The sequence below is a fragment of the Pseudomonas sp. HMSC065H01 genome, from assembly GCF_001815235.1.
Lineage (GTDB): Bacteria > Pseudomonadota > Gammaproteobacteria > Pseudomonadales > Pseudomonadaceae > Pseudomonas > Pseudomonas aeruginosa.
Window position 1 is genome coordinate 292,080 of sequence record NZ_KV819895.1, and the last position, 54,528, is coordinate 346,607.

General features: G+C 68.0%; 53 protein-coding genes (2 of these 53 running past the window's edge). 29 read left to right on the top strand and 24 right to left on the bottom strand.

What is annotated here, in order from left to right; translation table 11 throughout:
• Both ftsE and ftsY read right to left on the bottom strand, forming a co-directional pair.
• A protein-coding gene (ftsE, locus tag HMPREF3014_RS17505; protein WP_003084505.1) for a cell division ATP-binding protein FtsE crosses the window boundary here: on the bottom strand, nt 1-418 show its 5' portion. Its footprint begins 254 nt before the window's first position; 418 of the gene's 672 nt are visible here — the first part of the coding sequence; its start codon is at nt 416-418; the stop codon falls past the left edge of the window.
• The gene (gene ftsY / locus HMPREF3014_RS17510; RefSeq protein ID WP_003160919.1) at nt 415-1,761 is read right to left on the bottom strand and encodes a signal recognition particle-docking protein FtsY; all 1,347 of its coding nucleotides are present in this window, start codon (nt 1,759-1,761) and stop codon (nt 415-417) included. Before ftsY ends, ftsE begins: the two co-directional genes overlap by 4 nt.
• A gap of 120 nt (nt 1,762-1,881) precedes the next feature.
• Between ftsY and HMPREF3014_RS17515 the strand changes: the two genes are divergently transcribed.
• The 6 genes from HMPREF3014_RS17515 to HMPREF3014_RS17540 all read left to right on the top strand — a co-directional run bounded on the left by HMPREF3014_RS17515 (nt 1,882) and on the right by HMPREF3014_RS17540 (nt 7,432).
• A complete protein-coding gene (locus tag HMPREF3014_RS17515) occupies nt 1,882-3,279 on the top strand; it encodes a M16 family metallopeptidase (RefSeq protein ID WP_003084498.1) in 1,398 nt (465 codons plus the stop codon).
• On the top strand, nt 3,272-4,759 hold the full coding sequence (locus HMPREF3014_RS17520; RefSeq protein WP_003142627.1) for a M16 family metallopeptidase: 1,488 nt from the start codon (nt 3,272-3,274) through the stop codon (nt 4,757-4,759). Before HMPREF3014_RS17515 ends, HMPREF3014_RS17520 begins: the two co-directional genes overlap by 8 nt.
• The gene (gene rsmD, locus HMPREF3014_RS17525) at nt 4,759-5,355 is read left to right on the top strand and encodes a 16S rRNA (guanine(966)-N(2))-methyltransferase RsmD (protein WP_003142626.1); all 597 of its coding nucleotides are present in this window, start codon (nt 4,759-4,761) and stop codon (nt 5,353-5,355) included. The genes HMPREF3014_RS17520 and rsmD overlap by 1 nt, the downstream gene beginning before the upstream one ends.
• A 2-nt stretch (nt 5,356-5,357) precedes the next feature.
• Nucleotides 5,358-5,924, top strand: coding sequence for a hypothetical protein (locus HMPREF3014_RS17530; RefSeq protein ID WP_003117889.1), 567 nt, complete (start codon nt 5,358-5,360; stop codon nt 5,922-5,924).
• Between the two features lie 36 nt (nt 5,925-5,960).
• The gene (locus HMPREF3014_RS17535; protein ID WP_003084490.1) at nt 5,961-6,959 is read left to right on the top strand and encodes a hydrolase; all 999 of its coding nucleotides are present in this window, start codon (nt 5,961-5,963) and stop codon (nt 6,957-6,959) included.
• A 62-nt stretch (nt 6,960-7,021) separates the two neighbouring features.
• On the top strand, nt 7,022-7,432 hold the full coding sequence (locus HMPREF3014_RS17540; protein WP_003102866.1) for a GNAT family N-acetyltransferase: 411 nt from the start codon (nt 7,022-7,024) through the stop codon (nt 7,430-7,432).
• On the opposite strand, the gene HMPREF3014_RS17545 is transcribed toward HMPREF3014_RS17540, so the two are convergent.
• Nucleotides 7,417-8,064: a TetR/AcrR family transcriptional regulator gene (locus HMPREF3014_RS17545; RefSeq protein ID WP_003084488.1), complete on the bottom strand. Its 648-nt coding sequence runs from the start codon at nt 8,062-8,064 to the stop codon at nt 7,417-7,419. The two genes, HMPREF3014_RS17540 and HMPREF3014_RS17545, sit on opposite strands and share 16 nt — an antisense overlap.
• A gap of 288 nt (nt 8,065-8,352) precedes the next feature.
• Between HMPREF3014_RS17545 and HMPREF3014_RS17550 the strand changes: the two genes are divergently transcribed.
• The 6 genes from HMPREF3014_RS17550 to ggt all read left to right on the top strand — a co-directional run bounded on the left by HMPREF3014_RS17550 (nt 8,353) and on the right by ggt (nt 14,898).
• The gene (locus tag HMPREF3014_RS17550) at nt 8,353-9,783 is read left to right on the top strand and encodes a coniferyl aldehyde dehydrogenase (protein WP_003102868.1); all 1,431 of its coding nucleotides are present in this window, start codon (nt 8,353-8,355) and stop codon (nt 9,781-9,783) included.
• Nucleotides 9,784-9,837: 54 nt separating this feature from the next.
• Nucleotides 9,838-10,386, top strand: a complete 549-nt coding sequence (locus HMPREF3014_RS17555; RefSeq protein ID WP_003084486.1) for a hypothetical protein — start codon at nt 9,838-9,840, stop codon at nt 10,384-10,386.
• 55 nt (nt 10,387-10,441) lie between these two features.
• Nucleotides 10,442-12,037 carry a GMC family oxidoreductase gene (locus HMPREF3014_RS17560; RefSeq protein ID WP_003102870.1) on the top strand — a complete coding sequence of 532 codons (1,596 nt, stop codon included), beginning with the start codon at nt 10,442-10,444 and terminating at the stop codon, nt 12,035-12,037.
• A gap of 148 nt (nt 12,038-12,185) precedes the next feature.
• Nucleotides 12,186-12,665, top strand: coding sequence for a pantetheine-phosphate adenylyltransferase (coaD, locus tag HMPREF3014_RS17565; protein WP_003084466.1), 480 nt, complete (start codon nt 12,186-12,188; stop codon nt 12,663-12,665).
• 120 nt (nt 12,666-12,785) lie between these two features.
• Nucleotides 12,786-13,037 carry a YfhL family 4Fe-4S dicluster ferredoxin gene (locus HMPREF3014_RS17570; protein WP_003084462.1) on the top strand — a complete coding sequence of 84 codons (252 nt, stop codon included), beginning with the start codon at nt 12,786-12,788 and terminating at the stop codon, nt 13,035-13,037.
• Nucleotides 13,038-13,164: 127 nt separating this feature from the next.
• A complete protein-coding gene (gene ggt / locus HMPREF3014_RS17575; protein ID WP_003121743.1) occupies nt 13,165-14,898 on the top strand; it encodes a gamma-glutamyltransferase in 1,734 nt (577 codons plus the stop codon).
• A 104-nt stretch (nt 14,899-15,002) separates the two neighbouring features.
• On the opposite strand, the gene HMPREF3014_RS17580 is transcribed toward ggt, so the two are convergent.
• The 5 genes from HMPREF3014_RS17580 to HMPREF3014_RS17600 form a co-directional block, all read right to left on the bottom strand.
• Complete coding sequence (locus tag HMPREF3014_RS17580; RefSeq protein ID WP_003112969.1) at nt 15,003-15,989, bottom strand: tetratricopeptide repeat protein; 987 nt, start codon at nt 15,987-15,989, stop codon at nt 15,003-15,005.
• Nucleotides 15,990-16,258: 269 nt separating this feature from the next.
• Nucleotides 16,259-16,603: a hypothetical protein gene (locus HMPREF3014_RS17585; RefSeq protein WP_003084452.1), complete on the bottom strand. Its 345-nt coding sequence runs from the start codon at nt 16,601-16,603 to the stop codon at nt 16,259-16,261.
• Between the two features lie 82 nt (nt 16,604-16,685).
• Nucleotides 16,686-17,264 carry a lysophospholipid acyltransferase family protein gene (locus HMPREF3014_RS17590; RefSeq protein WP_003084450.1) on the bottom strand — a complete coding sequence of 193 codons (579 nt, stop codon included), beginning with the start codon at nt 17,262-17,264 and terminating at the stop codon, nt 16,686-16,688.
• Between the two features lie 76 nt (nt 17,265-17,340).
• Nucleotides 17,341-18,153 carry a bifunctional DNA-formamidopyrimidine glycosylase/DNA-(apurinic or apyrimidinic site) lyase gene (gene mutM / locus HMPREF3014_RS17595; protein WP_003102876.1) on the bottom strand — a complete coding sequence of 271 codons (813 nt, stop codon included), beginning with the start codon at nt 18,151-18,153 and terminating at the stop codon, nt 17,341-17,343.
• A gap of 58 nt (nt 18,154-18,211) precedes the next feature.
• Nucleotides 18,212-19,036: an HDOD domain-containing protein gene (locus tag HMPREF3014_RS17600; protein ID WP_003118789.1), complete on the bottom strand. Its 825-nt coding sequence runs from the start codon at nt 19,034-19,036 to the stop codon at nt 18,212-18,214.
• Nucleotides 19,037-19,251: 215 nt separating this feature from the next.
• Between HMPREF3014_RS17600 and pfpI the strand changes: the two genes are divergently transcribed.
• The 5 genes from pfpI to HMPREF3014_RS17625 all read left to right on the top strand — a co-directional run bounded on the left by pfpI (nt 19,252) and on the right by HMPREF3014_RS17625 (nt 25,453).
• Nucleotides 19,252-19,791, top strand: a complete 540-nt coding sequence (gene pfpI, locus HMPREF3014_RS17605) for a protease PfpI (protein ID WP_003102879.1) — start codon at nt 19,252-19,254, stop codon at nt 19,789-19,791.
• A gap of 72 nt (nt 19,792-19,863) precedes the next feature.
• A complete protein-coding gene (locus HMPREF3014_RS17610) occupies nt 19,864-21,060 on the top strand; it encodes a class I SAM-dependent rRNA methyltransferase (protein WP_023086907.1) in 1,197 nt (398 codons plus the stop codon).
• Nucleotides 21,061-21,387: 327 nt separating this feature from the next.
• Nucleotides 21,388-23,226 (top strand): dihydroxy-acid dehydratase, encoded by a 1,839-nt coding sequence (gene ilvD / locus HMPREF3014_RS17615; RefSeq protein WP_014602381.1) that lies wholly within the window; start codon nt 21,388-21,390, stop codon nt 23,224-23,226.
• 229 nt (nt 23,227-23,455) lie between these two features.
• Nucleotides 23,456-24,841 carry a nucleobase:cation symporter-2 family protein gene (locus tag HMPREF3014_RS17620; RefSeq protein ID WP_003102887.1) on the top strand — a complete coding sequence of 462 codons (1,386 nt, stop codon included), beginning with the start codon at nt 23,456-23,458 and terminating at the stop codon, nt 24,839-24,841.
• A gap of 138 nt (nt 24,842-24,979) precedes the next feature.
• A complete protein-coding gene (locus HMPREF3014_RS17625; protein ID WP_003102894.1) occupies nt 24,980-25,453 on the top strand; it encodes a metallophosphoesterase family protein in 474 nt (157 codons plus the stop codon).
• Between the two features lie 15 nt (nt 25,454-25,468).
• On the opposite strand, the gene HMPREF3014_RS17630 is transcribed toward HMPREF3014_RS17625, so the two are convergent.
• The 3 genes from HMPREF3014_RS17630 to HMPREF3014_RS17640 form a co-directional block, all read right to left on the bottom strand.
• Nucleotides 25,469-25,975, bottom strand: a complete 507-nt coding sequence (locus HMPREF3014_RS17630) for a dihydrofolate reductase (protein WP_003084430.1) — start codon at nt 25,973-25,975, stop codon at nt 25,469-25,471.
• Between the two features lie 82 nt (nt 25,976-26,057).
• On the bottom strand, nt 26,058-27,098 hold the full coding sequence (locus HMPREF3014_RS17635) for a hypothetical protein (protein WP_019371366.1): 1,041 nt from the start codon (nt 27,096-27,098) through the stop codon (nt 26,058-26,060).
• A complete protein-coding gene (locus tag HMPREF3014_RS17640; protein ID WP_003102900.1) occupies nt 27,095-28,189 on the bottom strand; it encodes a hypothetical protein in 1,095 nt (364 codons plus the stop codon). Before HMPREF3014_RS17640 ends, HMPREF3014_RS17635 begins: the two co-directional genes overlap by 4 nt.
• A 209-nt stretch (nt 28,190-28,398) precedes the next feature.
• On the opposite strand from HMPREF3014_RS17640, the gene HMPREF3014_RS17645 reads away from it, so the two are divergent.
• Entirely contained in the window at nt 28,399-29,550 is a 1,152-nt protein-coding gene (locus HMPREF3014_RS17645; RefSeq protein WP_003102904.1) for a glycerophosphodiester phosphodiesterase, read from the top strand.
• Between the two features lie 36 nt (nt 29,551-29,586).
• Here the strand turns inward: HMPREF3014_RS17645 and HMPREF3014_RS17650 are convergent, their stop codons facing one another.
• Nucleotides 29,587-29,949: a hypothetical protein gene (locus HMPREF3014_RS17650; RefSeq protein WP_003102907.1), complete on the bottom strand. Its 363-nt coding sequence runs from the start codon at nt 29,947-29,949 to the stop codon at nt 29,587-29,589.
• 191 nt (nt 29,950-30,140) lie between these two features.
• Here HMPREF3014_RS17650 and HMPREF3014_RS17655 point away from each other — a divergent pair, with 191 nt between their 5' ends.
• From HMPREF3014_RS17655 to HMPREF3014_RS17665, 3 genes are read left to right on the top strand one after another with little or no spacing between them, the layout of a single operon-like run.
• Nucleotides 30,141-31,526 carry a DUF2868 domain-containing protein gene (locus HMPREF3014_RS17655; protein ID WP_023086906.1) on the top strand — a complete coding sequence of 462 codons (1,386 nt, stop codon included), beginning with the start codon at nt 30,141-30,143 and terminating at the stop codon, nt 31,524-31,526.
• Nucleotides 31,519-32,898 carry a GTPase/DUF3482 domain-containing protein gene (locus HMPREF3014_RS17660; protein ID WP_023086905.1) on the top strand — a complete coding sequence of 460 codons (1,380 nt, stop codon included), beginning with the start codon at nt 31,519-31,521 and terminating at the stop codon, nt 32,896-32,898. The genes HMPREF3014_RS17655 and HMPREF3014_RS17660 overlap by 8 nt, the downstream gene beginning before the upstream one ends.
• A 34-nt stretch (nt 32,899-32,932) precedes the next feature.
• Nucleotides 32,933-33,730: an FkbM family methyltransferase gene (locus HMPREF3014_RS17665; RefSeq protein WP_003112965.1), complete on the top strand. Its 798-nt coding sequence runs from the start codon at nt 32,933-32,935 to the stop codon at nt 33,728-33,730.
• Nucleotides 33,731-33,756: 26 nt separating this feature from the next.
• Here the strand turns inward: HMPREF3014_RS17665 and HMPREF3014_RS17670 are convergent, their stop codons facing one another.
• From HMPREF3014_RS17670 to HMPREF3014_RS17680, 3 genes are all read right to left on the bottom strand, one after another.
• Entirely contained in the window at nt 33,757-34,551 is a 795-nt protein-coding gene (locus tag HMPREF3014_RS17670; RefSeq protein ID WP_003110588.1) for a thymidylate synthase, read from the bottom strand.
• 205 nt (nt 34,552-34,756) lie between these two features.
• On the bottom strand, nt 34,757-35,557 hold the full coding sequence (gene lgt / locus HMPREF3014_RS17675) for a prolipoprotein diacylglyceryl transferase (protein WP_003112963.1): 801 nt from the start codon (nt 35,555-35,557) through the stop codon (nt 34,757-34,759).
• Nucleotides 35,558-35,566: 9 nt separating this feature from the next.
• Entirely contained in the window at nt 35,567-36,370 is an 804-nt protein-coding gene (locus HMPREF3014_RS17680; RefSeq protein WP_003110587.1) for a sulfite exporter TauE/SafE family protein, read from the bottom strand.
• A gap of 121 nt (nt 36,371-36,491) precedes the next feature.
• Between HMPREF3014_RS17680 and HMPREF3014_RS17685 the strand changes: the two genes are divergently transcribed.
• Nucleotides 36,492-37,247, top strand: coding sequence for an NRDE family protein (locus HMPREF3014_RS17685; protein ID WP_003112962.1), 756 nt, complete (start codon nt 36,492-36,494; stop codon nt 37,245-37,247).
• A gap of 3 nt (nt 37,248-37,250) precedes the next feature.
• Here HMPREF3014_RS17685 and HMPREF3014_RS17690 read toward each other — a convergent pair whose 3' ends face one another.
• The 3 genes from HMPREF3014_RS17690 to HMPREF3014_RS17700 all read right to left on the bottom strand — a co-directional run bounded on the left by HMPREF3014_RS17690 (nt 37,251) and on the right by HMPREF3014_RS17700 (nt 41,188).
• The gene (locus HMPREF3014_RS17690; RefSeq protein ID WP_003112961.1) at nt 37,251-38,288 is read right to left on the bottom strand and encodes a sensor domain-containing diguanylate cyclase; all 1,038 of its coding nucleotides are present in this window, start codon (nt 38,286-38,288) and stop codon (nt 37,251-37,253) included.
• 118 nt (nt 38,289-38,406) lie between these two features.
• A complete protein-coding gene (ptsP, locus tag HMPREF3014_RS17695; protein WP_003084404.1) occupies nt 38,407-40,686 on the bottom strand; it encodes a phosphoenolpyruvate--protein phosphotransferase in 2,280 nt (759 codons plus the stop codon).
• Nucleotides 40,687-40,708: 22 nt separating this feature from the next.
• Nucleotides 40,709-41,188 carry an RNA pyrophosphohydrolase gene (locus HMPREF3014_RS17700; RefSeq protein ID WP_003084400.1) on the bottom strand — a complete coding sequence of 160 codons (480 nt, stop codon included), beginning with the start codon at nt 41,186-41,188 and terminating at the stop codon, nt 40,709-40,711.
• 203 nt (nt 41,189-41,391) lie between these two features.
• Between HMPREF3014_RS17700 and HMPREF3014_RS17705 the strand changes: the two genes are divergently transcribed.
• A complete protein-coding gene (locus HMPREF3014_RS17705) occupies nt 41,392-42,045 on the top strand; it encodes a histidinol-phosphatase (RefSeq protein ID WP_003110585.1) in 654 nt (217 codons plus the stop codon).
• A gap of 49 nt (nt 42,046-42,094) precedes the next feature.
• Complete coding sequence (locus HMPREF3014_RS17710; protein WP_016263934.1) at nt 42,095-43,336, top strand: MFS transporter; 1,242 nt, start codon at nt 42,095-42,097, stop codon at nt 43,334-43,336.
• Here HMPREF3014_RS17710 and HMPREF3014_RS17715 read toward each other — a convergent pair.
• From HMPREF3014_RS17715 to ilvA, 4 genes are all read right to left on the bottom strand, one after another.
• Complete coding sequence (locus tag HMPREF3014_RS17715) at nt 43,309-43,776, bottom strand: DUF2269 family protein (RefSeq protein WP_003084393.1); 468 nt, start codon at nt 43,774-43,776, stop codon at nt 43,309-43,311. The two genes, HMPREF3014_RS17710 and HMPREF3014_RS17715, sit on opposite strands and share 28 nt — an antisense overlap.
• Entirely contained in the window at nt 43,773-45,044 is a 1,272-nt protein-coding gene (locus HMPREF3014_RS17720) for an SDR family oxidoreductase (RefSeq protein ID WP_003084391.1), read from the bottom strand. The genes HMPREF3014_RS17715 and HMPREF3014_RS17720 overlap by 4 nt, the downstream gene beginning before the upstream one ends.
• 50 nt (nt 45,045-45,094) lie before the next feature.
• Nucleotides 45,095-45,562: a DUF2269 domain-containing protein gene (locus HMPREF3014_RS17725; protein WP_003084389.1), complete on the bottom strand. Its 468-nt coding sequence runs from the start codon at nt 45,560-45,562 to the stop codon at nt 45,095-45,097.
• 119 nt (nt 45,563-45,681) lie between these two features.
• Complete coding sequence (gene ilvA, locus HMPREF3014_RS17730) at nt 45,682-47,220, bottom strand: threonine ammonia-lyase, biosynthetic (protein WP_071535072.1); 1,539 nt, start codon at nt 47,218-47,220, stop codon at nt 45,682-45,684.
• Nucleotides 47,221-47,454: 234 nt separating this feature from the next.
• Here ilvA and rpiA point away from each other — a divergent pair, with 234 nt between their 5' ends.
• On the top strand, nt 47,455-48,126 hold the full coding sequence (gene rpiA, locus HMPREF3014_RS17735; protein WP_023086903.1) for a ribose-5-phosphate isomerase RpiA: 672 nt from the start codon (nt 47,455-47,457) through the stop codon (nt 48,124-48,126).
• Nucleotides 48,127-48,248: 122 nt separating this feature from the next.
• On the top strand, nt 48,249-48,581 hold the full coding sequence (locus HMPREF3014_RS17740; RefSeq protein WP_003117874.1) for a YegP family protein: 333 nt from the start codon (nt 48,249-48,251) through the stop codon (nt 48,579-48,581).
• 42 nt (nt 48,582-48,623) lie between these two features.
• Here the strand turns inward: HMPREF3014_RS17740 and HMPREF3014_RS35320 are convergent, their stop codons facing one another.
• Nucleotides 48,624-49,349, bottom strand: coding sequence for a CatB-related O-acetyltransferase (locus HMPREF3014_RS35320; protein WP_016263936.1), 726 nt, complete (start codon nt 49,347-49,349; stop codon nt 48,624-48,626).
• Nucleotides 49,350-49,638: 289 nt separating this feature from the next.
• Between HMPREF3014_RS35320 and HMPREF3014_RS17750 the strand changes: the two genes are divergently transcribed.
• Complete coding sequence (locus tag HMPREF3014_RS17750; RefSeq protein WP_031633767.1) at nt 49,639-51,582, top strand: autotransporter outer membrane beta-barrel domain-containing protein; 1,944 nt, start codon at nt 49,639-49,641, stop codon at nt 51,580-51,582.
• A gap of 39 nt (nt 51,583-51,621) precedes the next feature.
• Here the strand turns inward: HMPREF3014_RS17750 and HMPREF3014_RS17755 are convergent, their stop codons facing one another.
• Nucleotides 51,622-52,587 carry an SdiA-regulated domain-containing protein gene (locus HMPREF3014_RS17755; protein ID WP_014602377.1) on the bottom strand — a complete coding sequence of 322 codons (966 nt, stop codon included), beginning with the start codon at nt 52,585-52,587 and terminating at the stop codon, nt 51,622-51,624.
• A 327-nt stretch (nt 52,588-52,914) separates the two neighbouring features.
• Here HMPREF3014_RS17755 and HMPREF3014_RS17760 point away from each other — a divergent pair, with 327 nt between their 5' ends.
• The gene (locus tag HMPREF3014_RS17760) at nt 52,915-53,964 is read left to right on the top strand and encodes an ABC transporter ATP-binding protein (RefSeq protein WP_016263939.1); all 1,050 of its coding nucleotides are present in this window, start codon (nt 52,915-52,917) and stop codon (nt 53,962-53,964) included.
• Nucleotides 53,961-54,528: the 5' portion of an ABC transporter permease gene (locus HMPREF3014_RS17765; protein WP_016263940.1), read on the top strand. Its footprint extends 362 nt past the window's final position; the window shows 568 of its 930 coding nt (coding positions 1-568); it begins with the start codon at nt 53,961-53,963; its stop codon lies off the right edge, out of view. Before HMPREF3014_RS17760 ends, HMPREF3014_RS17765 begins: the two co-directional genes overlap by 4 nt.

Here is a 54,528-nt window from a genome sequence, read left to right on the forward strand (position 1 = left end):
TGGAAAGGTCGGAAGGCAACGCCTCGCCCTTTTCCTTCAGGTTCACCCGCTCCAGGGCCGAGGCCACGCGCTTGGCGATCTCCGGCTTGGGCATGCCGAGGATCTGCAGCGGCAGGGCGATGTTGTCCGCCACCGTACGATCGGTGAGCAGTTGGTGGTTCTGGAACACCACGCCGATCTGCCGGCGCAGGAAAGGGATCTGCGCGGTAGTGATGCGCCCCAGGTCCTGGCCGCCGAGCAACAGCTTGCCGCTGGTCGGTCGCTCCATCGCCAGGATGAGGCGCAGCAGGGTGCTCTTGCCGGCGCCGGAGTGGCCGGTGACGAAGAGGATCTCGCCACGGTGCACGCGGAAGGACACCTCGTGCAGGCCTACGTGGCCGTTGGGATAGCGTTTGCCGACCTGCTCGAAGCGGATCATGCGTTCTCCCGCTCTGCGAAGAGTGCCTGGACGAAGGCGTCGGCCTCGAAGGTACGGAGATCGTCGATCCCCTCGCCGACACCGATATAGCGGATCGGCAGGCCGAACTGCTTGGCCAGGGCGAAGATCACCCCGCCCTTGGCGGTGCCGTCCAGTTTGGTCAGGGCCAGGCCGGTCAGCTCCACCGCGAGGTTGAACTGCTTGGCCTGGTTGATGGCGTTCTGCCCGGTGCCGGCGTCGAGCACCAGCAGGACCTCATGGGGCGCCGTCTCGTCCAGCTTGCCGATCACCCGGCGCACCTTCTTCAGCTCCTCCATCAGGTTGTCCTTGGTATGCAGGCGTCCGGCGGTATCGGCGATCAGCACGTCGATGCCGCGGGCCTTGGCGGCCTGCACCGCGTCGAAGATCACCGAGGCGGAGTCGGCGCCGGTGTGCTGGGCGATCACCGGGATGCGGTTGCGCTCGCCCCAGACCTGCAACTGCTCCACGGCGGCGGCGCGGAAGGTGTCGCCGGCGGCCAGCATGACCTTCTTGCCCTCGAGTTGCAGCTTCTTCGCCAGCTTGCCGATGGTGGTGGTCTTGCCCACGCCGTTCACCCCGACCACCAGGATCACATAGGGCTCGCGCGCGACGTCGACCTGCAACGGCTGCTCCACCGGGCGCAGCAGGCTGGCCAGCTCTTCCTGCAGCGCCTTGTACAGCGCGCCGCTGTCGGCCAGCTCCTTGCGCGCCACGCGCTTGGTCAGGTTCTGCACGATCAGGGTGGTGGCCTCGACGCCGACGTCGGCGGTCAGCAGGCGCGTCTCGATGTCGTCGAGCAGGTCGTCGTCGATTTCCTTGCGGCCGAGGAACAGGCTGGCCATGCCTTCGCCGATGCTGGCGCTGGTCTTGGACAGTCCCTGCCGGAGGCGGGCGAAGAAGCCCGGCCTGGTCGCCGGCTCGCTGACTGCCGGAGCGGCGGCCAGCGGCGCAACGGGCTCGGGCTCGGGCTCGGGCTCGGGCTCGGCAGCCAGGATAGGCTCGGGTTGCGCGACGGGCGCCTCGGGCCGGGGCGAATGCTCCTCGGCCGACGCTGGCTCGTCACTGGCGAGCGGTGCTTCGGCAACCGGCGCCGGCTCGGCCGGCTCGGCAGCGGAGGGCTGCTGCCGACCTGGCTGTTCTGTCAGGGATTGCGCCACGTCATCGGCAGGCGCGCGCTGCTCGGCGGCCGCTGTCTCGGAGACCGGCTCGACAGGCTGATCGGCAGGCTGCTCGCCGGCTTGCGGCTTTTTCCGCCACCAGCCGAACAGACCTTTCTTTTCCCCGCCCTGCGGGGCCTTCTTGTCGTCGTTGGAACCAAACATGAATGCTTGTATCTCAAGGGAGCGGCACGGGACGTGGCCGCCCGGAAAACGGATGGGTATCCTAGCATCTCCTCGCCCGACGGGGCTAAGGGTCCTGCCCCGCAGTGACCTGAGACCCCGGTGGCGGCACGAAAGGTCCAGATCACCATGAAAACCCCAGCTCGCCGCCGCGTCGGCCTGCTCCTAGCCAGCCTTTGTCTCCCGCTTTTCGCCCAGGCGGCGGAAACCCAGCCCACCCACGAGTTCAGCCTCGACAACGGCCTGAAGGTCATAGTGCGTGAAGACCACCGCGCCCCGGTGGTGGTTTCCCAGCTCTGGTACAGGATCGGCTCCAGCTACGAGACACCCGGGCTCACCGGCCTGTCCCACGCCCTCGAACACATGATGTTCAAGGGCAGCCGAAAGCTCGGCCCGGGCGAAGCCTCGCGGGTGCTGCGCGACCTGGGTGCGGAAGAGAACGCCTTCACCACCGACGACTACACCGCCTATTACCAGGTCCTGGCCCGCGACCGCCTGCCGGTGGCGCTGGAGATGGAAGCCGACCGCATGGCCCACCTGAGCCTGCCGGCCGACCAGTTCAAGAGCGAGATCGAGGTGATCAAGGAGGAGCGCCGCCTGCGCACCGACGACAATCCCAACGCCCTCGCCTTCGAGCGCTTCAAGGCCGCCGCCTACCCGGCCAGCGGCTACCACACCCCGACCATCGGCTGGATGGCCGACCTGCAGCGCATGACCATCGACGACCTGCGCCACTGGTACGAATCCTGGTACGCGCCGAACAACGCCACCCTGGTAGTGGTCGGCGACGTCACCGCCGACGAGGTCAAGACCCTCGCCAAGCGCTACTTCGGCGAGATCCCCTGGCGCCAGCTGCCGCCGGCGCGCAAGCCGCTGGAACTGGCCGAGCCCGGCGAGCGCCGGCTCAAGCTGTACGTACGCACCCAGCTGCCGAACCTGATCATGGGCTTCAACGTGCCCAGCCTGGGCAGCAGCGAGAACCCTCGCGAAGTCAACGCCCTGCGCCTGATCGGCGCGCTGCTCGATGGCGGCTACAGCGCCCGCCTGGCCTCGCGCCTGGAGCGCGGCGAGGAGCTGGTCGCCGGCGCCTCCACCTACTATGACGCGTTCAACCGCGGCGACAGCCTGTTCGTCCTCTCGGCCACGCCGAACGTGCAGAAGGGCAAGACCCTCGAGCAGGTCGAGGCCGGTCTGTGGAAGCAGCTCGATGACCTCAAGCAGAACCCGCCCAGCGCCGCGGAGATCGAGCGCGTGCGCGCGCAGATGATCGCCGGGATGGTCTACGAGAAGGACTCCATCGCCGCCCAGGCCAGCAGCATCGGCCAGCTGGAAAGCGTCGGCCTGTCCTGGAAGCTGATCGACCAGGACCTGGAGGCCCTCAAGGCAGTGACTCCGGACGATATCCAGAAAGCCGCCCGCACCTATTTCACCCCGTCGCGCCTGACCCTGGCGCAAGTGCTGCCTGTGAAGGCCGAGGAAAAGGAGGCCCGTCATGAGTGAGCGCACAGGGCTGCGTTATGGCCTGCTCGGCCTGATCGTCATCGCGTTGCTGGCCGCGCTGGCCTATTTCGTCGCGCGTCCCCCCCAGACCCCGGCGGCGGCCCATGCCGCGGCGGTCGAGGAAAACCAGTTGCAGTCGCTGAAGGACGTCGCCAAGCAGGCGCCGGTCCATCGCAAGCTGGACATCCAGGAATGGAAGACCGCCGAAGGTGCCAAGGTGCTGTTCGTCGAAGCCCATGAACTGCCGATGTTCGACCTGCGCCTGACCTTCGCCGCCGGCAGCAGCCAGGACGCCGGCACCCCCGGCCTGTCGATGCTGACCAACGCCATGCTCAACGAAGGCGTGCCGGGCAAGGACACCACTGCCATCGCCGCCGGCTTCGAGGACCTCGGCGCCTCGTTCAGCAACGGCTCCTACCGCGACATGGCGGTGGCCGGCCTGCGCAGCCTGTCCGATGCCGACAAGCGGACCCAGGCGCTGAAGCTGTTCGAACAGGTGATCGGCCAGCCGACCTTCCCCGAGGACGCCCTGGCACGCATCAAGAACCAGGTCCTGGCCGGTTTCGAGTACCAGAAGCAGAACCCCGGCAAGCTGGCCGGCCTGGAGCTGTTCAAGCGCCTCTATGGCGAGCATCCCTACGCGCACTCCAGCGACGGCGACGAAAAGTCCGTTCCACCGATCAGCCGCGAACAATTGCAGGCGTTCCACAAGAAGGCCTACGCCGCCGGCAACGTGGTCATCGCGCTGGTCGGCGACCTCTCGCGGCAGGAGGCCGAAGCGATCGCCGCGGAAGTCTCCAAGGCGCTGCCCCAGGGCCCGGCGCTGGCCAAGACCGTCCAGCCGGAAACGCCCAAGCCCGGCCTGACGCACATCGACTTCCCCTCCGAGCAGACCCACCTGATGCTCGCCCAGCTTGGCATCGACCGCCAGGATCCCGACTACGCGGCGCTCTACCTGGGCAACCAGATCCTCGGCGGCGGCGGCTTCGGCACCCGCCTGATGGACCAGGTGCGAGAAAAGCGCGGCCTGACCTACGGCATCTATTCCGGCTTCACCGCCATGCAGGCACGCGGTCCGTTCATGATCAACTTCCAGACCCGCGCCGAACTCAGCGAGGGGGCGCTGAAGCTGGTCCAGGACATCGTCCGCGACTACCTGGCCAACGGCCCGACCCAGAAGGAACTGGACGACGCCAAGCGCGAACTGGCCGGCAGCTTCCCGCTGTCCACCGCGAGCAACGCCGACATCGTCGGCCAGCTCGGCGCCATCGGTTTCTACGGCCTGCCGCTGGACTACCTGGAAAGCTTCCTCAAGCAGGTCGAGGGACTCAGCGTCGAACAGGTCAGGAGCGCCATGGCCAAGCACCTGGACGCCGACGCCTTCGTCATCGTCAGCGCCGGCCCGAGCGTGCCGCAGAAACCCCTGCCGCCACCCACCGCCAAGCCGGCCCAGCAACCCAGCGGCGTTCCGGAGCATTGATGAGTAAACCTACTGCGAAAGCCCCCGGCCGCCACGGCGGCCAGGGACAGCTGCGGATCATCGGTGGCGAATGGCGCAGCCGGCGTTTCGTCTTTCCCGACGGGCCCGGCCTGCGACCGACCCCGGACCGGGTCCGCGAGACCCTGTTCAACTGGCTGGCACCCTATGTCGAAGGCGCACGGGTGCTCGATCCCTTCGCCGGCAGCGGCGCGCTGTTCCTCGAGGCGTTGTCGCGCGGCGCCCGCGAAGGGCTGGCCCTGGATACCAACGGCGAAGCGGTGGCGGCCCTGCGCAACCACCTCGACGCGCTCAAGTGCGGCACCGCCCAACTGGTCCTCGGCGATGCCGTGCGCTACCTGGGAAACCAGGCTCCGAGCACCTTCGACCTGGTGTTCCTCGACCCGCCGTTCCATCAGAACCTGCTGCAGGACGCCTGCCGCCTGCTCGAAACCCGCGGCTGGCTGAACCCCGACGCCTGGATCTATACCGAGAGCGAGAGCGTCCCCTCGTCCCTCGGCCTGCCCGGAAACTGGCGGCTGCACCGGGAAAAGAAAGCCGGCAACGTACATTACGCGCTCTGGCAGCGGGGAGCCTGAGGATGAGCCCGGCTTCCGCGAGCATTCGCCAACGCCTGCTGGCGCTTGGCGAGCCTTGCGCGGCGCAACCCGCCGCCGACTGGCAGGGCGATATCGCCCTGCCCGCCGAGCTGGAGCGTTTCTACCGCGAGGTCGGCCCACTCGACTGCACCCTGGAGAGTGCCGGCAACCCATTTTTCCTGCCGTCCCTGGCCCGCCTCTGGCAGCGCCAGGCCGGCTATCGCTGGCACGGCATCAGCGGCGAGCGCCTGTCGGGCTGGCAGGACGACTGGCTGGTGGTGGCCGACCAGGGCGCCGACCCGTTCATCCTCGAGACCGGCAGCGGGCGCATACTCTTCGACCTGCATGGCGGCAGGGGCTGGGACCCGGCCCCGTGCTTCGACGACCTGTGGCAGATGGCGGCCAGCCTGGTCTGCTTCGGCGAGGTCTGGAGCGGCGCCGGCGAGGACATCCTGCTGGACGACTGCAGCGTCGCGCCCCGCTATCGGCAGCAGCTCGTCGACGAACTGCAACCGATCCTCGGTTCGCGCCAGCGGGCGGAGGACCTCGCCGACGAGTTCGGCTGGTAAGCTGGTGGCCACACCACCACCGCCCATGACCTGCGCATGACCGCGTCCCCGACCTTCCAGCCCGCCTGGTGGCTGCCCAATCCGCACCTGCAGACCCTGTGGAGCCCGTTCTTCCGCCGCGGGCCGACCCTGGAACGGCAGCGCGAACGCCTGTGGCTGGCCGATGGCGACTTCATCGACCTCGACTGGGCCGGCCCGCACGATGCCGAGACCCCGCTGGTGCTGGCGCTGCACGGCCTCACCGGGTCATCCTCGTCGCACTACATCCTCGGTCTGCAGCGCGCCCTGCTGGAGCGCGGCTGGGCCAGCGTGGCGCTGAACTGGCGCGGTTGCTCGGGGGAGCCGAACCGCCTGCCGCGCGGCTACCATTCCGGGGTCAGCGACGACCTCGCCGAGGTGGTCGCGCACCTGCGCGCCAGGCGCCCGCAAGCGCCGCTGTACGCGGTCGGCTATTCGCTGGGCGGCAACGTGCTGCTCAAGTACCTGGGCGAAACCGCTGGGGACTGCCCGCTGCTCGGCGGCGTCGCGGTGTCGGTGCCGTTCCGCCTGGACGAGTGCGCCGACCGCATCGGCCTGGGCTTTTCCCGGGTCTACCAGGCGCACTTCATGAAGGCCATGCTGGCCTACGTGCAGGACAAGCAGCGGCTGTTCGGCGAGCAGGGCCAGGCGGAAGGCCTGGCCGCCCTGCAACGCCTCGGTCCGCTGGAGGGCATGCGCACCTTCTGGGACTTCGACGGCCGGGTCACCGCGCCGCTGCACGGCTTCGCCGACGCCAGGGATTACTATCGGCGCGCGTCCAGCCGCTACTACCTGCCGGACATCCGCACGCCGAGCCTGATCATCCATTCCAGCGACGACCCCTTCGTGTTCGCCCGCAGCCTGCCCGATCGCAGCGAACTGGCACCCTGCACCGAGCTGGAGCTGCACGCCCGCGGCGGTCACGTCGGCTTCGTCGACGGCTCTCCGCGCCAGCCCACCTACTACCTGGAACGACGCATCCCCGACTGGCTGGAGGCCCGCCTGCGACAGCACTGAGCTGGCCGGCGTCCGGCGACGGGCGGCAGAATAGGAACAGGCTGAAGGAAAAAGGGGGGCGAATGGAACTGACGCTGCGGCACAACCCGATGCTCGACGACGCCGACTGCGAGGCGATCCTGGCGATCCACGCGGCGGTCGGCTGGGACCGGCGCATGCCGCCTGCCGAGCTACGCACGCTGTACCAGCATTCCGGGTATTCCCTGCTGGCCGAACGCGACGGCCGCCTGGTCGGCCTGCTGCGCGCCGAGGAAGAAACACCGATTCGCGTCTGGCTGGCGGAAATCGCCGTGCTGCCCGGCGCACAGAGCAGCGGCGTCGGCGCAGCCCTGCTGCGGCGCTTCGCCGAGGATCACCGCGGCGCCTACCTGTTCACCGACGCCACCCTCGGTACCGAAGCCTTCTTCCGCCGCCACGGCATCCACATCCAGCAGGTGCTGGAGAAAACCCTGCGCGATCAGAGCGGCACGTAGAGCCGCTCGGAAATCCCGTCCACCGCATCCTGGGCCTGCGCCTCGATGTGCCCGCTCTCCAGCGCCAGCACCTGGTAGATGCCGCGACGCAGTTGCGCCTCGCTGAGGTCGCCGTCGAGATCGAGGGTGGTGCAGAGGAAGCGCACCCAGGAGGTGAGGATGATCCAGGCGTTGAGGGTCAGGGCCTCCAGCTGGGTCTCGTTCATCCGCAGGATGCCGGCCTCGGTGAAGCCCCGGTAGATCGCCTTGGCGTTGACCAGGCAACGCTGGGCGAAGGCGCGGTAGCGCGCCGCCAGCTCCGGGTCGCTTTCCAGCAGGTGCTCGAGGTCGCGGTGGAGGAAGCGGTAGCGCCACATCGCGGCCAGTAGCGCTTCCAGGTAGAAGGTCTTGTCGTCCACCGTCAGACCCCGCCCTTCGGGCAGGCGCAGGAAGCTCTCGACGTGGCTTTCGTACTCGGCGAACAGCTCGGCGATGATCGCCTGCTTGTTCGGGTAGTGGTAGTAGAGGTTCCCAGGCGATATACCCAGGTGGGTGGCGATATGGTTGGTGGTGACGCTGCGCTCGCCCTGGGCGTTGAACAGTTCCAGGCTGGCCTGGGCGATGCGATCGCGGGTCTTGATGCGTGGTGCCATGGGGACGACGGGCTCGTTCGGGTAACAGTGCGGGGCGCGCCCCGCCGTGACAGCGTAGAAGGTACACAAAGCCGGCCGCCCGGGTCAGCCCCCGGGGCGGCGGCCGGCGACCGGCCCGCCTTTCGTTGGGTACGCAAGCGCCGGGCTGGCAGGCATGCTGTTTGACACTTTAGAGTATTTACTCTAGAAATCCAGCGACGCAGCGAAATTCATCGGACCGAACCAGGTCCGCCATAACGACAGACGCGCGGCCACGCAGCCGCCCACGCTTCGCCGAGGAGCCAGCCCATGGTCGCCGATATCGCCTACCTGCAGCAGAGCCAGCAGGAAATCAACCAGCTCGAAGCCCTCTTCGCCCGCCAGCGCGCCGCCTACCTGGCGCAGCCGATGCCCGACGCCACGCAGCGCGTGCAGTGGCTGAAGGCCCTGCGCGACCTGCTGTTCAAGGAACAGCAGGCACTGATCGAGGCCATCGACCGGGACTTCAGCGCGCGCTCCGCCGACGAGACCCTGCTCGCCGAGATCATGCCCAGCCTGCACGGCATCCACTACGCCGCCAAGCGCGTGAAGAAATGGATGAAGCCCGCGCGCCGCGCGGTCGGCCTGCAATTCCAGCCGGCCTCGGCCCAGGTGGTGTACCAGCCGCTGGGCGTGGTCGGGGTGATCGTGCCTTGGAACTATCCGCTGTTCCTCTCCATCGGCCCGCTGACCGGGGCCCTCGCCGCCGGCAACCGGGTGATGATCAAGATGAGCGAGTCGACCCCGGCCACCGGGCGCCTGCTCAAGGACCTGCTGGCGCGGATCTTCCCCGAGGACCAGGTCGCCGTGGTGCTAGGCGAGGTAGACGTCGGCGTGGCCTTTTCCAAGCTGCCGTTCGACCACCTGCTGTTCACCGGCGCCACCAGCGTCGGCAAGCACGTGATGCGCGCCGCCGCCGAGAACCTGACCCCGGTCACCCTGGAGCTGGGCGGCAAGTCGCCGGCGATCGTCTCCGACAGCGTGCCGATGAAGGACGCCGCCGAGCGGATCGCCTTCGGCAAGAGCCTCAACGCCGGGCAGACCTGCGTCGCGCCCGACTACGTGCTGGTACCGAGCCGGCGCGTCGAGGAATTCGTCAGTCAGTACAAGGAGGTGGTCCAGGGCTTCTTCCCGCGTCTTTCGGACAACCCCGACTACACCGCGATCATCAACGAGCGCCAGCTCGGCCGCCTCCGGGGCTATCTCGACGACGCCCGCGAGAAGGGCGCGACCCTCGTCCCGCTGTTCGCCGAAGGCCAGCAACGGCGCCTGCCGCAGACGCTGCTGCTGAACGTCAGCGACGACATGAAAGTGATGCAGGAGGAAATCTTCGGCCCGCTGCTGCCGGTGATCCCCTACGAGCGCCTGGAAGACGCCCTGGCCTACGTCAACCAGCGCCCGCGACCGCTGGCCCTGTACTACTTCGGCTACGACAAGGCGCAGCAGCAGCGCGTGCTGCACGAGACCCACTCAGGCGGTGTGTGTCTGAACGACACCCTGCTGCATGTCGCCCAGGACGACATCCCGTTCGGTGGCGTCGGTCCCTCCGGCATGGGCCACTACCATGGCCACGAAGGCTTCCTCACCTTCAGCAAGGCCAAGGGCGTGTTCAGCAAGCCGCGCTTCAACGCCGCGCGAATGATCTACCCCCCCTACGGCAAGTCGATCCAGAAGCTCGTCTACAAGCTGTTCGTGCGCTGAACCGGGGCGCGTGCGGCGCCCCCTCATTCCTACGCTGCAGGTGACATAACAACAATGAGCGACACCACCCTTGAAAGCGCCGGCCTGTCCCGACGCAGCCTGATGAAAGTCGGCCTGATCGGCGGCGCCTTCCTCGCCACCGCGGGCGTCACCGCCAGCCTCACCGGCTGTTCGGCGGAGAAACCGGCGAGCGGCCTGGAAAAGGTCCGCGAATCCGACCTGCCGTTCCTCCGTGCGCTGCTGCCGGTGATGCTGCTCGGCGCGGTTTCCGCCGAGCAGATGCCGAAAGCCGTGGAGGGCGCGATCCAGAGCCTCGACCACAACCTGGCGCGGCTCTCCCCGGAGATGTTCAAGCTCACCCAGCAACTCTTCGACGTGCTCGCCCTGCCGCTCACCCGTGGCCCGCTGACCGGTATCTGGGGCAGTTGGGAGAACGCCAGCGGCGACGACGTGCGGGCATTCCTTTCGCGCTGGGAAAACAGCTTCATCGGCCTGTTGCGGATGGGCCACAGTTCGCTGATGCAACTGGCGATGATGGCCTGGTACGCCCGCCCCGAGGCGTGGGCCCATTGTGGCTACCCCGGACCGCCGAAGATCGCTTGAGCCGCCCCCGGAACAATACGAAGAGCCCGAAGCCGCCTAGCCTGAGAGTGCATTCATGCCTGTACCCGATCTGTTCGCCGAGGGCCTCGCCCGCGGCTGGAAAACCTACAACGGCTCGCGCCTGGACGACGACCTGGAGCTGGAGGCCGACGTGGTCGTGGTCGGCACCGGCGCCGGCGGCGGCACCACCGCGGAAATCCTCAGCGCCGCCGGCCTGAAGGTGCTGCTGGTGGAAGAAGGCCCGCTGAAGACCAGCAGCGATTTCAAGATGCAGGAGGCCGACGCCTACCCCGAGCTGTACCAGGAAGGCATCGGCCGGATGAGCAAGGACGGCGCCATCACCATCCTCCAGGGCCGCGCCGTGGGCGGCACCACCCTGATCAACTGGACCAGCAGCTTCCGCACCCCGGAACCGACCCTGCAGCACTGGGCCCAGGTCTACGGGGTCAAGGGCCACAGCGCGGAGGACATGGCGCCCTGGTTCGAGAAAATGGAGCAGCGCCTGCACGTGGCGCCCTGGGCGCTGCCGCCGAATGCCAACAACGACGTGATCCGCCTGGGCTGCGAGAAGCTCGGCTATCACTGGAAGGTCATCCCGCGCAACGTCCTCGGTTGCTGGAACCTCGGCTACTGCGGCATGGGCTGCCCGGTCAACGCCAAGCAGTCGATGCTGGTCACCACCATCCCGGCGACCCTCGACAAGGGTGGCGAGCTGCTCTACCTGGCGCGCGCCAACCGGCTGCTGCTGGACGGCGACAAGGTGACGGGCCTCGAATGCCTGGGCATGGATGAGCGCTGCGTGGCGCCCAACGGCCGCCGGATCAGGGTCCGGGCCAGGCACTACGTGCTCTCCGGCGGCGGCATCAACACCCCGGCGATTCTTCTCCGCTCGAAGGCGCCTGATCCGAGCCAGCGGGTCGGCAAGCGCACCTTCCTGCACACGGTGAATTTCAGCGCGGGGCTGTTCGACCGGGTGATCAACCCCTTCTACGGCGCACCGCAGTCGATCTACTCCGACCATTTCCAATGGGACGACGGTGTCACCGGACGCATGTCCTACAAACTGGAGGTGCCGCCGCTGCAACCGTCGCTGGCCTCGGTGCTGCTCGGCGGCTTCGGCAGCGACAACGCCCTGCGCATGGAACAGCTACCGCATACCAACATGATGCTCGCCCTGCTCCGCGACGGCTTCCACCCGGACAGCGCGGAGGGCTCGGTCGGCCTGCGCGGCGACGACACCCCGGTGCTCGACTACCGGATGACCGACTACACCTGGGACGGTATCCGCCGTGCCTTCCATACCATGGCGGAGATCCAGTTCGCCGCCGGCGCCCGGGAAGTGCGGCCGGTGCACAGCGACGCGCGTAGCGCGAAGAACCTGCAGGAGGCGCGCGGGATCATCGACGGCCTGCGCCTGGAGATCTACCGCACGCGCCTGGGCAGCGCCCATGTCATGGGCGGCTGCGCCATGGGCGAAGACCCGGCCGTGGCGGTGGCCGACAGCCTCGGCCGCCATCACCACCTGCGGAACCTGTCGATCCACGACGGCTCGCTGTTCCCCACCAGCATCGGCGCCAACCCGCAGCTCTCGGTCTACGGTCTTACCGCGCAACTGGCCAGCGCGCTGGCCGAACGCCTGGCCAGGGCCTGAACCGCCGCCGGGCCGGCCGCGCGCCGCGGCAGCCGGCCCGGCGCCATCAGACCTATGGGCTAAAGGCCGATGGCCCGTGCGTCTTGGCCGCACGGGCATCCCTGCGCTACCATCCGATTCCCTTACGAAACCCTGCCAGGACGTAGCGATGAACCGAGTGCTGTACCCAGGCACCTTCGATCCCATCACCAAGGGTCACGGCGATCTGATCGAACGTGCTTCACGGCTTTTCGACCATGTGATCATCGCGGTCGCCGCCAGCCCCAAGAAGAACCCCCTGTTCAGCCTGGAACAGCGGGTGGCGCTGGCCCAGGAGGTCACCAAGCACCTGCCGAACGTCGAGGTGGTGGGCTTCTCCACCCTGCTGGCGCACTTCGTCAAGGAGCAGAAGGCGAATGTCTTCCTCCGCGGCCTGCGCGCGGTTTCCGACTTCGAGTACGAGTTCCAGCTGGCCAACATGAACCGCCAGCTCGCCCCCGACGTGGAAAGCATGTTCCTCACCCCGTCGGAGAAGTATTCCTTCATTTCCTCGACGCTGGTCCGGGAAATCGCCGCTCTCGGCGGGGATATCAGCAAGTTCGTGCATCCGGCCGTGGCAGACGCCCTGGCGGAACGTTTCAAGCGCTGATCCGCGTCTCTCCGCCGGCCTCCCGTCGGCGTCCCGCGTGCACTGCGGGCGCCGATGCGGCACAATTCCGCTATTCCCGTTACCGATGCCGTGGCTGTCCGTCGCGGTTGGAGTTGTTAGATGTCCCTGAAAATCACTGACGATTGCATCAATTGCGACGTCTGCGAACCCGAATGCCCGAACGGCGCGATCTCGCAAGGCGAAGAAATCTATGTGATCGATCCCAATCTCTGCACCGAGTGCGTCGGCCACTACGACGAGCCGCAGTGCCAGCAGGTCTGTCCGGTGGACTGCATTCCCCTTGACGACGCCAATGTCGAGAGCAAGGACCAGTTGATGGAGAAATACCGGAAGATCACCGGCAAGGCCTGATCCCCGCCGGCGCCTGTCCTTCAGGGACGGTTCGCGCCCCGTCCGACGCGCTTTTGGCTATCCTTGGCAATCCAGTCTGAGGCGTTCGCGGTCCCGTCCCGCGAACGCCGCTGAACAGTGAGCCGCCATGTCCTTCCTGAACCTGCCCGTCCGTACCCTGGTCGCCGCCTGCGGCCTGTCCCTGCTCAGCCTCGCGGCGCATGCCGACAGCTTTCGCGGCGACGCCCACGCACCGCAGCAGGCCGCCGTCGCCACGCCACATCCGGCCGCGACCGTCGCCGGCCTGGAAACCCTGGCCAATGGCGGCAACGCCTTCGACGCCGCGGCGGCCATCGCCGCTGCCCTGGCGGTAGCCGAGCCTTACGGCTCGGGACTCGGCGGCGGTGGATTCTTCCTTCTGCGCCAGGCCGGTGCGCAGCCGACCTATCGCTTCCTCGACGCCCGCGAGCGCGCGCCGAAGGCCGCCTACGCCGACATGTACCGGCGCAATGGCAAGGTCGACCCCAGGCTGTCCGTCGACGGCCCGCTGGCGGCGGCGATCCCCGGCCTGCCGGCGGCGCTGGTCGAATTGAGCAGCCGCTACGGACGCAAGCCCCTGGCCGACAATCTGGTGCCGGCGATCCGCCTGGCGGTGGATGGCGTATCCGTCGACCGGATCTACCGTGACCGCGCCGCCATGCGCCTGGAAGCGATGCGCAAGGACCCGGAAACCGCGCGGATCTTCCTCGACAAGGGCGGAATCCCCGACGAATGGAACCTGCTCCGCCAACCGCAGTTGGCACGTACCCTGGAACGCCTCGGGCGCTACGGGCGGATCGGTTTCTACGAAGGCGAGACAGCGGACAAGCTGCTCACCGGGGTCCGCGCCGGCGGCGGCATCTGGAGCGCGGCCGACTTGCGCGACTACCGGGTGATCGAACGCCGCCCGCTGGAGGTGAAGCTGGCCAACGGCCGCGAACTGATCAGCGCACCGCCGCCCTCGGCCGGCGGCGTCGCCCTGGCGCAGAGCCTGCAGATGCTGGAACAGCTGCCGTGGCAGAAGGCCGAGCCGGTACAGCGTGCCCATTACGTGCTGGAGGTCCTGCGCCGTGCCTACCGCGATCGAGGCCTGCTCGGCGACCCGGACTTCGTCGCCAACCCGCTGCCCAGTTTGCTGGCGCCGGACTACCTGAAGCGCCTTGCCGCCGGCATCGACCCGCGCCGCGCCACGCCCAGCTCGGCGCTGCCGGAGGCGCCGGCCTGGCGCGAAGGCGACCACACCACCCACTTCGCGGTGATCGATGCCCAGGGCAACGCGGTGGCCGCCACCCTCTCGGTGAACCTGCCGTTCGGCGCCGCCTTCACCGTTCCCGGTACCGGCGTGGTGCTGAACAACGAGATGGACGATTTCGCCGCCGACACCCAGGGCGCCAACAGCTACGGCCTGGCCGGCAGCCAGGCGAACGCGGTGGCGGCCGGCAAGCGCCCGCTGTCGAGCATGAGTCCGAGCTTCCTGGAAAGCCCGACCGACTTCGCCGCCTTCGGCACCCCTGGCGGCAGCCGCATCCCGAGCATGGTTCTGATCTCCATGCTGCAGTACTTCGACGGTCGCCCGGTCGGCCAATGGGTCGCCGCGCCGCGCTACCACCACCAGTACAAGCCGGACGTCGTCGAGTACGAACCGCGCGCCTTCAGCGATGCCGAGGCCGCCGAACTGCGCCGGCGCGGCTATCAGCTCAAACGCCTGGAGCGCAGCTACGGCAACCAGCAGGTGCTCTACTGGGACAAGCGCAGCGGCCGCGTCGACGCCGCCAGCGACCCGCGCGGGATCGGCTACTCGTCTCTGTCCCTGGAGGCGCAAGCGCAGCCTCGGCCGCACTGAACAAACGAGAGACAGCGCTCAAAAAATGTTCGACGATCTCACCCAGATAGGCGCCGCGTAGGGATTTCGCCGACGAGTCCGGCTGGCAATCCAGGCGGCGTGCCTCACTGGCTCGCCGCTTCAACCGCCTGCTGCGCATCCTCCGCACTGGCTTCCACCGCCTCCGGGTCAGACGGGGCGCCCTCCATGCCTCGGCCGGAGTGCCGGCGATCGGCGGCACCGGAGCAGTCGGCGACACCGGACAGCTCTCCATCCAGCGCAGCATGAATCCAGTTTTCCAGGCGGGTGTACCAGGCTGCGTTCGCGGCGCTCTCCAGCCAGGCAATGGCATCCGCATCCTGCTGCTGTGCGGCCTTTTCCAGCCAGAGCCGTGCTTGCAGCTTGTTCATCCCGGCACCTGAACCGTTCCAGTAGGCCTCGCCCACCTTGAACTGGGCACGGGCATCTCCCTGGGTCGCAGCCTTGCAGAACCACTGGAAGGCCTTTTCCCGGCTGCCGGCATAACGGTCCAGCAGGGCGGCTTCCTCGTCTGAAGTGGCGGAATAGACGCCTTGCGAGTCGTCCAGGTAGAACCATCCCAGATTGGTTTCGGCGTCTTCGCTACCGCTGGCCGCCGCGCGTTCGAACCAGGTCCCGGCCTTCACCCGGTCCTGGTCGACCCCTTCGCCTCTCCAGTAGAGAACGCCCATTTCATTCTGGGCGGCGGCATCCCCCTGCTCCGCGGCCTTCCGGAACCAGCGTGCCGCCTCGGTCTTGTCCTGTGGCCCGCCGTCACCATCGCGATAGAGCATGGCCAGTTGGATCTGCGCGCGGACCATCCCCGCAGCGGCCGCCTTGCCCCACCATTCGCGCGCGCTGGCGTAGTTCTGTTGCTGGTAGAAGTAGGCGCCGAAATCGAACAGAGCCTGCGGCTCCCCCGTCTCGGCGGCCTGGCGGAGGCGGGTGAATTCGGCGAACAGTTCATCGCCGCGCTTGTCGCCCTGCTCGGCCTTGGACTGCTCCCTGGCGAGGTCGGACACCGCATCCTCCGCCCAGGCGAACGAGGGTACGGCAAGAGCAAGGACGGACAGGAACACCCACTGACTGAACATACGCGAAATCCTTATCTTGGTTGAGCCGGTCGGCCACCCCTGGTCGACCTTGTGACCTTGCTGGTCAGCAGGACACTGTCACCATCGGAGAGTCCGATCAAGTGCCGCGAACGGTCCGTGCGGAACATCTGTCATCGGCCGATGCGGCGCTATAGCTGCCGCCTGCCGTGGCGGAAGAAAAGACTTAGCCCAATCTCCGTGCCCCCTGCAATGCATCGAGAAAACAAAAAGCCGGTCGATGACCGGCTTTTTTTCATTCCGTTGGAAACTCAGCTTTCGTCGTGGTTATAGCCGCTGGTGGTGCAGCCCAGGCAACGGACGAAGGCTTCCTTGCCCGGATCGACCACCAGCGCCTGGCCGGCCTTGCCGACGCTGCCGCTGGCCGCGGTGAACGGCAGGCTGACCACGAAGGCCACCGCCCCGACGGCCGTGGCGGCGATCAGGAAGGGACGGGCGATGAGCAGATCGCCGATCATGGCGTACGCGGGGGGCGCTTCGACGGTGTACATCGGGTCGCCGCTGGCGTTTTCCTGCACGGCATCCGCCAGCGCGGGCATGGACGAGAGCCCGGTGGTCAGCGCCAGCACGAGCGCGGTGGTGCGAAACAGGTTCATGGAGGCGGTCCTTTCTGGTTTTTGGTTGGGCAGATATCGCCTAACTATAACAGCGCTGCGGGTAGTGCCAGCGTGACCGCCTTCAATCGCCGAGGAATGCGTAGTGCGGCTTTTTCGGGATGAACGGCCGGTAGAAGCCGATCAGGCTGCACAGGTCGGCGTCCTCGTTGCCGGTCGGCCAGAAGGGTTCGCCGATGACGATCCGCCGGTTTTCGTAGTCCAGCGCCGCCGGCACCACCGGTACGCCGGCGCCACGGGCGATGTGGTAGAAGCCCATGCGCCAGCGGTCGACCTTCTTGCGCGTGCCTTCCGGAGCGATGATCAGCATGAACTCGCGGTGCTCGCGGAAGGCCTGGATCGCCTGGTCCACGGTATTCAGCTTCAGGTGGCGCTGGATCGGGATACCGCCCCAGCGCCGCATCAGGCCGCCCAGCGGGCCGTTGAACAGGGTGTGCTTGCCGAACCAGCGGGCGTTCAGACGCAGGACGAACTTGGCGGCGAGGAAGGCCACGAAGTCCCAGTTCGAGGTGTGGTGGGCGCCAATCACCACGAACTTGTCGAGCGCGGGCAATTGGCCCTCGATCTTCCAGCCGGAGAGTTTCAGCATGGCATGGCCGAGCGACTCGACCAGGGTGTTGCGAGGCAGGTAATTGCCGGACATCGTGCACCTTTCTTATGGCAGGCCGCTCACCGTGGCGGCCCTTCTTGTGGCGGTAGAGTATGCGCGGCGCGGCGCTTCAGCGTTGGCAGCGCGGGCAGTACACGCTGGCGCGCTGGCCTAGGCGGATCTCGCGCAGGGTGCTGCCGCAGACCTTGCAGAACTCCCCGCCACGGCCATAGACGAACAATTCCTGCTGGAAGTAACCGGGCTGGCCGTCGCCGCCGACGAAATCGCGCAGGGTGGTGCCGCCGCGCTCGATGGCGATCGCCAGGATCCGCTTGATCTCCTCCGCCAGGCGCAGGTAGCGCGCCTTGGAGATGCTCCCGGCAGGCTTGCGCGGATCGATGCCGGCGGCGAACAGCGCTTCGCTGGCGTAGATGTTGCCGACCCCGACCACCACCGCGTTGTCCATGATGAACGGCTTGACCGCCATGCTCCGCCCGCGCGACAGCTCGAACAGACGCTGGCCGGCGAAAGCGTCGGTCAGCGGTTCCGGGCCGAGGTTGCGCAGCAGCTCGTGTTCCAGTGGCGCCAGGCTCCAGAGCATGGCGCCGAAGCGCCGCGGATCGGTGTAGCGCAGGGCCATGCCCGAGGCCAGCTCGATGTCGACGTGCTCGTGGCGACTGGCCGGGGTGCCGCTCTCCACCAGCCTCAGGCTGCCGGACATGCCCAGGTGGCTGATCAGCGTACCGGCCTCGGCGCCCAGCAGCAGGTACTTGGCGCGGCGCTCGACGCTGACGATGCGTTGTCCGGACAGGCGCACGTCCAGGTCTTCGGGAATCGGCCAGCGCAGGCGCCGCTCGCGCACGATCACGCGCTCGACGCGCTGGCCTTCGAGGTAGGGGGCGATGCCCCGGCGGGTGGTTTCGACTTCGGGTAGTTCGGGCATGGCGGCAGCAATCCGGTTGACCGCGGCACCTTAGCAGGAAGCGCCGCGGCGCGGCCAGTCAGTAGCTGCCCTGGCCGACGCCCAGCTCGAGGATCGAGCCCTTGAGGTTCTCGAAGTCGTAGTCGGTGAGCCCGACGTAGTCCAGCACCAGCGCACCGATGCTGTTCCATTCGTGGTCTTCCGGCTGGTTGCCGAGGACCCGGTGCGAACCGCAGATGTGCTCGGCCATCTTCAGGATCGCCAGCAGGTTCTTCAGTTGGGTATCGCGTGCCGATTCGTCGCCGAAGATCGACAACGCGTTGTGGTGGTTGGCGATCGCCTCGCAGACGTGCTCCGGCAGGCGCCAGGAGCGCGCGGTGTAGTAGCCGACCACCGCATGGTTGGTGTTCAGCACGCGGTTCTCGGTGTCCACCACCCGGCGTTCGTCGCTGGCGGCGGCGTAGGCCTCTTCCAGCACCGCCATGTAGTGCGGGAAGCGCTTGAGCATCAGCGGGATGCCGCAATTGTGGAACAGGCCGAGAGCGTAGGCTTCGTCCACCGATTCGTAGCCGATCCGCTTGGCCAGGCTCAGGCAGCTCATGGCCACGTCCTGGGCGGTGTCCCAGAAACGGTTGAGGGTGACGATGGTGTCGTCGCTCATCTCACCCTTGATCGACTGGGCGTTGATCAGGTTGATCACCGAACGACTGCCCAGCAGGTTCACCGCGCGCTGGATCGAAGTGATGCGATTGGCCAGGCCGAAGAACGGCGAGTTCACCAGTTTCAGGAGAGCCCCGGAAAGGCCCGGGTCCTGGCTGATCAGCCTGGCAATGTTCTTCAGGTCCGGATTGGGCATGACCTGCTCCATCTGCAGGTCGACCATGATCTGGGGTTGCGGCGGCACGCTGATGCCTTGCAGGGCCTGGCGGATCTGCTCGGCGGTGAGTTCTTGGACCATGAGGACGGAGGCGAAAGTTGACGGTGCGCGCAGTTTACCCGGAGAACCCCGCCATGGGGCGGGCTTCTGCCGGAAAAGCGGCGCCAGGCAACGGACATGGAACTTTTCCCGCAGCCGCCAGGGTCGGAATGAATACCCCTTCTGATATCGGGAGACATGCCATGACCCAATCCCTGCACGGCAAGGTCGTCGCCGCCCTGGTGACCGACGGTTTCGAACAGGTCGAACTGACCGGTCCGAAAAAAGCCCTGGAAGACGCCGGCGCCACGGTAAGGATTCTTTCCGACAAGGCCGGCGAGGTGCGCGGCTGGAACCATCACCAGCCAGCCGAGGCCTTCCGCGTCGACGGCACCTTCGAAGACGCCAGCCTGGACGACTACGACGCCCTGCTGCTGCCCGGCGGGGTGATCAATTCCGACCAGATCCGCAGCCTGGCCAAGGCCCAGGAACTGGCGATCCGCGCCGAACAGGCGAGCAAGCCGGTGGCGGTGATCTGCCACGGCGCCTGGCTGCTGATCTCCGCCGGCCTGGTGCAGGGTCGTACCCTGACCAGTTGGCCGTCGCTCAAGGACGACATCAACAACGCCGGCGGCCACTGGGTGGACCAGGAGGTAGCGGTGGACGGCAAGCTGGTGAGCAGCCGCAAACCCGAAGACATCCCGGCCTTCAACCGTCGATTCATCGAAATCCTCGCCGGCTGAACGGCCCGCGTTCGCGCAGCGGCGAATCCCGTCGCTGCGTTATAATCGCGCTCTTTTGCCGGAGCCTTTCCCATGACCCTGCCCAGCTTGCGTCTCAAAGCCAACGCCGAGCGCCGCCTGCGCGCCGGCCACCTGTGGGTCTACAGCAACGAGGTGGATGTCGCCGCGACGCCGCTGAATGCCTTCGCCGCCGGCGACCAGGCGGTGCTGGAAATGGCCAACGGCAAGCCGCTGGGCATCGTCGCGCTGAGCCCGAACAATCTCATCTGCGGCCGCCTCATTTCCCGTGATACCAAGCACGTTCTCGACAAATCGCTGCTGGTTCATCGCATCAACATCGCCCTCAGCCTGCGCGAGCGGCTTTTCGACAAGCCGTTCTACCGGCTGGTCTACGGCGATTCCGACCTGCTGCCCGGCCTGGTGGTCGATCGCTTCGGCGACGTGCTGGTGGTGCAACTGGCGTCCGCAGCCATGGAACTGCGCAAGGACGAGGTGCTCGCCGCCCTGCTGCAGGTGCTCAAGCCCGCCGCCGTGCTCTGGAAGAACGACTCCAGCGCGCGCGACGCCGAGGGCCTGGAGCGCTACGTGGCCAATGCCTACGGCGAAGTGCCGGAGTGGGTCGCCCTGGAAGAGAACGGCGTGAAGTTCGAGGCGCCGGTGCTGGCCGGGCAGAAGACCGGCTGGTTCTACGACCACCGCATGAACCGTGCGCGCCTGGCGCCCTACGTGCGGGGCAAGCGGGTCCTCGACCTGTTCAGCTATATCGGTGGCTGGGGCATCCAGGCCGCCGCCTTCGGCGCCAGCGAAGTGATGTGCGTGGACGCGTCCGCCTTCGCCCTCGACGGCGTCGAGCGCAACGCGGCACTGAACGGCGTGGCGGAGAAGGTCACCTGCGTCGAGGGCGACGTGTTCGAGGCCCTGCGCGAGCTGAAGGCCGCCGACGAACGCTTCGACGTGGTGATCGCCGACCCGCCGGCCTTCATCAAGCGCAAGAAGGACCTGAAGAACGGCGAGGCCGCCTACCGCCGTCTCAACGAACAGGCCATGCGCCTGCTGAGCAAGGACGGCATCCTGCTCAGCGCCTCCTGCTCGATGCACCTGCCCGAGGACGACCTGCAGAACATCCTGATCGGCAGCGCCCGCCATCTCGACCGCAACATCCAGCTGCTCGAGCGCGGCGGCCAGGGCCCCGACCATCCGGTGCACCTGGCGATCGCGGAAACCCGCTACATCAAGAGCCTGACCTGCCGGCTGCTGCCCAACGGCTGAGCCCGTCCCGGCGGATGAGCGCCTGCGTTCATCCGCCCTACGGCCACCGCCGCTCATGGCGCGACGGGCGGCGCAAGACGCCAGCCGGGTCGCGACGCGCCGCTCCGCCGACCGCCAGCCTTCCCCATTCGCCCGCTCTGGGCTTAGAATCCGGGCATTCCTCGCCAATCATCCCCCGGCGGGCAGTGAGCCCAGGCCGTCGCCAATGGTGACCCCATTCAGACCCCGGCCAACTCCGTACACTCGGCTATTCCCCGTTTGCATCCGGTTCCTTCGACGCTCACGATACAGTCATAACCCGAACCTGATTAGCCGCAGGAAATCGTCATGCCCGATTACCGCTCGAAAACCTCCACCCAGGGCCGCAACATGGCCGGCGCCCGCGCCCTCTGGCGCGCCACCGGGATGAAGGACGAAGACTTCAAGAAGCCGATCATCGCCATCGCCAACTCCTTCACCCAGTTCGTGCCCGGCCACGTGCACCTGAAGGACCTCGGCCAACTGGTCGCCCGCGAGATCGAGAAGGCCGGCGGCGTGGCCAAGGAATTCAACACCATCGCCGTCGACGACGGCATCGCCATGGGCCACGACGGCATGCTCTATTCGCTGCCGAGCCGGGAGATCATCGCCGACTCCGTGGAATACATGGTCAACGCCCACTGCGCCGACGCCATCGTCTGCATCTCCAACTGCGACAAGATCACCCCCGGCATGCTGATGGCCGCGCTGCGCCTGAACATCCCGGTAGTGTTCGTCTCCGGCGGGCCGATGGAGGCCGGCAAGACCAAGCTGGCCAGCCACGGCCTGGACCTGGTCGATGCCATGGTGGTGGCCGCCGACGACTCCTGCTCCGACGAGAAGGTCGCCGAGTACGAGCGCAGCGCCTGCCCGACCTGCGGCTCCTGCTCCGGCATGTTCACCGCCAACTCGATGAACTGCCTGACCGAGGCGCTCGGCCTGTCGCTGCCGGGCAACGGCTCGACCCTGGCCACCCACGCCGACCGCGAGCAACTGTTCCTGCGCGCCGGGCGCCTGGCCGTGGAACTCTGCCAGCGCTATTACGGCGAAGGCGACGACAGCGTGCTGCCGCGCAACATCGCCAACTTCAAGGCCTTCGAGAACGCCATGACCCTGGACATCGCCATGGGCGGCTCGACCAATACCATCCTGCACCTGCTGGCCGCCGCCCAGGAGGCCGAGGTGCCGTTCGACCTGCGCGACATCGACCGCCTGTCGCGCAAGGTGCCGCAACTGTGCAAGGTGGCGCCGAACATCCAGAAGTACCACATGGAAGACGTGCATCGCGCCGGCGGCATCTTCTCCATCCTCGGCGAACTGGCCCGCGGTGGCCTGCTGCACACCGACGTCCCCACCGTGCACAGCCCGAGCATGGCCGACGCCATCGCCCAGTGGGACATCACCCAGACCCGCGACGAAGCCGTGCACACCTTCTTCAAGGCCGGTCCGGCGGGCATCCCGACCCAGACCGCGTTCAGCCAGAACACCCGCTGGCCGAGCCTGGACGACGACCGCGCCGAGGGCTGCATCCGCAGCGTCGAGCATGCCTATTCCAAGGAAGGCGGGCTGGCCGTGCTCTACGGCAACATCGCTCTCGACGGCTGCGTGGTGAAGACCGCCGGGGTCGACGAGTCGATCCACGTGTTCGAAGGCAGCGCGAAGATCTTCGAAAGCCAGGACGCCGCGGTGAAAGGCATCCTCGGCGACGAGGTGAAGGCCGGCGACATCGTGATCATCCGCTACGAAGGACCGAAGGGCGGGCCGGGCATGCAGGAAATGCTCTATCCGACCAGCTACCTGAAGTCCAAGGGCCTGGGCAAGCAGTGCGCCCTGCTCACCGACGGACGCTTCTCCGGCGGCACCTCGGGCCTGTCCATCGGTCACGCCTCCCCGGAAGCCGCCGCCGGCGGCGCCATCGGCCTGGTGCAGGACGGCGACAAGGTGCTGATCGACATTCCCAATCGCTCGATCAACCTGCTGGTCAGCGACGAAGAACTCGCCGCACGCCGCGCCGAACAGGACAAGAAGGGCTGGAAGCCGGCCGCGCCGCGTGCCCGCCGCGTCAGCACCGCGCTCAAGGCCTACGCCCTGCTCGCCACCAGCGCCGACAAGGGCGCGGTACGCAACAAGGCGCTGCTGGACGGCTGAATCGTCCCGCGACGAAAAAAGCCCGGTCCCGCGCCGGGCTTTTTCATTCACGCGTACGCGCGCCGAATGGCGGATAATCGCAAGCGGTCATTCGCCCTACCGCTCACCCACGCTCCAACCGCAGGGCGCATACGCCACCGGCGTTATCCGCCGACATGCGGCGCAGCCAGGCCTGGGCGAGACCGTGTTCGCCCAGTAAAATCGCGCTCTTTTTCCCCGGACCGCCACCATGAGTTCCCTGCAAAGCCCGTCGGACGCCAGCGCCCGCAACGACCTGGTCTATGGCCTGGACGACCGTCCCAGCGCTCCCATCGCCCTGCTCGCCGCCCTCCAGCACCTGCTGGCGATCATCGTGCCGATCGTTACCCCCGGCCTGCTGATCTGCCAGGCGCTGGGCGTATCGCCGCGCGACACCAATCTGATCGTGTCGATGTCGCTGGTGATCTCCGGCATCGCCACCTTCGTCCAGTGCAAGCGCTTCGGCCCGTTCGGCGCCGGACTGTTGATCGTCCAGGGCACCAGCTTCAACTTCGTCGGCCCGCTGATCGCCGGCGGGGCGCTGATGGTCAAGCAGGGCACGCCGGTGGAAAGCGTGATGGCGGCGATCTTCGGCGTGGTCATCGCCGGCTCCTTCGTCGAGATGGGCATCTCGCGCATACTGCCGTTCGTCAAGCGGCTGATCACCCCGCTGGTGACCGGCATCGTCGTGCTGATGATCGGCCTGACCCTGATCAAGGTCGGCCTGATCAGCATGGGCGGCGGCTTCTCGGCGATGTCCAACGGCACCTTCGCCAACGGCGAGAACCTGCTGCTGTCCGGTGTGGTGCTGGGCATCATCGTGGTGCTCAACCGCATCCCGGTGGTATGGATGCGCAGTTGCGCCATCGTCATCGCCCTGGCCGTCGGCTACGCGCTGGCCGGCTACCTCGGTCGCCTGGACTTCACCGGCATGCACCAGGCCGAGCTGTTCCAGGTACCGACCCCGCTGCACTTCGGCCTGGACTTCTCCTGGCCGCTGTTCATCCCGATGCTGGTGATCTACCTGGTCACCTCCCTGGAAGCCATCGGCGACGTCACCGCCACCAGCAAGGTGTCTAAGCAACCGGTGGAAGGCCCGCTGTGGATGCAGCGGATCAAGGGCGGCGTGCTGGTCAACGGCGCCAACTCGTTCCTCGCCGGTATCTTCAATACCTTCCCCAGCTCAGTGTTCGCCCAGAACAACGGGGTGATCCAGCTCACCGGCGTGGCCAGCCGCTACGTCGGCCTCTGGATCGCCGCCATGCTGGTCCTGCTCGGCCTGTTCCCGAGCGTCGCCGGGGTCATCCAGGCGGTGCCGGAACCGGTACTGGGCGGCGCGGCGATGGTGATGTTCGGCGCGGTGGCCGCTTCGGGCATCAACATCCTCGCCGGCATCCAGCTGGACCGCCGTGCCCTGCTGATCATCGCCGTATCCCTGGCCCTCGGCCTGGGCGTTTCGCAGGTGCCGGAGTTCCTCGCGCACATGCCCGCGGCGCTGCGCAACGTGCTGGAGTCCGGGGTCGCCACCGGCGGCATCTGCGCCCTGCTGCTGAACTGGTTCCTGCCGGAAAGCCCGGTCCAGAAGGCCGGACACTGATAGGCGCGGCGCCACCTCCGGGTGGCGTCGCGGTTTTCGCCGAAGGGTTTTCGTACCCGGCCAATGGTTGGGTATGATCGACGGCATGGCCATGCCCGTCGGCCACCCTCTTCCGTCCCGCAACCCGGACCCGCGCCCATGCCCCAGTCCCGCCGCCCGTTGCGCATCGGCCTGATCGCCGACACCCATGGCCTGCTCCGGCCCGAGGCGCTGGAACGGTTGCGCGGCTGCGACCAGTTGATCCATGCCGGCGACATCGGCAAGCCGGAAATCCTCGCCGAGCTGGAACGCCTGGCGCCGCTCTCGGTGGTGCGCGGCAACAACGACACCCAGGACTGGGCGGCGGACATCCCCGAGCGCCTGCTGCTGAAGATCGGCCGGCTGACCCTCTATGTGCTGCACGACCTCAAGCGACTCGACCTCGACCCGGCCGCCGAAGGCATCGACGTGGTGGTCGCCGGACATTCGCACAAGCCGCTGAAGGAAGAGCGCGACGGCGTGCTCTACCTCAACCCGGGCAGCGCCGGGCCGCGGCGCTTCAGCTTGCCGATCGGGATCGGCGTGCTGGAAGTGGCGGGGAAGAAGATCGAGGCGGAGCTGATCACCCTCTGACCCCGCCTGGAACCGTCAGCGGCGCTCCCATACCTCGAAGGCGTAGGCAGGCGCATCGTCAGCCGCGGCGTGTTCGATGCTCGACGCCAGGCGCCAGGCCGCACCATCGATCTCGGGGAAAAAGGCGTCGCCCTCCGGCGCCAGGCCAACCCGGGTCAGGTAGAGGCGCGCGGCGCGCGGCAAGGCCTCGGCATAGAGCTGGGCGCCGCCGATCAGCATCAGTTCGTCGGCGTCCTCCGCCTGCGCCCACGCCTCGGCGCGCGCCAGCGCGGCGTCCAGGCTGGCGAACACTTCCGCACCCTCCAGTGCCAGGCCGGCCTGGCGGCTGACCACCAGGTTTAGCCGGCCCGGCAGCGGCCGACCCAGCGAGTCCCAGGTCTTGCGCCCCATGATCACCGGCTTGCCGAGGGTCATCGCCTTGAAATGCTTGAGGTCGGCCGGCAGGCGCCAGGGCAGGCGGTTGTCGATGCCGATCGCGCGGTTCTCGCCAAGGGCGGCGATCATCGCCAGCGGTCGTGCCATGGGGTTACCTCATCGTGGAAGGACAAAGGCGCGAGGATAAACACTCGCGCCGGCGGACTCCAGGCCAACTGTGCGGGCCGGCCTACAAGGGATTGGCATACGGCGGCACCTGCATGAAGAAGGTGCCATCCTCGTTGACCTGGGTGGTGCCGGTCGCCAGCACCTTGCGGTAGTCCTGCAGGTTGAAGGTCAGCACCTGGTCCGGGGTCTCGGTCTTCAGCAGCACCTGGGCGTAGGTGATGAGGATTTCGAAGATCTTCAGGTCGCCCGACTGTAGCCAGAGGAAGGATGGGCCCGCTGCGGCCGGCGGGCTGAACACCGGCGACGGCTGGCCGGGCGCCTGGGAGAAACGCAGGTGCAGCCCCTGGTCGTCGAGCCAGGCCTCCTGTACGTGGCCGTCGATGCCCAGCAGCGGGAAGACCTTGCGGTAGTCCAGGCGCATGGCGCTGCCCACCAGGCTCGCCCCCGGCCGATCGAGGCTGACCAGCGCCGACATCGGCAGGCCGACCAGGCTCATCGCCCCGTACAGCGGCAGACCGATCACCCTCAACTGGTCGGGCCGATAGACCAGCGCGCCGCTGGCCGCGTCCACCTCCACGCCGCCGCCCAGCCGCAGCGGCAGCCAGGGCCCTACGCCGAGCGGACGCACCCGCCCCTCCACCTCCAGGCGTCCCGCCGCACTGCTCATGCGGAAGTCCTTCAACATGGTCCCGTCGTAGGCGAGGATGTGCTCGTTGAACAGGTTGGCCAGTTGCCGCGGGCTGAGCAGCACCTCGCCCTCCATCACCTGGAAATGCATGTCCTGCGGACGGTCGAAGTCCACCGGCTGGCCGGCCCGGTTCGGCACCAGCCAGCCCTTCACCTCGGGCACGTGGAAACCGATGTTGCCGCGCAGGTACATGTCCACGTTGCGCAGCAGTATGCCGACGCCATCCTGGCCGGAATCCGCCGGCCCGGCCGTACGCATGGGCAGCGGCAACGGCGCCGGCGGGACCTGCCGGTACCAGCCCTCGCGCAGCAGGGCCAGTTCGCGCTGCTGCCGGTCGATGGCGCTTTCGGCCTGGGCCGCGCTGGCCGCCAACAGGCAACAGCCAAGCAGTACGCCCCACGGACGCCGGCTCACAGCCGTGCCTCCAGCGGCGCCGGCGCCTTCACCGGCGACACGGCGATCTGCACCATGCCGTCCTCGCGCAGGCGGATCACGCCGTTCTGCAGTTGCCGCCGGTAGTCGTAGAGATTGAACAGCAGCGGCTGCCCCGGGCTGAGGCTGGTGAACAGGGCATAGGCCTTGACCAGCACGGTGCGCGCCATCTTGATATCGCCGCCCTCGATGAACATGTAGCTGTCCGGCGCCCGTAATGCCGGCCATTGCAGGTCGGCCAGGGAGTCGCCGAGGGCGAGTTGCATGCCGCCGTCGGCCAGGGCCAGGCGACTGACGCGGAAGTCCAGGCGCGGCGGCGGGAACAATCCGTCGAGGTCGACGCGGATGCGGTTGCCGACCAGTTCCATGTGCCGGGTCTTCAGCTTCAGCACCTCGGACATCTCGATCGAGGCCGCCGCCAGCGACGAAGTGACCTCGACCCCGTCGACGAAGATCCGCCGGGGTACCAGGGTCACCTCCAGCGGACCGCTCAGCTCGATCTCGGTGAGCATCCGCAGCGGCCGCCAGCGCCCCTTGCGCAACAACTCGCCACGCACTTCCTGGCCGTCCTTGCGGGTGTTCATACTGAGGTTGCGCACGGCCGCGCGGGACGCAGCGAGGTCCTGGTTGAGCAGGGTCGCCAGGGTGGCGTCGCTGACGAATATCTCGCCGGCCTGGATCCGCGCCACCATCGCCGTCGGATCGTCGAGCGACAAGGGCGCGCCGGGACGAGTCGGCTCCATGCGGATCAGCATGCGCTGGATGAAGAAACCGATGTCGTCGTGCAGGCGGAAGTCGGTATCGGCGATCCACAGTCGCGAACTCGCCGATCCCGAGCCGCGGGCGCCGACGCTCGCCTCCAGCGTGCGCGGCGGCACGGCGCTCATCAGGCTGTCCGGCTGGCGTCCCCAGTCATCGGTAGCGGCCGTCGGCACACGCGCTTCGACACGGGCCGGCGGCGCCACGGCCTGGCCGCCGCCGTGGGCATCGAAGGCCAGCCAGGCGCCCAGCAACAGGCAGGCCAGTTGCAACGACAGGCAGGGAAACGCGGAGGCAGGTTGCGCGGAAGCCATCACCGATCCTCTTATTGTTATGCGAGCGCCGTCACCCTATACCCTGCCCCGGCCGTCCGCCCCTTTCGTTGGATTGGCCGGGAAAACGCCGACGTCGTCACGCTGGCGGCGATTGTCACGGGAATGTCGCGAAACGGGCAAAGAAGTATCACCTGGCTGCGTCACTCTGCTGGACTGGAACACTCCCGAACCGCCGACGAGGACCCGTCATGCAACCAGCCTTCCTGCGCCGCCACCTCGGCGCCGCCTGCCTGATGCTCGCCGCTGGCCTGGCCAGCGCCGCCCACGCCGACACCGGCAACGTACAACGCGCCATCGACTGGGCCCAGGGCCAGGCCTCCGTTCGCCACCCAGCCAGCGACGAACGCTCGCCGCTGGTCATCGCCCACCGTGGCGCCAGCGGTTACGTACCGGAACACACCCTGGGCGCCTACGCCCTGGCGGTGATGATGGGCGCCGACTACGTCGAGCCGGACCTGGTGATGACCCGCGACGGCAAGCTGGTCGCCCGCCACGACAACGAGCTGGGCCTGACCACCGATGTCGCCCAGCACCCGGAATTCGCCGACCGCAAGCGCACGCAGAAAGTCGACGGAGTGGAACTCACCGGCTGGTTCAGCGAAGACTTCACCCTCGCCGAACTGAAGACCCTGCGCGCCATCGAGCGCATCCCCACGATCCGCCCGGGCAATGCGCGCCTGGACGGCACCTTCGAGATCCCCACCCTGCAGGAGATCATCGACCTGGTGAAAAGCCTGCAGATCAGCCAGCAGCGCACCATCGGCCTGTACCCCGAGATCAAGCACGGCACCCACTTCCAGCGCCTCGGCCTGGCCATGGAACGCCCGCTGGTGAAGACCCTGCACCGCAACGGCTACCTCGGTCCGCGCGCGCCGGTATTCATCCAGTCCTTCGAGGTGAACAACCTGAAGGAACTCAAGCGCCTCACCGGCATCCGCCTGGTCCAGCTCTACGGCAGCGGCCAGCCCTACGACCAGCAGGCTGCCGGCGGCAGCCTGACCTACGCCGAGATGGCCACCGCCAAGGGCCTGCGCCAGGTGGCGCGCTACGCCTACGGGGTCGGTCCGGACAAGAGCTACGTGATTCCCCGCGATGCCAACGGCAACCTCGGCCAGCCGACCCGCTTCGTCGGCGACGCCCACGCCGCCGGGCTGAAGGTGCATCCCTACACCTTCCGCGCGGAAAACAGCTTCCTTCCGGCGGAGTTCCGCAGCGCCGACGGCAACCCGCAGTCGCGCGGCGACCTGGCCGGCGAGATCAGGGCCTACCTCGACGCCGGCATCGACGGCCTGTTCAGCGACCAGCCGGACGTCGCCGTGCGCCTGCGCGAGCAGCGCTGACGCAGCCCGACCGGCGCTCGTACGCGGGCGCCGGCCTCATGGACACTCGATGTAGCCGTCGAAGGGCTGTGCCTTGCCTTTCTCCAGTGCCTGCCGCCTGATGTTCCGGCAGATCCGCCGATCGCGCTCGTGCATGGCGTCGATCGACGGGTTGCCAGTGGGTTCCATGCCCTTGTGGTCCTTGACGCCAAAGGTCACCAAGGGCTGCTCCGGCTCCACCCGGAAGCGCGACGGCGTTTCCTTCTCCTCCTTGCGCGACGGCGGATCCGCCGCCAGGGTCGGCAACTGGTCGGCCTGCACGCCATAGCGTTGCAGCAAGGAGCCATCGGGCAACTCGTCGGCCAGCGCGCCCGCCATCCCCAGCAACAGCGCCAGGGGGTATCGGCGTACTACCTTCATCTCAGTGTTCCTCTCGCTACCGGCGCCGAACGCTTTCGCCACGGCGCCAGTCAAAATCCCACACCCCGCCGCCAGCCGGCTGGCAAGCCAGCATGAGCCGCCGGGGCGCTTTTTGCTATGTTTGGCGCTGATCAGACGCCGTTGGCCGGGCACGATTCACGCTCGGCAGGGAAATCGACACAGGAGGTGACTTGAGTCACACGACGCATCCCGGCCTCGACGCCCTCTGGCTGACCGAGGCCGTTCGCCTGCGCGAGGAGCAGGCCGGTCCGCTGGAAGACAGCGAGGCGGTTCGCCAGGCGCTGGCCCAGGGCGGTTCCCTGCCGCGCCGTATTCTCACCCGCGCCCACTGGCTGGGCCGCCGCGAGGGCCTGCTCGACGCCCAGCGGACCTGGCGCCAGGGTTCGCGGCTGGCGCTGGCCCTGCTGCTGGTGCTGGCCCTGGCCAGCGGCGCCGGACTGGCCTTCGCCGCGCTCGGCGATGGCCAGCGCCCGGTCAACGTGTTCTGGGCGCTGGCCAGCCTACTCGGCCTGCACCTGCTGACCCTGCTCGGCTGGGCCCTCGGCCTGCTCGCCGGCGGCGAGGCCGCGGGCGCGCTCGGCCGGCTCTGGCTGTGGCTCAGCGGCAAGCTGGCGCGCGATGCCCGCGCCGCGCACCTGGCGCCGGCGCTACTGGTCCTGCTCGGCCGGCGCCGGCTGGCGCGCTGGGGCCTCGGCGCGCTGGTCCACGGGCTCTGGCTGCTCGGCCTGCTGACCGCGCTGGCCATGCTCCTCGGCCTGCTGGCGACCCGCCGCTACGGTTTCGTCTGGGAAACCACCATTCTCGGCAGCGATACCTTCATCGCCCTTACCCAGGCGCTCGGCGCCCTGCCGGCGTTGCTTGGCTTCCCGTTGCCGGACGCCGAGCTGATCCGCGCCAGCGGCGACGCCGCCCTGGCCAGCGAAGCCGCACGGCACGCCTGGGCCGGCTGGCTGGTAGGCGTACTGCTGGTCTATGGGGTCCTGCCGCGCGCGCTGCTCGGTCTGCTCTGCCTGTGGCGCTGGAAACGCGGCCTGGCCCACCTCGACCTGGACCTCGACGACCCATGCTACAGCCTGCTGCGCGAACGCTTGATGCCGGCCAGCGAACGCCTCGGCGTCAGCGTCGCGGCACCGGACTGGCTGCCGGAGCCGCAGGGCGGCCAGTCCAGCCAGGAAGCCGCCGGAGCGGTGCTGGTGGCGGTGGAGCTGGACGATCGCCGGCCCTGGCCGCCGAAGCTCGCCGAAGGCGTCGCCGACGCCGGCATCCTCGACGACGGCCAGCAGCGCCGTCGCCTGCTCGAACAACTGACCCGCTACCCGCCGGCGCGCCTGGCCATCGCCTGCGACCCGCGTCGCTCGCCGGACCGCGGCACCCTGGCACTGCTCGGCGAACTCGCCCGCTGCGCCGCCAGCACCCGCATCTGGCTGCTCCAGGCTCCGCCCGGCGAAGCGCTCGACAGCGACCGCCTGGGTGACTGGCACGCCGCCCTGGAACGCCTGCAACTGCCGCACGGCGAGACCTCGCCGCTGGCCTGGCTGGAGACCGGCCATGACTGAGCCGCTGATCCTGGCCGTGGTCGGCCACACCAATACCGGCAAGACCTCGCTGCTGCGCACCCTGACTCGCGACCGCGGATTCGGCGAAGTCTCCCATCGCCCCAGTACCACCCGCCACGTCGAGGGCGCCAGGCTGTCGGTGGACGGCGAAGCGCTGCTGGAACTCTACGACACGCCCGGCCTGGAAGACGCCATCGCCCTGCTCGACTACCTGGACGCCCTGGAGCGCCCCGGCGAGCGTCTCGATGGCCCGGAACGCATGGCGCGGTTGCTGGACAGCAACGAAGCGCGCGGGCGTTTCGAACAGGAAGCCAAGGTGGTCCGCCAGTTGCTCGCCTCCGACGCCGGGCTCTACGTGATCGACGCCCGCGAACCGGTACTGGCCAAGTATCGCGACGAACTGGCGGTGCTCGCCGGCTGCGGCCGGCCGCTGCTGCCGGTGCTGAACTTCGTCGCCAGCCCGCAGCATCGCGAGGAGGAGTGGCGCGCCGCCCTCGCTCGCCTGGGCCTGCACGCCCTGGTGCGTTTCGACAGCGTGGCGCCGCCGCTGGACGGCGAACAGCGCCTCTACGAGAGCCTGGCGCTGCTGCTGGAGCGCGCCCGGCCGCAACTCGACCGGCTGATCGCCGACCATGAGACCCAGGCCGCCGCGCGCCTGCGCGCCGGGCAACGGCTGATCGCCGAATTGCTGGTCGACGTCGCCGCCTGCCGGCGCCTGGTGCCCGGCGGCGAAAGCGCCGTGCAGGAAGCCACCCGCGACCTGCACCAGCAGGTGCGCAAGCGCGAGCAGGCCTGCGTGGAAGCGTTGCTGCGGCTCTACGCCTTCGCCAGGGACGACGCCCGCGCCGCCGACCTGCCGCTGCTCGACGGCCGCTGGGGCGACGATCTGTTCAATCCGGAGACCCTGCGCCAACTCGGTATCCGCCTCGGCGGCGGGGTTGCGGCCGGTGCCGCGGCCGGCGCCGGCATCGACCTGCTGGTGGGCGGCGTCACCCTTGGCGCCGCCGCCGCCCTCGGCGCCCTCGCCGGCGGCGCCTGGCAGACCGTCGGCCACTACGGCTCGCGCCTGCTCGGCAAGCTCAAGGGCGCCCGCGAGCTGACTGTCAACGACGCCGTGCTGCGCTTGCTCGCGCTGCGCCAACGGCAGCTCCTGGCAGCCCTGCAAACGCGCGGCCACGCGGCGGTCGAGGCGATCCGCCTGGAAACCCCGGAGGACAAGCAGTGGCGCGAAGGCAAGCTGCCGGAAGCGCTGCGCAAGGCGCGCGCGCATCCGGAGTGGTCGTCGCTGAACGGCAGGCGGGTGGGCGGCAGCGACCGCCAGGAACAGATCGACGCGCTGGCCGAATTGCTGGAGAGCGGGCGCGGGGAATGACAGACTGGGCGACGATCGCCCAAGAGGTAGGCCCATGCCCTTCGTTTCCTACGCGCAGAACCTGGAAGACGTCCGACTCTGGCGGGCCCTGAAACTCTTCCCCAGGGGGTTCTACATCGACGTCGGCGCCAACCACCCGCGGATCGACTCGGTCACCCTGGCGTTCTACGAGCGCGGCTGGCGCGGCATCAACATCGAACCGCTGCCCCACCTGCACCGCGAGCTGGAGCGGGAACGGCCGGAAGACCTCAACCTGAACCTCGCCATTGGCGAGCGCGAAGGCCGCGCCACGCTCTACGAGATGGCCGCCTCGGGTCTCTCCACCCTGGACCCCGAGCTAGCCCGCCAGCGCCAGGCCGAGGGCTGCACGGCCACCCCGCGCGAAGTGAAGGTCAGCACCCTGGACGCGATCTGCGCGGCCCATGTCGAAGGGCCGATCCACTTCCTCAAGATCGACGTCGAAGGGCTGGAAGGCGCGGTGCTCCGCGGCCTCGACCTGAACCGCTGGCGCCCGTGGCTGATCCTCGCGGAAACTCCATTCGACCACGACCCCGAGTGGAAAGCGCCGCTGCTCGCCGCGGGCTACCGTTTCGTCCACTTCGACGGCCTCAACGGCTATTACCTGGCGGAGGAACAGGCACGCCTGGAAGGCGCCTTCGCGCTACCGCCGAACCTGCTGGACGACTTCCAGCTCTGCCATGGCCATGCCATGAGCCATCCGGTCGCTCCGCTGGAGCAGGCCCTGGAACAGGCGCTGCAACGCGCAGAAGATGCGGAGCGGGCTTTGCGGGACTGGCGCGCGCTTCCCTGGTACCGTCGCCTGTTCGGTTGAGCGGAGCCGACGGCTCCGCCGAAGGGTCAGACCGCGACCGGTGCCTTGATGTGCGGATGGGCCTCGTAGCCGACCAGCTCGAAGTCCTCGAAGCGAAAGTCGAACAGATCCTTCACCTCGGGATTCAGCTTCATGCTCGGCAACGGCAGCGGCTCGCGGGTCAGCTGCAGGTCGGCCTGCTCCAGGTGGTTGGCGTACAGGTGGCAATCGCCGCCGGTCCAGATGAACTCGCCCGGCTGCAGGCCGGCGACCTGCGCCACCATCAGGGTCAGCAGGGCATAGCTGGCGATATTGAAGGGTACGCCGAGGAAGATGTCCGCCGAACGTTGGTAGAGCTGGCAGCTGAGCTTGCCGTCGGCGACGTAGAACTGGAACAGCGCGTGGCAGGGCGGCAGGGCCATCTCGTCGATCAGCGCCGGGTTCCAGGCGGAGACGATCAGCCGGCGCGAGTCCGGATTCTTCTTCAGCATCGCCATCAGGTTGGCGATCTGGTCGATGTGGCGGCCGTCCGGCGCCGGCCAGGAGCGCCACTGGTAGCCATACACCGGGCCGAGGTCGCCGTTCTCGTCGGCCCATTCGTCCCAGATCGAGACGCCGTGCTCCTTGAGGTAGGCGATATTGGTGGAGCCCTTGAGGAACCACAGCAGCTCGTGGACGATCGACTTGAGGTGGCACTTCTTGGTGGTCACCAGGGGGAAGCCCGCGGCCAGGTCGAAGCGCATCTGGTGGCCGAACACGCTATAGGTGCCGGTGCCGGTGCGGTCGCTCTTGAAGGTGCCGTGCTCGCGCACGTGGCGCATCAGGTCGAGGTACTGTTTCATCGGAGGCTCGGATCGATATCGGTGCGGCGCCGACGTGGCGGCTCCCACCGAGGGATGACAGAAGGATGGCCAAGTCTACGGCGACGGAGCCTGCATCGCCAGTTCGGCGCGACCGGCGCAAGCCATGCACGCCCTGGAGCGGAAAGCCGGCTGCCCGGAGCGGATGACGCCTGCGACGTTATCCGCCCCGGGCACGAAAAGCGGCTCAGGCCGCCTTCGGCTGCGCCGCGTCGCGGCGGTAGGCCCAGACCATCAGGGCAATGCCGGCCAGCACCATCGGTACGCAGAGCACCTGGCCCATGGTCAGCCAACCCCAGGCGAGGTAGCCGAGCTGGGCATCCGGCACGCGGACGAATTCGACGACGAAGCGGAAGATCCCGTAGCACAGCACGAACAGGCCGGAGACCGAGGCGGTCGGCCGTGGCTTGCGGGTGAACAGCCAGAGGATGACGAACAGCGCCACGCCTTCCAGGGCGAACTGGTACAGCTGCGAGGGATGCCGCGGCAGCGGGCCGCCGTTGGGGAAGACCATGGCCCAGGGCACATCGCTGACCTTGCCCCACAGTTCCGAGTTGATGAAGTTGCCGATGCGCCCGGCGCCCAGGCCGATGGGCACCAGCGGGGCGATGAAGTCCATCAGCTGGAAGAAGCTCTTGCCATGGCGCTTGCCGAACCACCAGACCGCCAGCATCACGCCGAGCAGGCCGCCATGGAAGGACATGCCGCCTTTCCAGACCTCGAAGATCAGCGTCGGGTTGGCGATGTACTCGTCCAGGTTGTAGAACAGCACGTAGCCCAGGCGGCCACCGAGGATCACGCCGCAGGCGACCCAGAAGACCAGGTCGGAAAGGCGCTCCTTGGTCCAGGTCGGGTCGAAGCGCTTCATCCGGCGCGACGCCAGCAGCCAGGCGCCGCCGATCCCGATCAGGTACATCAGCCCGTACCAGTGGATCTTCAGCGGGCCGATGGCCAGCGCAACCGGATCGATCTGGGGATACGTCAGCATCGATAACTCCTACGACAGAAAAGCGAGATCGGGGGTCAGGAAACTTATGCCCACGCTGAACAGCAGCAGGGCGAACAGTCGCTTGAGTACGCGCGGCGACAAACGATGCGCCAGGCGCGCGCCGAAGCGGGCGAACAGCATACTGGTGGCGGCGATGCCGACCAACGCCGGCAGATAGACGTAGCCCAGGCTCCACTCCGGCAACTGCGGGTTGTGCCAGCCGACCGCGATGAACGACAGAGCGCCGGAAATGGCGATAGGAAGGCCGCAGGCCGAGGAAGTCGCCACCGCCTGCTGCATCGGCACGCTGCGCCAACTGAGGAAAGGCACGGTCAGCGAACCGCCGCCGATGCCGAAGATCGCCGAGGCCCAGCCGATCACCGCGCCGGCCAGGGTCAGGCCGCCCTTGCCGGGCACCTCGCGGCTACCCTTGGGCTTGAGGTCGAGAACCATCTGCAAAGCGACCAGGATGGCGAACACCCCGATTATCTTCTGCAACAGCGGCCCCTTGATCTGCGCCGCGGTCAGCGCGCCGAGGGCACTGCCGATGAGGATGCCGAGGGTCATCCAGGCGAACACCGGCCAGCGCACCGCGCCGCGCCGATGGTGTTCGAGAATGGAATTGATCGAAGTGAAGACGATGGTCGCCAGGGAGGTGCCGACCGCCATCTGGGTCAGGACGTCGCCGCCGAAACCGTGCGCGGTGAAGCTGAAGACCAGCGCCGGGACGATGATCAGGCCGCCGCCGACGCCGAACAGTCCGGCCAGCACGCCGGCACAGGCGCCCAGCACGATATAGAGGAGAAACTCCATGCACGCCCCCGTTGGAAAGCCGGCATGGTAACGGAATTGCGCGCCGTGCGGCAGGCGTCGTGCTTGAACGGCGATGGCGGATGCCTTTAGCCTGACGGCCAGCCCATCCCAAGGATCGCGCATGTGCCTGATCGTCTTCGCCTGGCAACCGGGGCACGCCCTGCCGCTGCTGGTCGCCGCCAACCGTGACGAATTCTATGCCCGCCCGAGCCTGCCGCTGGCGGCCTGGGAGGACGCCGAGGGGGTATTCGCCGGACGCGACCTGGAGGCCGGCGGCACCTGGCTGGGGCTCGGCCCGGCCGGCCGTTTCGCCGCCCTGACCAACGTCCGCGATCCGTCGCAGGCTCTCGGCAAGCGCTCCCGTGGCGAACTGGTGGCGGACTTCCTGCGCGGCGGCGGCAACCCGGCCGACTACCTGGCGCAGGTCGCCGGGCGCGCCGCGGACTATTCCGGCTTCAACCTGCTCATTGGCGATCGCCATCAGCTCTGGCACTACAACCCCCGCGTAGGGCCACCGCGCCTGCTGCCGGCGGGGATCTACGGGCTGTCCAACGCGGCCCTCGATACGCCCTGGCCGAAGCTGCTCAAGGCTCGCGCCGCCCTCGCCGAGCGGCTTGCCGAGCCGCATCCGCAGGCCCTGCTGGAGCTGCTGGCCGACGCAGCGCCGGCCGCCGACGGCCAGTTGCCGGATACCGGCGTGGGTCTGGCCACGGAACGCCTGCTCTCCAGCGTGTTCATCGCCAGCCCGAGCTACGGCACTCGCGCCAGCAGCGTCGTACGGGTACACGCCGACGGCACGCGGGAGATGATCGAGCGCAGCTTCGGGCCGTCCGGCGCCCGGCTCGGCGAGGTCAGCCTGGTGCTGCCGCCAGGCTGACCTTCAGCAACAGGCCACGCAATCGCGACGCTGCTTGGCCCGATAGAGGGCGTCGTCCACCCGGCACAGCAGCAGGTCGAGGGTCTCGCCATCATTCAGCACGCCGACGCCAAAGCTGGCGGTCAACCGCTCGCCCATCTCGAAGGACTGCGAGCGAACCCGCTGGCGCAGGCGTTCGGCCAAGGCCGCCGCGGCCTCCAGGCCGGTTTCCGGGAGCAGCAGGATGAACTCCTCGCCACCCCAGCGCGCCAGCACGTCGACCTCGCGCAGCTCGCTGGCAACCAGGCGGCCGAAGGCGACCAGCACGCGATCACCGGTGGAGTGGCCGAACAGGTCGTTGATCCGCTTGAAGTGATCGACATCGATCATCACCAGTGCCGTGGCGCGTCCATGGCGCTGCCGGCGCATCCATTCATGGTGCAGGCACTGCTCGAACTTGCGTCGGTTGTACAGCTCGGTGAGCGGATCGATTTCGCTCAGGCGCTGGGCCTCGGCCATCTTCGAGGCCAGCGCCTGGTTGACCCGGTGCAGCGCCTCGGTGCGCTCGGCCACCAGTTCCTCGAGACGCAGGTTCCAGTCGAACAGTTCCTCGTTGCGCTGCTGCAACTCCAGCTCGACCAGCTTGCGCTGATGGATCTCGTGGTGCGCACCGATCATCCGCCGCGGCTCGCCGCGCTCGTCGAACTCGACGAAACGCCCGCGATCGCTGATCCACAGGTAATCCCCGCTGTAGGTGCGGCAGCGGTATTCCTCGCAGTATTCCGGGCTTTCGCCGTCGAGGTAGGCCTGGAAGCTGGCCATCACCCGCGGATAGTCCTCGGGATGGATGATGCTCTTCCAGGTCTCCACGCTCTCCGGCAGGCTATGCGGCGGATAGCCGAGCATCAGGTACCAGCCGGCGCTGCGGCTGACCTGGTTGGTCGCGATGTTCCAGTCCCAGATCCCGTCGCTGACGATCTCCAGGGCATATCGCAGGGTTTTCTCAAGGTCTTCGCGTGACAGCGGAAGAAGACCTGGCGGCTTCGACGCCCGTTCGTCCATTTTGCGGCAATCCCTCGCACGTTCGACTGGCCAGTGGCCTCTACCGAATGGCAGGCAGTCTATACGCTTGCGGGGAAAGCGTAAGCGCCGCACGACGAAGCGTCCGGCGCGCGGGAAATCAGGGCTGGACGGTAGCCGCCGGGTTGATCACGCGACCCAGGCCGAGGTTGCGCAACGCCAGGTGCAGCGAGCTGTGGATGACCTGCGGGTTGTCGAAGGTGAGCAACTGGCCGAGCAGGTCCCGGGCCTTGTCCAGGGTGATCTGGCGCAGCAGCCACTTCACCTTGGGCAGGTTGGTGGCGTTCATCGACAGGCTGTCGAAGCCCATCGCCATCAGCAGCACGGCAGCCGCGGGATCGCCGGCCATCTCGCCGCAGATGCTCACCGGCTTGCCTTCCAGGTGGGCATCGTCGACCACCTTCTTCAACGCATGCAGAACGGCCGGATGCAGGTAGTCGTAGAGGTCGGCGACCCGCGGATTGTTGCGGTCGACCGCCAGCAGGTACTGGGTCAGGTCGTTCGAACCGACCGAAAGGAAGTCGACCTGGCGGGCCAGCTCGCGGGTCTGGTACACGGCGGCGGGAATCTCGACCATCATGCCGATGGGCGGCATGGCGATGTCCACGCCCTCGTCGCGCACCTCGCCCCAGGCGCGGTGGATCAGGTGCAGGGCCTCTTCCAGCTCGTGGGTGCCGGAGATCATCGGCAGCAGGATGCGCAGGTTGTCCAGTCCTTCGCTGGCCTTGAGCATGGCGCGGGTCTGGACCAGGAAGATCTCCGGGTGGTCGAGGGTGACGCGGATGCCGCGCCAGCCGAGGAACGGGTTGTCTTCCTTGATCGGGAAGTAGGACAGCGCCTTGTCGCCGCCGATATCCAGGGTGCGCATGGTCACCGGCAGCGGGTGGAAGGCACTGAGCTGCTCGCGGTAGATCGCCAACTGTTCCTTCTCGCTGGGGAAGCGGTCATTGATCATGAACGGCACTTCGGTGCGGTACAGGCCCACGCCCTCGGCGCCACGCTCCTGGGCGCGGGCGACATCGGCGAGCAGGCCGGTGTTGACCCAGAGCGGCATGCGGTGGCCGTCGAGGGTCTCGCAGGGCAGCTCGCGCAGGGCCGCCAGGCCCTTGCTCAGCTCGCGCTCCTCGGCGACCACGTCGCTGTACTGGCGCACCAGCTCGGCGGAGGGGTTGGTGTAGACCTCGCCGTGGTAGCCATCGACGATCAGGTCGATACCGTCGACCTTGGAGTACGGCAGGTCGACCGCCCCCATCACCGTGGGGATGCCCATGGCACGGGCGAGGATCGCCACGTGCGAGTTGCCCGAGCCGAGCACCGAGACCAGGCCGACCAGGCGCCCTTCCGGCACCTCGCCGAGCATCGCCGGCGACAGCTCCTCGCTGACGATGATGGTCTGTTCCGGGTAGGTCAGGTTCTGCTTGCGTTCTTCCTGGAGGTAGGCGAGCAGGCGGCGACCTATGTCCTTGACGTCGGAGGCGCGCTCGCGGAGATAGGCGTCGTCCATCAGCTCGAAGCGCTGCACGTGCTCCATCACCACCTGGCGCAGGGCGCCCTGGGCCCACTGGCCGGTACGGATGATGCGCTTGACCTCGTTGCCGATGGAGGCATCGTCGAGCATCATCAGGTAGACGTCGAACAGCGCGCGTTCTTCCTTGCGCAGCTGGCTGGCGAGCTTGCTCGACAGCGCGCGCATGTCGGCGCGAACGCCCTCCAGGGCCTGCTTGAACAGGGCGATCTCGGCGTCGATGTCGTCGACCTGCTTGTCCGGCACCACTTCCAGGTCGGCCGGCGGCAACACCACCACCGCCTTGCCCACCCCGACCCCGGGGGCGCCGGGCACGCCGACGAACTTGGCTTCCTGGATGCCCTTGCCGAGCTTGCCCAGGCCGCGGATCGAACCGGTCGCCTCGGCATGCGCGATGACCCCGGCGAGCTGGGCGCTCATGGTGACGAGGAAGGCTTCCTCGCCTTCGTCGAACTGGCGGCGCTCCTTCTGCTGCACCACCAGCACCCCCATCACCCGCCGATGGTGGATGATCGGCGCGCCGAGGAACGACGCGTAGCGCTCCTCGCCGGTCTCGGCGAAATAGCGGTAGCGCGGGTGGGCGGCGGCGTTCTCCAGGTTGAGCGGCTCCTCACGGGTGCCGACCAGGCCGACCAGGCCTTCGCTGGGAGCCATGCTGACCTTGCCGATGGAACGCTTGTTGAGGCCTTCGGTGGCCATCAGGACGAAACGCTGGGTCTCGGTGTCGAGCAGGTACACCGAGCAGACCTGGGTACCCATGGCTTCCTTGACCCGCTGCACGATGATGCCCAGCGCCGCCTTCAGATCCTTGGCGGAGTTCACTTCCTGGACGATCTTGCGCAGCGTGTTGAGCATGCTCGGGGCCTTGTCTCCGTGTTCAGTCCCGCGCCAGAAGGCGCGGGGCCAGTTCCTTCAGGGCGCGGCGGTAGACCTCGCGCTTGAAGGTCACCACCTGTCCCAGGGGGTACCAGTAACTCACCCAGCGCCAGCCGTCGAACTCGGGCTTGCTGGTGATATCCATGCGCACGCGCGCCTCGTCGGACATCAGCCGCAGCAGGAACCATTTCTGCTTCTGGCCGATGCACAGCGGCTGGCTGTGGGTCCGCACCAGGCGCTGCGGCAAACGGTAGCGCAGCCAGCCGCGGGTGCAGGCCAGGATGCGCACGTCCCCGGCCTCCAGCCCGACTTCTTCGTTCAACTCGCGATACAGCGCCTCTTCCGGCGTTTCGCGATCATTGATGCCTCCCTGCGGGAACTGCCAGGCTTCCTGATTGATACGCCGCGCCCACAGCACCTGCCCCGCCTCGTTGGCGAGAATGATGCCGACATTCGGGCGAAAACCATCGGAATCGATCACGCTGGGACATCCTCGAAATCGCATGTGCCCGCATTGTTCCATAAAGCTTGTGATAGCGGCAACGCGCGGCTTTGCGACTCGTGCGGGGAGGATACAGGGCCGGCAAAAGCCGGTAGGCTAGGGGCTTTCCCAAGGCCCGGTGGGAGCCTTCGCAAAAGGCTCTCGCGGCCCTTCCGCCACCCGCCAACCGATGGAGTCACCCCGTGCGTCTGGCCCTTTTCGATCTCGACAACACCCTGCTCGCCGGCGACAGCGACCATAGCTGGGGCGAATGGCTGTGCCAGCGCGGCCTGGTCGACGCCGCCGAATACCAGGCGCGCAACGACGCCTTCTATGCCGACTACGTCGCCGGCAAGCTCGACGTCCTTGCCTACCAGGCCTTCACCCAGGCGATCCTCGGTCGCACCGAGATGGCCCAGCTGGAAACCTGGCACCGCCAGTTCATGCAGGAAGTGATCGAGCCGATCGTGCTGGCCAAGGGCGAGGCGCTGCTCGCCGAGCACCGCGCCGCCGGCGACCGGCTGGTGATCATCACCGCCACCAACCGCTTCGTCACCGGCCCGATCGCCGAACGGCTCGGGGTGGAGACCCTGATCGCCACCGAGTGCGAGATGCGCGACGGCCGCTACACCGGGCAGACCTTCGACGTGCCCTGCTTCCAGGGCGGCAAGGTGGTGCGCCTGCAACGCTGGCTCGACGAGAACGGCCTGGACCTGGAAGGCGCCAGCTTCTACAGCGACTCGCTGAACGACCTGCCGCTGCTGGAAAAGGTCAGCCGGCCGGTGGCCGTCGACCCCGATCCGCGCCTACGCGCCGAGGCGGAAAAACGCGGCTGGCCGATCATTTCCCTGCGTTGACCCACTGACAGGCGCGCCGTCCGACGGGCGGCGCCACGGCGGCCCCAGGATGCCCCACACAGCCCCCGCTCCCGGCTCGCTGCGGCCGGTCGTGATCGTCGCCCTGGTCACCGCGCTATGCCTGGCCGGCGACTCGATGCTTTATATCGCCTTGCCGATCTACTGGCACGAGGTCGGCCTGGAGGCGCTCTGGCAGGTCGGCGTGCTGCTGTCGATCAACCGCCTGATCCGCCTGCCCTTCAATCCGCTGATCGGCCGCCTGTACAAGCACCTGGCACTGAAGACCGGCCTGCTCCTGGCGGTCGTCATCGGCGTGCTGAGCACCGCCGGCTACGGCCTGGCCAGCGGTTTCCTGGCCTGGGGGCTGCTGCGCGGACTGTGGGGGATCGGCTGGTCGTTCTTCCGCATCGGCGGGCTCTCGGCGGTGGTCTACTGCGCCGCCGACCACCAGCGCGGCCGCGCCATGGGCCTGTACAACGGCCTCTACCGCCTGGGCAGCCTGGTCGGCATGCTGCTCGGCGGGCTGCTGGTGCCGGTCCTCGGCCTGCCGGCGCTGGCGCTGTCCTTCGCGCTCCTGGCACTGCTCGGCCTGCCGCTGCTGGCGAAGGGTTTCGACCTGCCGGAGAGTCCCGCCGGACATGCGCGGACCTCCGCCGCAACGGCAGCCACCAGCGTCGCCAGGCGCCCGCCGCCGCGCGGCCTGGTGATCCTCAGCGGCTTCGCCACCGCGCTCCTGATCCAGGGCGTACTCGCCGCCACCCTGAGCGCGCTGATCGCCCGCAGCTTCGGCACCGAGGTCAGCCTGCTCGGCCTGGCGCTCAGCGCCGCCGGCCTCTCCGGGATCATCCAGGCCCTGCGCTGGTCCTGGGAGCCCTGGCTGGCCGGGCGCTTCGGTGCCTGGTCGGATGGCCCGCGCGGGCGTCGGCGCTTCTACGTGGCTGCGCTACTGGTCGGCGCAATGAGCTTCGGCCTGCTTTCCAGCAGGCTGCCCATTCTCGCCTGGCTGGCCATCGCCCTGCTGGTGATGCTGGTCGCCACCGCCCTCACCACCCTGACCGACGCCCTCGCCGCCGACGTGGCCCGCGCCGGCGACGTGGTCGGTTTCATGACCCGCTACTCCATCGTCCAGGACCTCGGTGCCGCGCTGGGCCCGGCCCTGGCCTTCCTCCTGCTGGAGCGGCCCGGCGGCTTCGCCTGGTTGTACTGGGGCGGTTCCCTGGCGCTCCTGGTCCTGGCGTTGCTCTGGTTGCGCCGAGCGGACTCTCAGACCGGCTTGTTGACCATCAGGTAGAAGATGACCATGAAGGCGATGAAGGCCGGCCAGCCGAGGATGAACCAGGCGTTCATGTAGCGGTACGCCAGCGGTTCGATGGGCCGCGCCTCGCGCAAGGCCGCCTCGGCCATGTCGCGTACGCGGATCTGCAACCACACCACCGGTAGCCAGCAGAGCCCGGCGAACACGTAGAGGCCCAGGCTCCACAGCAACCAGCCCTGGGCCAGCGACCAGCCGGCGACATGCACCATGGCCAGGCCGCTGAGCGGCTGGAACACCGCGGTGGTGGCGATGAACAGCCAGTCGGCGGTGACCAGGTGGCGGAAGGTCACCGCGATCACCGGCAACTGCCCGCTGCGCCAGGCACGCAGGGCGTAGTAGGCCGACCCCAGGCCGGTGCCGAAGAGAATGGTCGAGGAAAGGATATGCAGGGTCTTCAGCAGCAGGTAAAGGTTCATCCACGGGCCTCCCTGGCTCGAGGTTCGTCGCCCAGCAGCCAGAGCGTGGCCACCATCAGCACGATGTTCTTGCCGACCGCCATGTAGGGGTCGTACCAGTAGTGCGGCAGGATCAGGCTGATCGCCAGGCTGTAGCCAAGCATCAGCCAGAACTGCGCCAGCAGCGCGCGCCGACGCCAGCGGCGGAGCAGCAGGCCGACGCCGAGCGCGCCGTCGAGCAGGGCCCCGGCGATCACCGCCAGGCTCGCCGGCCAGCCGTGGATGCCGGCCTCGCCGAGGATCCGCAGGCCCCAGCCGTAACCCGGCCCCAGGCAGGCGACCAGGGTACCCAGCCAGATCAGCACCAGGGCCGCCAGCATCAGCGGCCGCATCAGCGCCGCCAGGCTGCGTGCCGCCTGCGGCCAGCCGAGCAGCCGACTGGCCAGCGGCGCGCAACGATAGCCGCAGGCCTCATCGAGGAGTGCCGGGTCGGCCAGGTTGTCGTGGCGCACCAGCTTCAGCATCGATGGACTCAGTGTCCGCCAGCCAGCACGCCGGCCAAGCCCGCCCAACGCATCGAGAAGCGCCGCGGGCGGCACCACATAGCGGCCGCGCGGCCAACCCTGGGCGCGGCGCAGCTCGTCCAGCAGCTCGCCCTGGGTCAGCGCCTGCGGACCCACCAGCGGAATCACCTGCGCCCGCTCCGGCCAGCAGCGCAGCAAGGCCAGCACCGCGCCGACCAGGTCCTCGACATGCAGCGGTTGCAGGCGCGCGCGATTGTCCAGCAAGGGAATCAGCGGTAGCGGCGACAGGCGTTCCAGCCAGGCGCTGCTGGCGCCGCCCGGCCCCAGCAGCAGGGACGGGCGCAGCACCAGCGCCGGGATGCCCAGTTCCAGCAGGTGGCGGTCGGCCGCCGCCTTGCTGGCGAGGAAGGCCACGTCCGGGTGCGCACCGGCGCCCAGCGCGGAAATCTGCAGGACCTTCGCCCCATGGGCCGCAGCGAGGTCGAAGAGTGCTCGCGCGCCGCTGTCCTGGACGCGAGCCATGCTCGCCTCGTCGAGGCTCATGGTGCCGGCGGCGTTGATCAGCAGGTCGACCCCGGCGGGCCAGGCGAAGCTGTCCGGCCTTTCCGCAAGCCGCTCCAGGTCGAGCGCCAGCCAGCGTACGCCGGCAGGCGCATCGACCGGCGGGCGGCGCGCGGTGAGGAGCAGTTCGTGTCCGGCGGCGAGCAGCGCCGGGAGCAGGTGCCGCCCGACGAAACCTCCCGCGCCTACCAGCAGAATACGCATGCGTTCCTACAGAACCGGCGAAGGCCGGTGAAGTCCATTTCGTTGGCGTTTCAGAGCGGCTTGCTGACCATCAGTACCGCCACCGCGATGAAGCTGGCCGCACCGAGCAGGGCCATGACCAGGCCCACCTTGATCTCGCGCAGGGTCTGCTCGCCCAGCGCGGCCCCCGCCGTCTCGGCGGCGCCGGCCTGGTGCTGGACCCGCGCCAGGCGGCCGGCGAGGACCAGCCAGAAGATGCAGCCGAGCAGATAGAGGCAGGCGCCGAACAGCAGCCAGCTCTGGCCCAACGGCCAGCCGGCCAGGTGCACCAGCCACCAGCCGCTGACCGGCAGGGCCAGCAGGCTGAGCCCCAGCAGCGGCCAGCCGATCAGGCGGACCCGCTTGAAACCGCGCGCGATCCGCGCCGCGTCGCCCGTCCGCCAGCTGCGCCAGGCGTAGAACGCCAGGCCGAGCAGGCCGCCGAAGAGCAGCACGGTGGCGACTCCGTGGAGAATCTTGATCTGGAGAAAATGTTCCATCAGCGCATCCTTGTCCGTGTTCCCGGCCCGTTTGAGGGGCCGGGGGCGGGCTCAGTTCCCGAGGAAGGAGATCACCTGCCCGTGAAGCTTAGCAGCCCGTGTCGGCGAGCCGCCGCGGGTCAGCCGAGGAACAGCTGGTAGGCCGGGTTGGCGGTCTCGTCCCAGTACGGATAGCCGATCGCCTCCAGGGTCTGCGGGATCAGGTGGCGCTCGTCTTCCGGCACCTGCAACCCGGCCGCCACCCGGCCGTCGGCCGCGCCATGGTTGCGGTAGTGGAACATCGAGATGTTCCAGCGCCCGCCGAGCTTGGTGAGGAAGTTGAACAGCGCGCCGGGCCGCTCGGGGAATTCGAAGCGGAACACCATCTCGTCGCTGACTTTCACTGCATGGCCGCCAACCATGTGGCGGATGTGCAGCTTGGCCAGTTCGTTGTCGGTCAGGTCGAGGACCGGGAAGCCCTTCTCGCGCAGATAGGCCACCAGCGCCTCGCGCGGGTCGTTCTCCGGGTGGGTCTGCACGCCGACGAAGATGTGCGCCTCGCTGCCGCTGTGGTAGCGATAGTTGAACTCGGTGATCTGGCGCTTGCCGACCGCCTCGCAGAAGGCCTTGAAGCTGCCCGGCCGCTCGGGAATGGTCACCGCGATGATCGCTTCGCGGCGCTCGCCCAGTTCGGCGCGTTCGGCGACATGCCGCAGGCGATCGAAGTTGACGTTGGCGCCGGAGTCGATCGCCACCAGGGTCTGCCCCTCGGCGCGCTCGCGCTCGACGTACTTCTTGATCCCGGCCACCGCCAGCGCGCCGGCCGGCTCGGTGATCGAGCGGGTGTCGTCGTAGATGTCCTTGATCGCCGCACAGATCTCGTCGGTGCTGACGGTGATCACTTCGTCGACGTGGTCCTTGCAGATGTCGAAGGTGTGCTGGCCGATCTGCGCCACCGCCACGCCGTCGGCGAACAGCCCGACCTGGCCCAGCACCACCCGCTCGCCGGCGGCCATGGCCGCCTGCAGGCAGTTCGACTCGTCCGGCTCGACGCCGATCACCTTGATCTCCGGACGCAGGTACTTGACGTAGGCGGCGATGCCGGCGACCAGTCCGCCACCGCCCACCGGGACGAAGATCGCATCGAGGCGGCCGGGCTGCTGGCGGAGGATCTCCATGGCCACGGTGCCCTGGCCGGCGATGGTGTCCGGATCGTCGTAGGGATGGACGAAGGTGTAGCCCTTCTCGTCGACCAGCTTCAGCGCGTGGGCCAGCGCCTCGGGGAAGGCGTCGCCGTGCAGCACCGCCTTGGCGCCGTGGGCGCGCACCGCCTGGACCTTGATCTCGGGGGTGGTCTTGGGCATCACGATGACCGCCCTGATCCCCTGCCGCTTGGCCGCCAGGGCCAGGCCCTGGGCGTGGTTGCCGGCCGAGGCGGCGATCACCCCGCGGGCCTTCTCCTCCTCGGTGAGCTGCGCGACCTTGTTGTAGGCGCCGCGGATCTTGAAGGAAAACACCGGCTGCAGGTCCTCGCGCTTGAGCAGGACCTGGTTGCCGAGGCGTTCGGACAACTGGCGGGCGGGTTGCAGGGGCGTTTCCACCGCGACGTCGTAGACGCGCGAGGTGAGGATCTTCTTGACGTATTGTTCGAGCATCGGAGGCGGTTCGGCGGACTTCACGGAAGCCCGGAGTCTACTCCAGGCCCGCCGGGCGGACTACCGGCGTGCCGCAGGAAAACACCGCGACTGCCGGTCATCCGGGGCAAGACCGGAGGACGCCAGGCCGCTATAATTCGTCCCTTCGTATCGCAGCGGCACAGGACGTGCCGGAAACCCGCCGGGCCGCCCCGGCCGCGCGCACCCTCCGCCTGCGCCGCCGGGACGGCCGGCCAGGCAACCAGACAGGCACCCGGGATGAACCAGGATCAGCTCAAGCAGGCAGTGGCACAGGCCGCCGTCGACCACATTCTTCCGCACCTCGACAGCAAGAGCATCGTCGGCGTCGGCACAGGCTCCACCGCCAACTTCTTCATCGATGCCCTGGCCCGCCACAAGGCCGAGTTCGACGGCGCAGTGGCCAGTTCGGAGGCCACCGCCAGGCGCCTGAAGGAGCATGGCATCCCGGTCTACGAGCTGAACACGGTCAGCGAGCTGGAGTTCTACGTCGACGGCGCCGACGAAAGCAACGAGCGCCTGGAGCTGATCAAGGGCGGCGGTGCCGCGCTGACCCGCGAGAAGATCGTCGCCGCGGTGGCCAAGACCTTCATCTGCATCGCCGATGCCAGCAAGCTGGTGCCCATCCTCGGCCAGTTCCCGCTGCCGGTGGAGGTCATCCCGATGGCTCGCAGCCACGTCGCCCGCCAACTGGTGAAGCTCGGCGGCGATCCGGTCTACCGCGAAGGCGTGCTGACCGACAACGGCAATATCATCCTCGACGTGCACAACCTGCGCATCGACAGCCCGGTGGAACTGGAAGAGAAGATCAACGCCATCGTCGGCGTGGTCACCAACGGCCTGTTCGCCGCCCGCCCGGCCGACCTGCTGCTGCTCGGCACCGCCGACGGCGTCAAGACCCTCAAGGCCTGAGCCCGCTCGCCCCAGGCCGATGACCGGTGCGGGGCGACACTGCAACAAAAGCGGCTACGCTGTGTCTCAGCAGACGGCTGGTCCGTTGCGATCCGCCTCACCCCGTGAACAAGGAGCTAGACATGGCAGCCAAATTCCATCTGAAGAAAGCGAAAGACGGCCAGTTCCACTTCAACCTGCATGCCGCCAACGGCGAGATCATTCTCACCAGCGAACTGTACAAGGCCAAGGACTCGGCGCTCGGCGGCATCGAGTCGGTGCGCAAGAACTCCCAGCGCGACGGTGCCTTCGAGGTCAAGCCGGCCAGCAACGGCAAGTTCCACTTCGTGCTCAAGGCCACCAATGGCCAGGTCGTCGGCCAGAGCCAGCTCTATGCCAGCCAGGCCAACGCCGAAGCCGGCGTGCAGTCGGTGAAGCGCGCAGCGCCGGAAGCCGGTCTCAGCGACGAAAGCTGACCCAGCCCTGGCCGCCGTCGACACCGGCGGCGGCTGCGGGCCTCAGGACAGCCATTCGATGGCGAACGGCTTGTGCCGGATGCGCAAGCGCCGCGCCTCCTGGCACGCCTGCGGCGGCCGACGCTCCAGCGCCTCGACGCAGGCCTGCGGATCGTCCAGCGGCAATTCGCCAAGCACGTCCAGCGGCAACTCCCACCAGCGACTCGCCAGCAGTCGCTCGATCAGCTCCGGCGCGAAGCGATAACGGAGCACCCGCGCCGGCGAGCCCGCCACCACCGCGTAGGGCGGCACGTCGCGATTGACCAGCGAGTGCGCGCCGATCACCGCGCCGGTGCCGATCTCCACCCCATCGAGGATCAGCGCGTCGCGCCCGATCCATACATCGTGGCCGATCCGCGCCGGGGTCGCTTCGCGCTCGGGCTGCAACGGCTTGCGCAACAGCTTCGGATTGGCGGTGAAGGCGTGGGTGCTCAGCCAGTGCATTGGATGCGAGCGGCGCGGCTGACCGATCACCACCCCGGTGGCGATCGAGCAGAAGCGGCCGATGCTGGCCACCTCCAAGAACTCGCAGCCGCTGACCACGTCGGTATAGGCGCCGACCTCCAGTGCCGGCGAATGGATCTTCGCCTTGCCCAGCTTCACGTTCGGCTCCAGCGTCACCTGCGTGCCGTCGCGCAGCGTCTCGACCCCGCTGGCCATGCGGCAACCGTGACGTGCCAGGGCCTTCTTCAGGCGACGGTTGAGCAGGGCTTCGCGGAAAATGTTCATGCGACGGGTATCCAGGAGATCGGCAGGGCGAGCACTGTAAATCGACCGCTCGCGGTTACCAAGCCCCGAAACGGGAAGTCACGCCCCAGTACCGGCCATCGCCGGTAACACTACGTCCAGCACGAAGCTTCCCGCCCATCGCCAGGAGCGACGCTTCTTACAGCCTGGCGACACCGCAGGTCGACCAGGCGTCACTTCGTGCCACCGGGACATGAAACGGTCCGCATCCTGCTTTCCGCGGCGCGAGCATCATTCGATGCACCATCGTACCGACACAGAGGAAAGTGCCGTGTTCAAACCATTAGCTGTCGCTGTAGGCCTGGGATGTGCCGCGCTGTCGTTGGGCGCCAACGCCTACCAATACGGGGAATACGCCGGGGAGACCCTGGAGCGCCTGATCACCGACTACCCGGGCCGCTATCGCGGCACCGCCAGCTTCGCCGGCGCCAGCGAACTGATGCAGTCGCGCCTGGGCTTCGGCTACCAGACCAGTCGCCAGGACTTCACCTGGGCCGGCAACCGCAGTTCACAGAACGTCATCGCCTCGGCGCCCGGTAGCAGCGGGAAGTTCCTGGTACTCGGCGCGCACTACGACACCTACTACGGTCGCCCGACCCTGCAGGGCCTGGACGATAACGCCTCGGGCGCGGCGGTGCTCACCGAGATCGCCCGCAACCTCGGCGGCATCGCCCTGGAGAACGGCCTCGAGGTGGTCGGTTTCGGCGCCGAGGAGGAAGGCCTGCGCGGTTCGCGTGCCTACGTCGAGTCCCTCGACGCCAGCCAGCGCGCCAACCTGCTGGGAATGATCAACCTCGACAGCCTGGTCACCGGCGACAAGATGTACGCCCATGCCGGCTCCAACAGCGTGTCCAGCCCGGCCCTCGGCGCCTACCGCGAACAGATCCTGCGCATCGCCCGCGAGCTGGACATCCCGTTGTTCACCAACCCCGGCCTGAACGCCGAATACCCGACGGGTACCGGCTGCTGCAGCGACGGCGAAAGCTTCAACGGGATGGACATCCCGGTGTTGTTCATCGAGGCGACCAACTGGGAACTGGGCGACCTGGACGGCTACGAGCAGACCGACAACCCGGCGATTCCCGGCGGCTCAACCTGGCACGACCCGGCCGAGGACAACAAGGAAGTACTGACCAACGCCCTCGGCCAGGAGCGCATCGAGCAACGCATGCGCGACTTTTCCCGCCTGCTGACGCGCCTGGTGCTGGAGCTGACCAACGCCGACCTGCTGGCCTCCACCGCCTCCGGCGGCGCCCTGGCGCGGCAGATGGAAGACCAGTTGCAGCGCCAGCATCAGGCACTGACCCGCCTGCACGACCGCCGCTGGCTGACCCTGCTCGGCAGCAACCGGCCGGTAGGCAGCTTCGACGGCGAGGTGGGCGCGGAGGGCGAGGTCTCGCCGGACAGCGGTTTCGACATGCCTGGCAATCCGGAGTCCAGGCGCGCCGGCGTGCATCTGCTCGGCGACTACCGCTACAGCGAGGCCCTGACCCTTGGTGGCAGCCTGGCCTTCCAGCGCAGCCGCGACAAGCTGGACCATGGTGGGCGCATCGAGGGCGACACCTGGCAGCTCGGCCTGTTCGGCCTGTACAACGACGGCGGTCCGGAATGGCTGGCCGGCGAGCTGAACCTCGGGCATACCCGCTACGACAGCAAGCGTTCGGTCTACCTCCAGGCCGCCGGCGGGCCGGTGCTGCTCGACCAGCGTCTGTCGGGCGACACCTCGGCCTGGTCCTGGGGTGCCCGGCTGGAAGGCGGCTATGACTTCAGCTTCGGCGAACTGCGGAGCGGGCCGCTGGCCGGCCTCGACTACATGCGCTACCGCATCGACGACTTCCGCGAGGACGAGGCCCTGCGTACCGCACTCGGCTACGAGAAGCAGGACTACGACTCGCTGGAGGCGAGTCTCGGCTGGCGCCTGCGCGGCGAGCTGGCGCTGGGCGCGAGGATGCGCCTGCAACCCTACGCCAGCCTGCGCTGGGTCCGCGAGCTGGCGGACGGACGCCTGGACGACATGGACCTGACCAGCCGCGGCGACGGGCGTGTCCGGGTCGCCGACATGGGCGGCGTGGACAAGGATTTCGGCCGCGCCCAGCTTGGCGCGCAACTGGCAATCACCGAGCAGCTCGGGGTCTTCGCCGAAGCCAACAGCCGCTTCGCCCACAGCGAAGGCAACCAGGCGGGCTATTCGCTCGGGGTGAACTGGCAGTTCTGAGCGGGCCAGGGGACGCTCCTGCCGTCCCCGTAGGCCGCGTCAGGGCTGCGCCGGCTCGTCCTTGCTGAACACGTAGAACAGGTTCGGCTCGCTGACTAGGTAGAGCACGCCACGGTCGTCCATCGCCACGCCCTCGGCCTGCGGCACGCTGCGCTTCAGGCCGTGCATGCCGCGCAGCAGCGACAGGGTGCTGACCGGCTCGCCGTCGGTGTCCAGCTCGACTACCAGACGCGACTCGTCGGACAACGCCAGCAGGTGCCCGGTGCCCTCGTCGAACTGCAGGCTGGACAGGTCGCGGACGAACAGGCGCTTGTCGCGCCCGGGGTCGTCCACCACGTGCACGGCGAACGGTTTGTCCGCCTGGGTGTGGGGGAAACCGTGGATCTCGTAGATGCGCACCGGGTCACGCTCCTTGGCGACGAACAGGCGCTTGCCCTCGGCGTCGTAAGCTAGCCCTTCGAAACCCTTGTTGCCGTTGAGGCCGATACCCAGCGAAAGCTGCTGGGCATCGGCAGCGTCGATGAAGCGCGTGTCGTCCTCCAGGCGCACCTTGACCAGGCGTTGCTGGCGCTCGTCGGTGATCACGTAGACACCGCGGCTGATGTACTCGATGGCCTCGGCGTCGCCGAAGCCGGTCAGCGGGATGGTCCGCAGTACCTTGCCCTGCAAGGACAGCTCGATGATCTGCGCCGGCTGGTTGGTCACGGTGAACAGGGTGCGCCGGTCGGGATCGAAGGTCAGCGCGGAAACGTCGTCGTTCAACCCCTCGATGGGCTGCGCCTCGATCCGCACGCGGTAGTCCGGCAGCCATATCGAGCGCTCTTTCCAGGCATCGGCGTGACGCCACTCCTGGACGGCGAACCAGGCCCGGTCGAAGACGCGGAAGCTCTGGCCGAGAAGGACCAGCGCGGCCAGCGCGACCAGCAGGACGGCCAGCAGCAGACGGCGAGGCGTAAAAGCTCGGGACATGGAAAACGGCTCGGGAGTTTGGGCGTGGATAGTCATAGCATAGAGCCTGTACGCTGTATGGAAACGGGCTGCGCCCGACCTTTCCTACGCAAGCTACGGCTCCAGGCTGAAGCCAAGCTTAAAGTCAGCCAGCCGCCCGGGCGACTCGGACAGGTCCGAGTTTCCTGTCCGAAAGAGACGACAAGAGAGCATCCGCAGTCTTCTTCCAGCGCCACCAGATTGGCCTGTTCGATCCCTTATTGGCCGCATCTATCGTTCTGCGCCCGCGGCGCCCCGGTCATTATCGAACCGCAGCAGGTGAAGCGGGCCCCAGAAACCGCAAAACCTCAACAATAACAACTGCTTGACTGCATGGAATTCAGCATGACCAGCGCGATAGCCATCGAGCGGATCTGCATGGAATTCGGTACCCCCGGCCAAGGCCTGAAGGCCCTTGACGATGTGTCCCTGGATATCCACGCCAACGAATTCTTCACCCTCCTCGGCCCTTCCGGCTGCGGCAAGACCACCCTCCTCCGCCTCATCGCCGGCTTCGAACAGCCCAGTTCCGGCAGCATCCGCCTCTATGGCGAACACATGGAAGGCCTGCCGCCGTTCCGCCGCCCGGTCAACACGGTGTTCCAGAGTTATGCGCTGTTCCCGCACATGAGCGTCGCCGAGAACATCGGCTTCGGCCTGGAGATGCAGGGCCGCCCGCGCAGCGAGATCGACGCCACCGTGAGCCGCATGCTCGACCTGGTGAAGCTGCCGGAGGTCGGCAAGCGCCGCGCCGACCAGTTGTCCGGTGGCCAGCAGCAACGCATCGCCCTGGCCCGCGCGCTGGCCAGCCGGCCCAAGGTGCTGCTGCTCGACGAGTCGCTGTCGGCGCTGGACCTGAAGCTGCGCAAGGAAATGCAGATCGAGCTGAAGCGCCTGCAGCACGAGACCGGGATCACCTTCATCTTCGTCACCCACGACCAGGAGGAAGCGCTGACCATGTCCGACCGCATCGCGGTGATGAGCAAGGGCAAGGTGTTGCAGGTCGGCACGCCCAGCGACATCTACGAGGCGCCGCTGAACCGAGCGGTCGCCGACTTCATCGGCGAAACCAACTTCCTCGAGGGCCAGGCCGACGCCGACGGCGTGCGCCTGGCGGACGGCCAGCGGCTGGCCGCGACGACCCCGGGCAGCGGCGCTGTGACCTTGGCGATCCGCCCGGAGCGCACCGAACTGGCCGCCGACGGCCAGTTGGAAGGCGTGCTGGAAAACATCGTCTATGTCGGCACCGATACCGTCTACCACCTGAACGTGGCCGGACAGCCGGGCTTCCGCGTGCGCCAGCAGAACCGCGACGGCGCACGCTGCCCGCACAGTCCGGGGGCGAAGGTGCGGGTGCGGATTCCCGCCGCCGCCATCCGGGTGCTCGCCGAATGAGCACCGCCGGCCGACCTACCGCGCAACAGTCGGTCGAACGCCGGCAGCTGCGTCGGCGCCTGCTGCTGAGCAGCCCGGCGATGCTGATGCTGGTGCTGTTCCTGGTGATCCCGCTGGGCATCATGTTCGCCGTGTCGATCCAGCAATCCGGCGACTACGGCGGAGTGAAATGGGGCCAGCACAGCCTGGAGGCCTACCTCAATTTCCTCTGGGAACGCGACCTGGACGACAGCCTGGTGTTCAACGCCGACTACCTGGGCATCTTCCAGCGCTCGTTCTGGCTGTCGCTGCTGACCACCCTCGGCTGCCTGGCGCTCGGCTTCCCCACCGCGCTGTACCTGGCGTTGCAGCCGGAACGCCGGCGCAACCTGCTGCTGTTCCTGGTCACCGTGCCGTTCTGGACCAACCTGCTGGTGCGGGTCTACGCCTGGATCCTGCTGCTGCGCAACGGCGGGCTGGTGGACGCCGGCCTGCAAGGCATCGGCCTGACCGACACCGGGCTGGGGCTGCTCTATACCGACAACGCGGTGATCATCGGCCTCCTTTATACCTACCTGCCGTTCA

What these genes read in the sequence shown, in the direction of transcription:
- HMPREF3014_RS17680 (WP_003110587.1), bottom strand. Translation starts at nt 36,370, where the DNA reads ATGGAGTTTCTCCTCTATATCGTGCTGGGCGCCTGTGCCGGCGTGCTG.
- HMPREF3014_RS17530 (WP_003117889.1), top strand. Translation starts at nt 5,358, where the DNA reads ATGAGCCCGGCTTCCGCGAGCATTCGCCAACGCCTGCTGGCGCTTGGC.
- HMPREF3014_RS17585 (WP_003084452.1), bottom strand. Translation starts at nt 16,603, where the DNA reads ATGAACCTGTTTCGCACCACCGCGCTCGTGCTGGCGCTGACCACCGGG.
- HMPREF3014_RS17620 (WP_003102887.1), top strand. Translation starts at nt 23,456, where the DNA reads ATGAGTTCCCTGCAAAGCCCGTCGGACGCCAGCGCCCGCAACGACCTG.
- coaD (WP_003084466.1), top strand. Translation starts at nt 12,186, where the DNA reads ATGAACCGAGTGCTGTACCCAGGCACCTTCGATCCCATCACCAAGGGT.
- HMPREF3014_RS17725 (WP_003084389.1), bottom strand. Translation starts at nt 45,562, where the DNA reads ATGGAACATTTTCTCCAGATCAAGATTCTCCACGGAGTCGCCACCGTG.
- HMPREF3014_RS17640 (WP_003102900.1), bottom strand. Translation starts at nt 28,189, where the DNA reads ATGGCTTCCGCGCAACCTGCCTCCGCGTTTCCCTGCCTGTCGTTGCAA.
- HMPREF3014_RS17710 (WP_016263934.1), top strand. Translation starts at nt 42,095, where the DNA reads ATGCCCCACACAGCCCCCGCTCCCGGCTCGCTGCGGCCGGTCGTGATC.
- HMPREF3014_RS17670 (WP_003110588.1), bottom strand. Translation starts at nt 34,551, where the DNA reads ATGAAACAGTACCTCGACCTGATGCGCCACGTGCGCGAGCACGGCACC.
- HMPREF3014_RS17550 (WP_003102868.1), top strand. Translation starts at nt 8,353, where the DNA reads ATGGTCGCCGATATCGCCTACCTGCAGCAGAGCCAGCAGGAAATCAAC.
- HMPREF3014_RS17720 (WP_003084391.1), bottom strand. Translation starts at nt 45,044, where the DNA reads ATGCGTATTCTGCTGGTAGGCGCGGGAGGTTTCGTCGGGCGGCACCTG.
- HMPREF3014_RS17570 (WP_003084462.1), top strand. Translation starts at nt 12,786, where the DNA reads ATGTCCCTGAAAATCACTGACGATTGCATCAATTGCGACGTCTGCGAA.
- HMPREF3014_RS17580 (WP_003112969.1), bottom strand. Translation starts at nt 15,989, where the DNA reads ATGTTCAGTCAGTGGGTGTTCCTGTCCGTCCTTGCTCTTGCCGTACCC.
- pfpI (WP_003102879.1), top strand. Translation starts at nt 19,252, where the DNA reads ATGACCCAATCCCTGCACGGCAAGGTCGTCGCCGCCCTGGTGACCGAC.
- HMPREF3014_RS17630 (WP_003084430.1), bottom strand. Translation starts at nt 25,975, where the DNA reads ATGGCACGACCGCTGGCGATGATCGCCGCCCTTGGCGAGAACCGCGCG.
- HMPREF3014_RS17610 (WP_023086907.1), top strand. Translation starts at nt 19,864, where the DNA reads ATGACCCTGCCCAGCTTGCGTCTCAAAGCCAACGCCGAGCGCCGCCTG.
- HMPREF3014_RS17760 (WP_016263939.1), top strand. Translation starts at nt 52,915, where the DNA reads ATGACCAGCGCGATAGCCATCGAGCGGATCTGCATGGAATTCGGTACC.
- HMPREF3014_RS17535 (WP_003084490.1), top strand. Translation starts at nt 5,961, where the DNA reads ATGACCGCGTCCCCGACCTTCCAGCCCGCCTGGTGGCTGCCCAATCCG.
- HMPREF3014_RS17555 (WP_003084486.1), top strand. Translation starts at nt 9,838, where the DNA reads ATGAGCGACACCACCCTTGAAAGCGCCGGCCTGTCCCGACGCAGCCTG.
- rpiA (WP_023086903.1), top strand. Translation starts at nt 47,455, where the DNA reads ATGAACCAGGATCAGCTCAAGCAGGCAGTGGCACAGGCCGCCGTCGAC.
- HMPREF3014_RS17740 (WP_003117874.1), top strand. Translation starts at nt 48,249, where the DNA reads ATGGCAGCCAAATTCCATCTGAAGAAAGCGAAAGACGGCCAGTTCCAC.
- HMPREF3014_RS17625 (WP_003102894.1), top strand. Translation starts at nt 24,980, where the DNA reads ATGCCCCAGTCCCGCCGCCCGTTGCGCATCGGCCTGATCGCCGACACC.
- HMPREF3014_RS17660 (WP_023086905.1), top strand. Translation starts at nt 31,519, where the DNA reads ATGACTGAGCCGCTGATCCTGGCCGTGGTCGGCCACACCAATACCGGC.
- HMPREF3014_RS17590 (WP_003084450.1), bottom strand. Translation starts at nt 17,264, where the DNA reads ATGTCCGGCAATTACCTGCCTCGCAACACCCTGGTCGAGTCGCTCGGC.
- ilvD (WP_014602381.1), top strand. Translation starts at nt 21,388, where the DNA reads ATGCCCGATTACCGCTCGAAAACCTCCACCCAGGGCCGCAACATGGCC.
- HMPREF3014_RS17540 (WP_003102866.1), top strand. Translation starts at nt 7,022, where the DNA reads ATGGAACTGACGCTGCGGCACAACCCGATGCTCGACGACGCCGACTGC.
- HMPREF3014_RS17560 (WP_003102870.1), top strand. Translation starts at nt 10,442, where the DNA reads ATGCCTGTACCCGATCTGTTCGCCGAGGGCCTCGCCCGCGGCTGGAAA.
- ftsY (WP_003160919.1), bottom strand. Translation starts at nt 1,761, where the DNA reads ATGTTTGGTTCCAACGACGACAAGAAGGCCCCGCAGGGCGGGGAAAAG.
- HMPREF3014_RS17685 (WP_003112962.1), top strand. Translation starts at nt 36,492, where the DNA reads ATGTGCCTGATCGTCTTCGCCTGGCAACCGGGGCACGCCCTGCCGCTG.
- HMPREF3014_RS17520 (WP_003142627.1), top strand. Translation starts at nt 3,272, where the DNA reads ATGAGTGAGCGCACAGGGCTGCGTTATGGCCTGCTCGGCCTGATCGTC.
- ptsP (WP_003084404.1), bottom strand. Translation starts at nt 40,686, where the DNA reads ATGCTCAACACGCTGCGCAAGATCGTCCAGGAAGTGAACTCCGCCAAG.
- HMPREF3014_RS17715 (WP_003084393.1), bottom strand. Translation starts at nt 43,776, where the DNA reads ATGAACCTTTACCTGCTGCTGAAGACCCTGCATATCCTTTCCTCGACC.
- HMPREF3014_RS17690 (WP_003112961.1), bottom strand. Translation starts at nt 38,288, where the DNA reads ATGGACGAACGGGCGTCGAAGCCGCCAGGTCTTCTTCCGCTGTCACGC.
- HMPREF3014_RS17545 (WP_003084488.1), bottom strand. Translation starts at nt 8,064, where the DNA reads ATGGCACCACGCATCAAGACCCGCGATCGCATCGCCCAGGCCAGCCTG.
- rsmD (WP_003142626.1), top strand. Translation starts at nt 4,759, where the DNA reads ATGAGTAAACCTACTGCGAAAGCCCCCGGCCGCCACGGCGGCCAGGGA.
- mutM (WP_003102876.1), bottom strand. Translation starts at nt 18,153, where the DNA reads ATGCCCGAACTACCCGAAGTCGAAACCACCCGCCGGGGCATCGCCCCC.
- lgt (WP_003112963.1), bottom strand. Translation starts at nt 35,557, where the DNA reads ATGCTGACGTATCCCCAGATCGATCCGGTTGCGCTGGCCATCGGCCCG.
- HMPREF3014_RS17645 (WP_003102904.1), top strand. Translation starts at nt 28,399, where the DNA reads ATGCAACCAGCCTTCCTGCGCCGCCACCTCGGCGCCGCCTGCCTGATG.
- HMPREF3014_RS17650 (WP_003102907.1), bottom strand. Translation starts at nt 29,949, where the DNA reads ATGAAGGTAGTACGCCGATACCCCCTGGCGCTGTTGCTGGGGATGGCG.
- HMPREF3014_RS35320 (WP_016263936.1), bottom strand. Translation starts at nt 49,349, where the DNA reads ATGAACATTTTCCGCGAAGCCCTGCTCAACCGTCGCCTGAAGAAGGCC.
- HMPREF3014_RS17665 (WP_003112965.1), top strand. Translation starts at nt 32,933, where the DNA reads ATGCCCTTCGTTTCCTACGCGCAGAACCTGGAAGACGTCCGACTCTGG.
- HMPREF3014_RS17755 (WP_014602377.1), bottom strand. Translation starts at nt 52,587, where the DNA reads ATGACTATCCACGCCCAAACTCCCGAGCCGTTTTCCATGTCCCGAGCT.
- ggt (WP_003121743.1), top strand. Translation starts at nt 13,165, where the DNA reads ATGTCCTTCCTGAACCTGCCCGTCCGTACCCTGGTCGCCGCCTGCGGC.